Source organism: Streptomyces sp. NPDC005374, assembly GCF_042872225.1.
GTDB lineage: Bacteria > Actinomycetota > Actinomycetes > Streptomycetales > Streptomycetaceae > Streptomyces.
In genome coordinates, this window is sequence record NZ_JBIAKA010000018.1 from 115,343 (window position 1) to 173,013 (window position 57,671).

General features: G+C 70.9%; 47 protein-coding genes (2 of these 47 running past the window's edge). 36 read left to right on the forward strand and 11 right to left on the reverse strand.

Features of this window, described 5'->3' with window-relative positions; genetic code table 11:
* Together ACFYRX_RS36600 and ACFYRX_RS36605 are read right to left on the reverse strand one after the other, a co-directional pair.
* On the reverse strand, positions 1 to 1,090 hold the 5' portion of the coding sequence (locus ACFYRX_RS36600) for an NADH-ubiquinone oxidoreductase-F iron-sulfur binding region domain-containing protein (protein WP_389109553.1). 524 nt of this gene lie to the left of the window's left edge; only the first 1,090 of its 1,614 coding nucleotides appear in the window; its start codon is at positions 1,088 to 1,090; its stop codon lies beyond the left edge, outside the window.
* Positions 1,087 to 2,418: a cytochrome b/b6 domain-containing protein gene (locus ACFYRX_RS36605; RefSeq protein WP_389109555.1), complete on the reverse strand. Its 1,332-nt coding sequence runs from the start codon at positions 2,416 to 2,418 to the stop codon at positions 1,087 to 1,089. The genes ACFYRX_RS36600 and ACFYRX_RS36605 overlap by 4 nt, the downstream gene beginning before the upstream one ends.
* Before the next feature lie 445 nt (positions 2,419 to 2,863).
* On the opposite strand from ACFYRX_RS36605, the gene leuS reads away from it, so the two are divergent.
* The 9 genes from leuS (at position 2,864) to ACFYRX_RS36650 (ending at position 14,973) form a co-directional block, all read left to right on the forward strand.
* Complete coding sequence (gene leuS, locus ACFYRX_RS36610) at positions 2,864 to 5,743, forward strand: leucine--tRNA ligase (RefSeq protein ID WP_389109556.1); 2,880 nt, start codon at positions 2,864 to 2,866, stop codon at positions 5,741 to 5,743.
* A gap of 115 nt (positions 5,744 to 5,858) precedes the next feature.
* Complete coding sequence (locus ACFYRX_RS36615; RefSeq protein ID WP_389109559.1) at positions 5,859 to 6,593, forward strand: hypothetical protein; 735 nt, start codon at positions 5,859 to 5,861, stop codon at positions 6,591 to 6,593.
* 72 nt (positions 6,594 to 6,665) lie between these two features.
* Positions 6,666 to 7,511, forward strand: a complete 846-nt coding sequence (locus ACFYRX_RS36620; RefSeq protein WP_389109562.1) for a DegV family protein — start codon at positions 6,666 to 6,668, stop codon at positions 7,509 to 7,511.
* A 722-nt stretch (positions 7,512 to 8,233) separates the two neighbouring features.
* Positions 8,234 to 8,932: a helix-hairpin-helix domain-containing protein gene (locus ACFYRX_RS36625; RefSeq protein WP_389109565.1), complete on the forward strand. Its 699-nt coding sequence runs from the start codon at positions 8,234 to 8,236 to the stop codon at positions 8,930 to 8,932.
* Between the two features lie 80 nt (positions 8,933 to 9,012).
* Positions 9,013 to 11,628, forward strand: a complete 2,616-nt coding sequence (locus ACFYRX_RS36630) for a ComEC/Rec2 family competence protein (RefSeq protein WP_389109859.1) — start codon at positions 9,013 to 9,015, stop codon at positions 11,626 to 11,628.
* Between the two features lie 4 nt (positions 11,629 to 11,632).
* Positions 11,633 to 12,487, forward strand: coding sequence for an arylamine N-acetyltransferase (locus ACFYRX_RS36635; RefSeq protein WP_389109567.1), 855 nt, complete (start codon positions 11,633 to 11,635; stop codon positions 12,485 to 12,487).
* Positions 12,488 to 12,839: 352 nt separating this feature from the next.
* Positions 12,840 to 13,085, forward strand: a complete 246-nt coding sequence (locus ACFYRX_RS36640) for a hypothetical protein (protein WP_389109570.1) — start codon at positions 12,840 to 12,842, stop codon at positions 13,083 to 13,085.
* A 269-nt stretch (positions 13,086 to 13,354) separates the two neighbouring features.
* Positions 13,355 to 14,344, forward strand: coding sequence for a DNA polymerase III subunit delta (holA, locus tag ACFYRX_RS36645; protein WP_389109573.1), 990 nt, complete (start codon positions 13,355 to 13,357; stop codon positions 14,342 to 14,344).
* A gap of 230 nt (positions 14,345 to 14,574) precedes the next feature.
* Positions 14,575 to 14,973: a nuclear transport factor 2 family protein gene (locus ACFYRX_RS36650; RefSeq protein WP_389109576.1), complete on the forward strand. Its 399-nt coding sequence runs from the start codon at positions 14,575 to 14,577 to the stop codon at positions 14,971 to 14,973.
* A gap of 251 nt (positions 14,974 to 15,224) precedes the next feature.
* On the opposite strand, the gene rpsT is transcribed toward ACFYRX_RS36650, so the two are convergent.
* Entirely contained in the window at positions 15,225 to 15,485 is a 261-nt protein-coding gene (gene rpsT / locus ACFYRX_RS36655; protein ID WP_067314365.1) for a 30S ribosomal protein S20, read from the reverse strand.
* Between the two features lie 230 nt (positions 15,486 to 15,715).
* Here rpsT and lepA point away from each other — a divergent pair, with 230 nt between their 5' ends.
* Entirely contained in the window at positions 15,716 to 17,584 is a 1,869-nt protein-coding gene (lepA, locus tag ACFYRX_RS36660; protein WP_389109580.1) for a translation elongation factor 4, read from the forward strand.
* 235 nt (positions 17,585 to 17,819) lie between these two features.
* A complete protein-coding gene (locus ACFYRX_RS36665) occupies positions 17,820 to 19,694 on the forward strand; it encodes an AMP-dependent synthetase/ligase (protein ID WP_389109583.1) in 1,875 nt (624 codons plus the stop codon).
* 80 nt (positions 19,695 to 19,774) lie between these two features.
* Here the strand turns inward: ACFYRX_RS36665 and ACFYRX_RS36670 are convergent, their stop codons facing one another.
* Together ACFYRX_RS36670 and ACFYRX_RS36675 are read right to left on the reverse strand one after the other, a co-directional pair.
* Positions 19,775 to 20,320, reverse strand: coding sequence for a two-component system response regulator (locus ACFYRX_RS36670; RefSeq protein ID WP_389109585.1), 546 nt, complete (start codon positions 20,318 to 20,320; stop codon positions 19,775 to 19,777).
* Between the two features lie 13 nt (positions 20,321 to 20,333).
* A complete protein-coding gene (locus ACFYRX_RS36675) occupies positions 20,334 to 24,464 on the reverse strand; it encodes a HAMP domain-containing protein (RefSeq protein ID WP_389109588.1) in 4,131 nt (1,376 codons plus the stop codon).
* Between the two features lie 102 nt (positions 24,465 to 24,566).
* Between ACFYRX_RS36675 and ACFYRX_RS36680 the strand changes: the two genes are divergently transcribed.
* From ACFYRX_RS36680 to ACFYRX_RS36690, 3 genes are all read left to right on the forward strand, one after another.
* On the forward strand, positions 24,567 to 26,636 hold the full coding sequence (locus ACFYRX_RS36680) for a SpoIIE family protein phosphatase (RefSeq protein WP_389109591.1): 2,070 nt from the start codon (positions 24,567 to 24,569) through the stop codon (positions 26,634 to 26,636).
* A gap of 31 nt (positions 26,637 to 26,667) precedes the next feature.
* Complete coding sequence (hemW, locus tag ACFYRX_RS36685) at positions 26,668 to 27,900, forward strand: radical SAM family heme chaperone HemW (protein WP_389109594.1); 1,233 nt, start codon at positions 26,668 to 26,670, stop codon at positions 27,898 to 27,900.
* Between the two features lie 100 nt (positions 27,901 to 28,000).
* Positions 28,001 to 28,579 carry a Uma2 family endonuclease gene (locus ACFYRX_RS36690; protein ID WP_389109597.1) on the forward strand — a complete coding sequence of 193 codons (579 nt, stop codon included), beginning with the start codon at positions 28,001 to 28,003 and terminating at the stop codon, positions 28,577 to 28,579.
* Here ACFYRX_RS36690 and ACFYRX_RS36695 read toward each other — a convergent pair.
* On the reverse strand, positions 28,557 to 29,372 hold the full coding sequence (locus tag ACFYRX_RS36695) for a DUF3097 domain-containing protein (protein WP_389109598.1): 816 nt from the start codon (positions 29,370 to 29,372) through the stop codon (positions 28,557 to 28,559). The genes ACFYRX_RS36690 and ACFYRX_RS36695 overlap by 23 nt on opposite strands.
* Before the next feature lie 34 nt (positions 29,373 to 29,406).
* Positions 29,407 to 30,135, reverse strand: coding sequence for an MBL fold metallo-hydrolase (locus ACFYRX_RS36700; RefSeq protein ID WP_389109601.1), 729 nt, complete (start codon positions 30,133 to 30,135; stop codon positions 29,407 to 29,409).
* A 149-nt stretch (positions 30,136 to 30,284) separates the two neighbouring features.
* On the opposite strand from ACFYRX_RS36700, the gene hrcA reads away from it, so the two are divergent.
* The 10 genes from hrcA to ACFYRX_RS36750 all read left to right on the forward strand — a co-directional run bounded on the left by hrcA (position 30,285) and on the right by ACFYRX_RS36750 (position 41,229).
* Positions 30,285 to 31,304: a heat-inducible transcriptional repressor HrcA gene (gene hrcA / locus ACFYRX_RS36705; protein WP_389109603.1), complete on the forward strand. Its 1,020-nt coding sequence runs from the start codon at positions 30,285 to 30,287 to the stop codon at positions 31,302 to 31,304.
* Positions 31,305 to 32,444, forward strand: coding sequence for a molecular chaperone DnaJ (gene dnaJ, locus ACFYRX_RS36710; RefSeq protein WP_389109605.1), 1,140 nt, complete (start codon positions 31,305 to 31,307; stop codon positions 32,442 to 32,444).
* Between the two features lie 294 nt (positions 32,445 to 32,738).
* Positions 32,739 to 33,815, forward strand: a complete 1,077-nt coding sequence (locus tag ACFYRX_RS36715; RefSeq protein ID WP_389109608.1) for a nitronate monooxygenase — start codon at positions 32,739 to 32,741, stop codon at positions 33,813 to 33,815.
* Positions 33,812 to 34,576 (forward strand): 16S rRNA (uracil(1498)-N(3))-methyltransferase, encoded by a 765-nt coding sequence (locus tag ACFYRX_RS36720; protein ID WP_389109611.1) that lies wholly within the window; start codon positions 33,812 to 33,814, stop codon positions 34,574 to 34,576. Before ACFYRX_RS36715 ends, ACFYRX_RS36720 begins: the two co-directional genes overlap by 4 nt.
* A 15-nt stretch (positions 34,577 to 34,591) precedes the next feature.
* Complete coding sequence (locus ACFYRX_RS36725) at positions 34,592 to 34,984, forward strand: VOC family protein (RefSeq protein ID WP_389109614.1); 393 nt, start codon at positions 34,592 to 34,594, stop codon at positions 34,982 to 34,984.
* A 142-nt stretch (positions 34,985 to 35,126) separates the two neighbouring features.
* A complete protein-coding gene (locus ACFYRX_RS36730) occupies positions 35,127 to 35,660 on the forward strand; it encodes a hypothetical protein (RefSeq protein ID WP_389109862.1) in 534 nt (177 codons plus the stop codon).
* Between the two features lie 45 nt (positions 35,661 to 35,705).
* Entirely contained in the window at positions 35,706 to 38,921 is a 3,216-nt protein-coding gene (locus tag ACFYRX_RS36735) for a S41 family peptidase (protein ID WP_389109616.1), read from the forward strand.
* Positions 38,922 to 38,953: 32 nt separating this feature from the next.
* Positions 38,954 to 39,307: a histidine triad nucleotide-binding protein gene (locus ACFYRX_RS36740; RefSeq protein ID WP_389109619.1), complete on the forward strand. Its 354-nt coding sequence runs from the start codon at positions 38,954 to 38,956 to the stop codon at positions 39,305 to 39,307.
* Positions 39,308 to 39,313: 6 nt separating this feature from the next.
* Positions 39,314 to 40,219, forward strand: a complete 906-nt coding sequence (locus ACFYRX_RS36745; protein ID WP_389109621.1) for a ribonuclease Z — start codon at positions 39,314 to 39,316, stop codon at positions 40,217 to 40,219.
* A gap of 20 nt (positions 40,220 to 40,239) precedes the next feature.
* Positions 40,240 to 41,229 (forward strand): adenosine deaminase, encoded by a 990-nt coding sequence (locus ACFYRX_RS36750; protein WP_389109623.1) that lies wholly within the window; start codon positions 40,240 to 40,242, stop codon positions 41,227 to 41,229.
* 225 nt (positions 41,230 to 41,454) lie between these two features.
* Here the strand turns inward: ACFYRX_RS36750 and ACFYRX_RS36755 are convergent, their stop codons facing one another.
* Together ACFYRX_RS36755 and ACFYRX_RS36760 are read right to left on the reverse strand one after the other, a co-directional pair.
* The gene (locus ACFYRX_RS36755; RefSeq protein ID WP_389109625.1) at positions 41,455 to 42,642 is read right to left on the reverse strand and encodes an MFS transporter; all 1,188 of its coding nucleotides are present in this window, start codon (positions 42,640 to 42,642) and stop codon (positions 41,455 to 41,457) included.
* Positions 42,643 to 42,834: 192 nt separating this feature from the next.
* Positions 42,835 to 43,638: an IclR family transcriptional regulator gene (locus ACFYRX_RS36760; protein ID WP_389109626.1), complete on the reverse strand. Its 804-nt coding sequence runs from the start codon at positions 43,636 to 43,638 to the stop codon at positions 42,835 to 42,837.
* 115 nt (positions 43,639 to 43,753) lie between these two features.
* On the opposite strand from ACFYRX_RS36760, the gene ACFYRX_RS36765 reads away from it, so the two are divergent.
* From ACFYRX_RS36765 to ACFYRX_RS36775, 3 genes are all read left to right on the forward strand, one after another.
* Entirely contained in the window at positions 43,754 to 44,692 is a 939-nt protein-coding gene (locus tag ACFYRX_RS36765; protein WP_389109629.1) for a 5-dehydro-4-deoxyglucarate dehydratase, read from the forward strand.
* Positions 44,689 to 45,978 (forward strand): glucarate dehydratase family protein, encoded by a 1,290-nt coding sequence (locus ACFYRX_RS36770; RefSeq protein ID WP_389109631.1) that lies wholly within the window; start codon positions 44,689 to 44,691, stop codon positions 45,976 to 45,978. The genes ACFYRX_RS36765 and ACFYRX_RS36770 overlap by 4 nt, the downstream gene beginning before the upstream one ends.
* 131 nt (positions 45,979 to 46,109) lie before the next feature.
* Positions 46,110 to 47,267, forward strand: coding sequence for a carbohydrate kinase family protein (locus ACFYRX_RS36775; protein WP_389109634.1), 1,158 nt, complete (start codon positions 46,110 to 46,112; stop codon positions 47,265 to 47,267).
* Between the two features lie 587 nt (positions 47,268 to 47,854).
* Here ACFYRX_RS36775 and ACFYRX_RS36780 read toward each other — a convergent pair.
* The gene (locus ACFYRX_RS36780) at positions 47,855 to 48,571 is read right to left on the reverse strand and encodes an FAD binding domain-containing protein (RefSeq protein ID WP_389109636.1); all 717 of its coding nucleotides are present in this window, start codon (positions 48,569 to 48,571) and stop codon (positions 47,855 to 47,857) included.
* A gap of 244 nt (positions 48,572 to 48,815) precedes the next feature.
* Here ACFYRX_RS36780 and ACFYRX_RS36785 point away from each other — a divergent pair, with 244 nt between their 5' ends.
* The 4 genes from ACFYRX_RS36785 to ACFYRX_RS36800 are packed head-to-tail and all read left to right on the forward strand — an operon-like array spanning position 48,816 to position 52,036.
* Positions 48,816 to 49,874 (forward strand): PhoH family protein, encoded by a 1,059-nt coding sequence (locus tag ACFYRX_RS36785; protein ID WP_389109637.1) that lies wholly within the window; start codon positions 48,816 to 48,818, stop codon positions 49,872 to 49,874.
* A gap of 13 nt (positions 49,875 to 49,887) precedes the next feature.
* The gene (ybeY, locus tag ACFYRX_RS36790) at positions 49,888 to 50,385 is read left to right on the forward strand and encodes an rRNA maturation RNase YbeY (RefSeq protein WP_328747411.1); all 498 of its coding nucleotides are present in this window, start codon (positions 49,888 to 49,890) and stop codon (positions 50,383 to 50,385) included.
* A complete protein-coding gene (locus ACFYRX_RS36795; RefSeq protein ID WP_389109640.1) occupies positions 50,382 to 51,680 on the forward strand; it encodes a hemolysin family protein in 1,299 nt (432 codons plus the stop codon). The genes ybeY and ACFYRX_RS36795 overlap by 4 nt, the downstream gene beginning before the upstream one ends.
* Positions 51,677 to 52,036: an MmcQ/YjbR family DNA-binding protein gene (locus tag ACFYRX_RS36800; protein WP_389109642.1), complete on the forward strand. Its 360-nt coding sequence runs from the start codon at positions 51,677 to 51,679 to the stop codon at positions 52,034 to 52,036. Before ACFYRX_RS36795 ends, ACFYRX_RS36800 begins: the two co-directional genes overlap by 4 nt.
* Here ACFYRX_RS36800 and ACFYRX_RS36805 read toward each other — a convergent pair.
* Positions 51,998 to 53,431, reverse strand: a complete 1,434-nt coding sequence (locus tag ACFYRX_RS36805) for an MFS transporter (protein WP_389109645.1) — start codon at positions 53,429 to 53,431, stop codon at positions 51,998 to 52,000. The two genes, ACFYRX_RS36800 and ACFYRX_RS36805, sit on opposite strands and share 39 nt — an antisense overlap.
* Before the next feature lie 160 nt (positions 53,432 to 53,591).
* Here ACFYRX_RS36805 and ACFYRX_RS36810 point away from each other — a divergent pair, with 160 nt between their 5' ends.
* The 5 genes from ACFYRX_RS36810 to ACFYRX_RS36830 form a co-directional block, all read left to right on the forward strand.
* Entirely contained in the window at positions 53,592 to 54,407 is an 816-nt protein-coding gene (locus ACFYRX_RS36810) for a helix-turn-helix transcriptional regulator (protein WP_389109864.1), read from the forward strand.
* Positions 54,408 to 54,435: 28 nt separating this feature from the next.
* The gene (locus tag ACFYRX_RS36815; protein ID WP_389109646.1) at positions 54,436 to 54,789 is read left to right on the forward strand and encodes a cytidine deaminase; all 354 of its coding nucleotides are present in this window, start codon (positions 54,436 to 54,438) and stop codon (positions 54,787 to 54,789) included.
* Between the two features lie 204 nt (positions 54,790 to 54,993).
* Positions 54,994 to 55,467 carry a hypothetical protein gene (locus ACFYRX_RS36820; RefSeq protein WP_389109648.1) on the forward strand — a complete coding sequence of 158 codons (474 nt, stop codon included), beginning with the start codon at positions 54,994 to 54,996 and terminating at the stop codon, positions 55,465 to 55,467.
* Positions 55,468 to 55,626: 159 nt separating this feature from the next.
* Positions 55,627 to 56,943, forward strand: a complete 1,317-nt coding sequence (locus tag ACFYRX_RS36825) for a beta-xylosidase (RefSeq protein ID WP_389109649.1) — start codon at positions 55,627 to 55,629, stop codon at positions 56,941 to 56,943.
* A gap of 60 nt (positions 56,944 to 57,003) precedes the next feature.
* Positions 57,004 to 57,671, forward strand: the 5' portion of a protein-coding gene (locus ACFYRX_RS36830; RefSeq protein WP_389109652.1) for a WxL protein peptidoglycan domain-containing protein. The gene runs 304 nt beyond the window's last position; 668 of the gene's 972 nt are visible here — the first part of the coding sequence; it begins with the start codon at positions 57,004 to 57,006; its stop codon lies beyond the right edge, outside the window.

Sequence of the window (57,671 nt, forward strand, 5' to 3'; positions counted from 1 at the left end):
CGCCGTTGAGGATGTCCTCCAGGCCGCGTGCGGCGGCCGGCAGACCGAGGTAGCAGGGGCCGCACTGGCCCGCGCTCTCCTCGGCCAGCCACTGGGCCACGCGCAGTGACTCGCCCAGCGGGCAGGTCTCCTGAGTGATCGGCAGGATCGCGCCGGCGCCGAGCGCGCCGCCCACCGCGTCCAGGGAGTTGCGGGAGACGACCGCTTCGTTGACCGTCGCCGCGTCGATCCACTTGCCGTGGTAGCCGCCCGTCAGCACACCCTGCGGAACCGGCGGGGCCCCGGCCAGCTGGAGGACGTAGCGCAGCGGTACGCCGGTGGGGACCTCGAGCACCATGGGGCGCGCCACGGCGCCGGAGACCGTGAGCATGACGGTGCCCGGCTCGTCGTACAGACCGGTGTTGCCGTAGCGCTCCGGGCCGATGCGCGCGGCGATCGCCAGCTGCGCGAAGGTCTCGGCGTTGGACAGGAGCGTGGGCGCGCCGCCGACGCCGTTCTGCGAGGCGCTGACCTTGCGGCCGGGCGGGATGGCCGGGCCGCCGTCGATCGAACGGATCAGCGAGGCCGCCGCTCCGGTGACCATACGGACGGGATTGCGCTGCACGCGTGCGCGTAGAGCCGATCTGCGGCCGTTGCTGAGGCCGCGCTCGGCGAGGGCGGCCTCCATGGAGCGCTGGGTGGACTCCCGGGTGACGCCTATGACGAGCGTGCGGGCACCCAGGGCTTCGGCGGCCAGCAGGGCGCCGTCGAGAATGAGGTGCGGGGCACGGTTGATGAGCACCGTGTCCTTGCGGCAGGCAGGTTCGTCCTCACTGCCGTTGACGACGACGACGGGCCGCACACCGCGCTTGATCGCCGCCTCGGCGACCGAGCGCAGCTTCTTGTGGAAGGGGAAGCCGGCACCGCCGCGCCCCTTGAGGTTGATGGCTTCGGACAGCTTCGCGAGCTGCTCTCCGCCCATGGGTTCGAGTGGCCCATGCACCTTCAGGTGCATGGGCAGGTCAAGTCGTTCGACAAGGTCGAAGCCCGACGTGAGCTGGGGAAGTCCGACCACGCGGACTTCTGGTACGTCGGGCAGGGCCTCGTTCACCTATAGCCTCCGGAAGGCGTGTTCCAAGGTTCGCCCGATCCCGGCGAGTCGAAGTCGTACGACTGACCGGGCGCTGGATCTGTGGCGGGACCGCTGTTGTACGTGTCATTCGGGTTGTACGTGCCGTAAAGGTCGTTCGACTCACCGGTGTCGCGCACGTCACCCGAGAGATAGCTGGCAGTGCCCGAATTGCTGTTATAAGTCGGGATGTTGTAGCCCGTGTCCTGGAGCGGGTCGTAGACGGAGGGGGGTGCCTCGCCGACCGGCGGCGGGGACGGGATCGGCCAACTGCCGGACGTGCTGCCGCCGCCGTCCACGCGCGCGATGGGATCCGTGGCCGCCTGCATGTCCATCGGCATGTCCATGCGCGCGGTCTGGCCGGTCTCGTAGGGCTGTTGCGCGCGGGGGTTGGGTGTCACGGCGCGGTAGGCGGCCGCGAATCCGTTCGCCGCGGGCTCGGGGGCTTCGTAGACGGGTGTGGGACCGGTCTGCTGGGTCAGGCCCTCGTAGCCGGGCAGAACGGACTCGGACCGTCGGCCGCCGGACTCCGCGGAACGGCGTCCCTCACGGCCCGGGCCGGCGCTCTCCGCGGCCCTCCTGGCGCGGCTGGCCTCCAGTTCCTCACGGCCCGGCCGCTCCTCGGCGCCGAGGAGCATGGCGATCCGGTCGGTGACCTTGCGCTTGAACGGGCGCGGTGCCGAGCGCAGGGCGAGGGCCGCGATGACGCCGAGCAGGCAGAGCACGTACATGTACGTGAAGATCGGGGCCTTCACCGCGCGACCCGCGTAGAGGCCGTGGACCAGCCCGGCACACCAGGCCGGGTAGGCCAGCATGTGCATCGCCCGCCACCGCGCCGCGACCGGTGCCGGGGAGGCGAACCGGTTGCGCAGGGCGCCGGTGATGCCGACGAAGATCATGAGTTGGCCGGCCAGGGTGCCGAGGCCGATGAGCCCTCCACTGCTGGAGAAGCCGAGCCCGAACGGGATGAACGCGGCGATCCACGTCGTGTGGTCGAGGGTCAGTTTGATCCCGATGTGCAGCAGGAGGAACGCGATCGAGCCCACGGCGGTGATCCGGTGGATGCCCTGCGCGACGATCCGCTGCCGGGTGTTGAGGATCAACCGGTCCTGTGCGACGAGTCCCCAGATCACGGAGCAGGTGAGGAGGACGAGCGTCACCACTCCCGCTCCGAAGTTGAGGAAGTCCTGGAGCCAGACACCTCCGTAGATCACGACCAGGGGGATGGCCAGCAGAAAGACGGCCGTCGCCACCCCGTAGGCCGACCGGCCGGCCTTGGGGGGCGTGCTGTAACTACTGCGAGCGTTCATGGGGGCAACTCCGAGCGGTTCGGGAAGGCGGTCCCGCTGCCGCACTCTAAGTGGCGCCATACCGGTGGGTACGACGTTTGAGTTATTGCGTTGTTATCAAACGACTATGAGGCTGGTGCGATGCCCCTTAGTAGCTGTTACGCGAAGTAACTTTTGACCTTCGTTCAGTTCCTGTTGGGTAGGACGGTGCGCTCGACTGCGGCGGCGAGTGCGGCACCCGGTGCCACAGAGGCATACGTAAGTTCGTCGCGGCTTGCTCAATGGCTGCGGTACTCTGACGCCATGCGTGCCGTACGCCTTCTGCTTAGTGAGCCGCGCTGATCAGTCCCGACCACCGGTGAAGACGTGGTCGGAATCGGCGCGGCGTCCCCTCCTGTGCGAGGGGATTTTTCGTTTCCGGACGACACAGCCGCTGGCAGAGACGATCGATGGAGCTTTGAGGACCATGAGCGAGACGAACCCCGCCGCCCCCGCCGAGGTGGCCGCGCCGCACCGCTACACGGCCGCCGTGGCGGTCGAGATCGAGGCACGCTGGCAGGACGTCTGGGACGCCGACGGCACCTACGCGGCACCGAACCCCAAGGGCGACCTGGCGGGCGACCCCACCCTGGTCGCCAAGCCCAAGAAGTACATCATGGACATGTTCCCCTACCCCTCGGGTTCGGGCCTGCACGTCGGCCACCCGCTGGGCTACATCGCCACCGACGTCTACGCCCGCTTCCAGCGGATGACGGGCCACAACGTCCTGCACACCCTGGGCTTCGACGCCTTCGGCCTGCCCGCCGAGCAGCACGCCGTGCAGACCGGCGAGCACCCGCGGATCACCACCGAGGCCGCGATCAACAACATGAAGTCCCAGCTGCGCCGGCTGGGCCTGGGCCACGACAAGCGCCGGTCGTTCGCCACGATCGACCCGGAGTACTACAAGTGGACCCAGTGGATCTTCCTGCAGATCTTCAACTCCTGGTACGACGACGAGGCGAACAAGGCCCGCCCGATCTCCGAGCTGGTCGCCCGGTTCGAGTCCGGTGAGCGTGCCGTACCGGGCCACACGCGCGCGTGGCAGGAACTGAGCGCCGTCGAGCGGGCCGACGTCCTGAGCGGGTTCCGCCTGGCGTACGCCTCCGACGCGCCGGTCAACTGGTGCCCCGGCCTGGGCACCGTGCTGGCCAACGAGGAGGTCACCGCCGACGGCCGCAGCGAACGCGGCAACTTCCCCGTCTTCAAGGCCAAGCTGCGCCAGTGGAACATGCGGATCACCGCGTACGCCGACCGTCTGCTGGACGACCTGAACGAGCTGGACTGGCCCGAGGCCATCAAGCTGCAGCAGCGCAACTGGATCGGCCGCTCCGAGGGCGCCCGCGTCGACTTCCCCGTCGACGGCGAGGCGATCACGGTCTTCACCACGCGCCAGGACACCCTGTTCGGCGCGACGTACATGGTGCTGGCCCCCGAGCACCCGCTGGTCGACAAGTTCACCCCGGCCGCCTGGCCCGAGGGCACGCACGACGTGTGGACCGGCGGTCACGCCACCCCGGTCGAGGCCGTCGCCGCCTACCGCGCGCAGGCCGCCTCCAAGTCGGACGTCGAGCGCCAGGCCGAGGCCAAGGACAAGACCGGTGTCTTCACCGGCGCGTTCGCGACCAACCCGGTCAACGGCGAGCAGATCCCCGTCTTCATCGCCGACTACGTGCTGATGGGCTATGGCACCGGCGCGATCATGGCCGTACCCGCCCACGACACGCGTGACTTCGCCTTCGCGCGCGCCTTCGAGCTGCCGGTCCGCTGCGTGGTCGAGCCGAGCGACGACCGGGGCACGGACGCCTCGACGTGGGACGACGCCTTCGCCTCGTACGACGCGAAGATCGTGAACTCGCACGGCGAGGACATCTCCCTGGACGGCCTGGGAGTCGCCGACGCCAAGGCGCACATCACCGAGTGGCTGGCCCGCAAGGGCATCGGCGAGGGCACCGTCAACTTCCGCCTGCGCGACTGGCTGTTCAGCCGCCAGCGCTACTGGGGCGAGCCCTTCCCGATCGTCTACGACGAGGACGGCGTCGCCCACTCCCTGCCCGAGTCGATGCTGCCGCTGGAGCTGCCCGAGGTCGAGGACTACTCGCCGCGCACCTTCGACCCGGACGACGCGGACACGTCCCCGGAGACCCCGCTGTCCCGCAACCAGGACTGGGTGAACGTCACCCTGGACCTGGGCGACGGACGCGGTCCCCGTCCGTACCGCCGCGAGACCAACACCATGCCCAACTGGGCCGGTTCCTGCTGGTACGAGCTGCGCTACCTGGACCCGCACAACAGCGAGCAGCTGGTCGACCCCGAGATCGAGCAGTACTGGATGGGACCGCGCGCGGGGCAGCCGCACGGCGGCGTCGACCTGTACGTCGGCGGCGCCGAGCACGCCGTGCTGCACCTGCTGTACGCGCGCTTCTGGTCCAAGGTGCTGTTCGACCTGGGGCACATCTCGTCGCCCGAGCCGTTCCACAAGCTGTACAACCAGGGCATGATCCAGGCATTCGTCTACCGCGACAGCCGGGGCTTCCCCGTGCCGGCCGCCGAGATCGAGGAGCGCGACGGGCAGTTCTTCCACGCGGGCGAGCCGGTCAAGCGCGAGCTGGGCAAAATGGGCAAGTCCCTGAAGAACGCCGTCACCCCCGAGGCGATCTGCGAGGAGTACGGCGCCGACACCCTGCGCCTGTACGAGATGGCGATGGGCCCGCTGGACGTCTCGCGGCCGTGGGACACGCGCGCAGTGGTGGGCCAGTACCGCCTGCTGCAGAGGCTGTGGCGCAACGTCGTCGACGAAGCCACCGGCGAGGTGACCGTCATCGACGCCGAGCCCGACGAGGCCACGCTGCGCGCCCTGCACAAGGCGATCGACGGGGTGCGCCAGGACCTGGAGGGCCTGCGCTTCAACACCGCCATCGCCAAGGTCACCGAGCTGAACAACTACCTGACCAAGGCCGGCGGCCCGGTCGCGCGTCCGGTCGCCGAGTCGCTGGTCCTGCTGATCGCGCCGCTGGCCCCGCACATCGCCGAGGAACTGTGGCGCAAGCTGGGCCACACCGACTCGGTCGTCCACCAGGACTTCCCGGTCGCCGACCCGGCGTACGTCGTCGACGAGACCGTGACCTGCGTGGTCCAGGTCAAGGGCAAGGTCAAGGCCCGCCTGGAGGTCTCCCCGGCCATCTCCGACGAGGAGCTGGAGAAGGTCGCGCTGGCAGACGAGAAGGTCGTCGCGGCGCTGGACGGGGCGGGCATCCGCAAGGTGATCGTGCGGGCGCCGAAGCTGGTGAACATCGTTCCGGCGTAAAGCCCCCTAAGGGTCGCGTGCGGGCAGGTTCGGGGTTCTTCCGGAACTCCGGGCCTGCCCGTCGCGTTTACCTTTGAAGAGCGGCGAGTGCCGTGTCGGGCGGAGGAGGAGTTTCGTGGAAGCAGCGATCGCAATCGTGGCCCTGCTCTTCGTGCTCTTCGTGGCGCTCGGCGTGTACGCGACGGTGAAGGTGGTCGGCGCGGCCAAGCGCGGTGTGGACCGCACCATCACCCAGGCCCGGCGCACGGTCGAGGACCACACCCTGCGCGCCAAGTCCTTCGCCCAGCTCGGCCCGGCGGGCGAACTGGCCCAGCTGCGGCTGAAGCTGCGCACCTCGATGCGCGCCACTCAGGACGCGCTGCACGCCGGCGTGGCCGAGGACGAGTCCCTCAAGGAGTCCCTCGGCCTCTTCCAACGGCTCAGCGCCCACGGCCATGAACTGGACGGCGAACTCAAGCGACTGGAGTCCGAGCCCGACCGTGCGACCCTCGCCGGACGCCTGCCCGGTCTGCGGGAGCGCACGGAGCGGATCACCGAGTCGGCGGACTCCCTGCGCTGGGCGGCACGCGACCGGGCCCGCCGGTTCGCCGACGACGACCTGGACACGCTGAGCGCGCAGATCGACGTCGAGTCCGGCGCCCTGCGGCACTGGACGAAGACCGAGCCCGCCGCGACACCGCCCCCGTGGCCCGAGGCTCCCGTCACCGACGGCAGCACCGAACAGCAGACCTGGACCGAGACGCCCCGCTCCCGCGGCGCCGAGGAACCGACACGGTCCGCGATCACGCCGCCGGGCCCGCGCCCGGCCTACCCCTGGCAGAAGAAACCCCGTCCCGAGAGCACCACTTGATCCGGACGCGGCAGTCCCGGGCGACAGGGGCCGGGCTGCCGCCCGGGCGCTACGGCAGGTAACCTCCAGCTCATGTCCCGCCATGTCGCGATCGTCACGGATTCAACGGCCTACCTGCCGCAGGGGACGATGGAGCGGCACGGCATCACAGCGGTACCCCTGACCGTGGTCCTCGGTGACCGCGCGCTGCAAGAGGGCACCGAGATCACGGCCCGCTCACTGGCCCAGGCGCTCCAGAAGCGGCGCTCCGTCACCACCTCGCGACCCAGCCCCCAGCTCTTCGCGGAGCACTACCGCAAGGTCGCTGAGTCCGGCGCCACGGGCATCGTGTCGCTGCACCTGTCCGCCGAACTCTCCGGCACCTACGACGCGGCGGTCATGGCGGCGCGCGAGGCTCCGGTGCCGGTGCGCGTGGTCGACACCGGCATGATCGCGATGGCCCTCGGTTTCTGCGCGCTCGCCGCCGCCGAGGCCGCTGAGTCGGGCGGCACGGCCGACGAGGCGGTCACCGCCGCGGAGAAACGGGCCGCGGGCACCTCCGCCTACTTCTACGTCGACACCCTCGACTATCTGCGCCGCGGCGGCCGGATCGGGGCCGCGCAGGCACTCCTCGGTTCCGCGCTCGCCGTGAAACCCTTGCTGAAGCTTGACGGCGGCCGGATCGAGCCCCTGGAAAAGGTGCGGACGGCGTCGAGGGCCATCGCCCGCCTGGAGGAGATCGCGGCCGACCGCGCCGGCAGCGCGCCGGTCGACATCGCGGTGCACCATCTGGCGGCACCAGACCGTGCGGCGGCCCTCGCCGACCGTCTGAGGGCGCGGGTGACGGGACTCGCCGACCTGCATGTGAGCGAGGTCGGGGCGGTGATCGGGGCGCACACGGGGCCCGGGCTGCTGGGTGTCGTGGTCTCGCCCCGGTGACGGACGTGAGGCCCCGCGACGTGGGTGAGTCACTCGTGCGGGTGGCGGGGTTTTCCACAACCGGTGGGTAATCCCCGGGAATTGACCATGATCATCGTGAGAGCGCGAATGTGGTCGATCCTCGGCGCATGGCACTTCGATCACGCTCACATACAGCGACCAGCGGGCCGGGACGCGGCCCCCAATCCGACGGGCGCTCACGGCACCGCCGTCCGCCCGCCGTCCGAAACAGGGCCCGGCAGAGGCATGCCGCCTCGGCGGACGAACTCCAACGGCGCGCGGAGGTGCTCTTCGCCGAACGCGCGGGGAAGGGTCCGCCTCCGGGTGAGGGCGGGCGGGGCATGGACGACGGCGGGGCGAGGGCCGCACGGGAGACCTCCGCCGCCACCGATCTCTCCTCGGTTGTGGACGGGACCGGTGCCATGGCGAGGGCACGGTGGGCGGCGGGGGCCGCCGAGAGGGACTGGCGGGGGACCGACTCTGCTGTGGAGAACCGGCGGGAAGCCGACGGATCTGTGAAGGAGGCGACTCGGAGAGAAGCCGAAAACTCTGGACAGGACGCTTGGACCGGTTCTTCGGAGTCGGAGTCGGAGGAAGCCTGGCGTGATGCCGGTTCGGGGAGGGCGGCCCGGCGGGAGGACGTCCCCGGGGGCCTCGACTGGCGGGACGCCGACTCCGGCGGGGCTTGGCGGGAACGGGCCGGGTTCGCTCTGCGGGAGCGGATGCCGGTGTGGTTGCAGGCGCGGTGCGGGCTGGAGCGGCGCAACGTGGTCGCGCTCTCGGTGCTGCTGGTCGTGGCCGCCGTGTTCGCTGTGCAGCACTTCTGGACCGGTCGGACGCAGGACGTCCAGGCGCCCGAAGTGGTGCGTGCGGGGGCTCCGTTCGGGGAGGGCGGCGCCGACGGAGCCAGGGGGAACGGACAGCGCGGGGAGGCCGGGCCGACGGCCGCGGGCGGGATCTCGAACACGGCGGGGTCGGCCGGGGCCGTGATCGTCGTGGACGTCAGCGGCAAAGTCCGGGAGCCCGGAGTGCACCGGCTGCCGACCGGGTCCAGGGTTGCCGACGCGTTGAAGGCGGCCGGTGGGGTCCGGCCGGGCACGAACACCGACGCTCTCAACCGCGCGCGGTTCCTCGTGGACGGCGAGCAGGTCGTCGTCGGCGGCCCGGCTGCCGCACCCGTGGCCGGCAGTGGCCCCGCGCCCGGCGGCGGCCCGGTCGGTGCGGCGGCGGCCCCTGTCTCCTTGAACACAGCCACGGTGGACCAGCTCGACACCCTGCCCGGGGTCGGCCCCGTGCTGGCCCAGCACATCCTGGACTACCGCACCCGGCACGGCGGTTTCCGCTCGGTCGACGAACTGCGCGAAGTGAATGGCATCGGCGACCGTCGCTTCGCCGACCTGCGGAATCTCGTGCAGCCATGAGGTACGGCGCGGAGGTGCCGCGAGGGGATGAGGGCGACGGACCGAGGGAGCCCGGTGCCGACGGGCGTGCGCGGTCAGCGGTGCACGCCGGTTCCGGGAAACGGCTCGGGGATGCTCACCCCAGGCAGGAAGGGCCCACGGATCTGCGGCTCGTACCGGCGGCGTTGGCGGCCTGGGTGACGGCTGCGGTCGCCCTGGACCTCCCGTCGGGGTGGGGCGCGGGGTTGGCGGGTGCGTGTCTCGTTGTCGCCTGCGTGCTGTTGTCGGGGCGAGGGCGAGGCCGCGCTCGATGGCGACGGATGCGGGGGCTCGGTGGGACTGCTCGGATCCCGGTCGCCGCTGTGCTGCTCTGCGTCGCGGCGTCCGCCGTGTCCGCCGGGCTGCACGGTGCCGATCTGCGGCGGGGGCCGGTGCCCGCGCTGGCCCGGCAGTACGCCACTGTGACGGCCGAGATCGAGGTGACCGCCGACCCCCGGCTCACCAGGCCCCGCGTCACGGGCGACCACGCGGCGCCGACCGCCGTGGTCATCGGAGCCGACGTCCGGCGGGTGGAGACCGTGGACGGGAGAGCGGAGACGACGCGCGCGCCGGTGCTCTTGATCGTCGACGCGGGTGCGGGTGCGGGTGCGGGTGCGGGTGCGGGTGCGGGCTCGGGCCGGGAGGCGGTGGGCCGTGACCGCTCTGGCGTCGGAGAGATGACGTCAGGTTCGCCGTCCACCGCGGCCGATCCGCCGCGCTCGCCCTGGCTCGCGCTGTTGCCGTCCACGCGGGTGAGGGTCACCGCGCGCGTCGCGCCGCCGTTGGTCGAGGGCGATCGCGTTGCGGCCGTGCTGCGGGTGCGGGACAGAGCGGGACCCGAAGTCGTGGGAGAGGCGTCGAGGACGCAGCGGTTCGCGGGGCGGTTGCGGGCGGGGCTGCGGGAGGCCACCGACGGATTGCCGGGAGATGCCCGGGCGTTGTTGCCGGGGCTGGTCGTGGGGGACACCTCGCGGATCACGCCGGAACTGGACGAGGCATTCAAGGAGACCGACCTCGCGCACACCCTGGCCGTCTCCGGGAGCAACCTCACCATTCTGCTCGCCCTGCTCATCGGACCGCCCGGACTCGCCCAACTCGCCGAGCGACGGGGACTGGCGCCCCGCCTGGGGGTGTCGCTGCGGATGACCGCACTGCTCGGCGGAGGGCTCACGCTGGCATTCGTCGTCGTGTGCCGACCGGATCCGAGTGTGCTTCGGGCCGCGGCCTGCGGGGCCGTCGCCTTGCTCGCCCTCGCGACCGGGCGCCGCAGATCACTCATCCCGGCGCTGGCGACGGCCGTACTGCTGCTGGTGCTGTACGACCCGTGGCTGGCCCGCAGTTACGGTTTCCTGCTCTCCGTCCTGGCCACCGGCGCCCTGCTCACACTCGCGCCGCGCTGGAGCCTGGCGTTGCGCCGTCGCCGGGTGCCGCCGCGGCTGGCGGAGGCGTTGGCCGCGGCGGCTGCCGCGCAGGCCCTGTGCGCGCCGGTGGTCGCCGTGCTGTCGGCGCGGGTGAGCCTGGTGGCGGTGCCGTGCAATCTGCTCGTGGAGTTCGCGGTCGCACCGGCCACGGTGCTGGGCTTCGCGGCCCTGGCGACGGCACCCTTCGCGCTCCCGGTGGCCAAGGTGCTTGCCTGGTGCGCGAGTTGGCCTGCCGGATGGATCGCGGATGTCGCCCGCACCGGGGCGTCGCTGCCCGGTGGGGGAGTGGACTGGTCCGGCAGTTGGACGGGTGCTGGGCTGCTCGTCCTGGTCACGGTGCTCGTGCTGCTCATCGGGCGACGGTTGCTGAGGCACCCCTGGTGGTGTGCGGTCTGCGCGGTGCTGTTCGTGCTGGCGGTCGTGCAGCCGCCACCGCTGACCCGGGTGGTCACAGGCTGGCCCCCACCGGGGTGGCGGCTTGCGATGTGCGACGTGGGCCAGGGCGACGCGACAGTGCTGGCGGCGGGCGAGGGCACGGGTGTGGTCGTGGACGCCGGCCCTGATCCCGGGCTCGTCGACGACTGTCTGCGCACGCTCGGCATCACCAAGGTGCCGCTCGTGGTGCTGACCCACTTTCACGCCGACCATGTGGCCGGACTGCCCGGGGTGCTGCGGGGGCGATCGGTGGGGGCGATCGAGACGACGGGGTTCGAGGAACCGGTGGACCAGGCCGCGTTCGTACGGCGGGAGGCGGCGGCCCGGCGTATTCCGGTGACGCGTGCCGTGGCCGGGGAGGAACGGCGTACAGGGGCGTTGGCCTGGGAGGTGCTGTGGCCGCCGGGGGGCCAGGAGGTGGCGGCGGACGGGCCGAACGACGCCAGTGTCACGATGCTCGTCCACTCGGCCGGGCTGCGCTTCCTGCTGCTCGGGGACCTCGAACCCCCTGCCCAGCAGGAGCTGTTGAGATCACCGGCGGGCGCGCGGCTGGCCGGGGTCGATGTGCTCAAGGTCGCTCACCATGGTTCGGCCTACCAGGACCCGGAGCTGATACGCCGGGTCGCCCCGCGGCTGGCGCTCATCTCCGTGGGTGCCGACAACTCGTACGGACACCCGGCTCCCGGTACGGTCGCCGCGCTGCGGGCCGGAGGCGCGGTGGTACTGCGGACGGACCGGGACGGCGCGCTGGCGGTCGCCGGGACGGGCGGCGGCGGAGGCGGGCGCGCGGGCGGTGGGGAGCTGTGGGTGGCGCGAGACTGAAGGCATGAACCCCACACAGGTAGACGCATATCTCCGCCGCCTGGGAGTCCGGCACCCGGCGCGGCCCACCGCGGAGGTCCTGCGCGAGCTGCATCTGCGCCATCTGCAGACCGTGCCCTTCGAGAACCTGTCGGTCCACCTCGGTGAGGAGATCGTGCTGGAGGAGAAGCGGCTGGTGGACAAGGTGGTGGGCGCCGGGAGGGGAGGGTTCTGCTACGAACTGAACGGGGCGTTCGGGGGCTTGCTGGCCGCGATCGGCTTCGACGTCTCGTTGCTCGCGGGCCGGGTGTACGGGGACGAGGGGCGGCTCGGGATCCCGTACGACCATCTCGCGCTACGGGTGCGGACGGTGGACGGGGGCGAGTGGCTGGCCGACGTCGGGTTCGGGGCGCACAGCCACTACCCGCTGGCGTTCGGGGTGCGGGACGAGCAGGAGGACCCCGGGGGCACCTTCCGGATCCTCGATGCGGGGCCGGATGCGGCAGCGGTGCGGAGTGAGGGCGGCGCGGTGAAGAAGGGAGGGGGTGATATCGCGGATGTGGATGTCGTCGTCGGCGGCAGGAGCCAGTACCGGCTGGAGATGCGGCCTCGGGTGCTCGGTGACTTCGTGGCCGGAGCCTGGTGGCACAGCACCTCGCCGGCCTCGCACTTCACACAGTCACTGGTGTGTTCGAGGGTGACGGAGGACGGAGGGAGGATCACGCTCAGCGGTCGCGTCCTCAAGGTGACGGCGGCCGACGGGGCGCGGGAGGAACGGGAGTTGGAGACGGACGAGGAGGTGCTGGAGGTGTACCGGGAGAGGTTCGGTATCAGGCTCGGCCGTGTGCCGAGTGTGCGGAACGCCGACCGGAGCGGCTGATGCGGGCCGTGCGTGACGGCGGGGAAGTGGAACGCACCTCGTGCGGTGGACGAGTCCCTGGCGGCGACGTGTGTGGTGATCGACGTCGGGTCCATGGACACGCTGGGGGGATGCGGGACGACCGCCGTCGGTCGGAGGTGGCCTGGACGTGCCGCGGATTTCGAGGTCGGAGTTCCGGAGTGAGCGGTCCGTGCGCGAAGGGGCGGCCGGTGGGCGGACACAGGGGGCATGAGCGTGCGGTCGGCGCGGTGTACCCCGGGCTCGGGAACGAGGCGGAGGGAGTGGACGGGCCAGGGAGTGGACGGGCCAGGGAGTGGCTGGGCCACTTTCACCGACCTGGGAAAATGGTGCCGTGAGCGACGTGAGACATGTGCTGGTGCTGCCCGACCGGGATGCCGCGGAGGAGGTCGTCGAGGCGCTCGGGGAGCGGTTCGGGGTGACTGAGGAACCGCGGGTCGTCCGGGACGCCCTGGCGGGGGAGGACGATGCGGAGGACGCGCAGTGGCTCGTGGTGCTGCGGGACGAGGCGGGGCGGCTGGATCCCGGGGAGTTGAACGAGTTCGTGGGGGAGTGGGACGGGTGGCGGGAAGAGCCGTAGGCCTGTGTCGGTCAGGTGGGCGCCGGTCCGACGGCTGCGGTGGGGAGTGGGACGGGCGGCGGAGAGCCGTAGGCCTGCGCCGGGCCGCGTGGGCACCCGACCGCCGCCGGTCCGACGGCGGTGGGCGCCGGGGCGCCGGTCCGACGGCTGCGGTGGGGAGTGGGACGGGCGGCGGAGAGTCGTAGGCCTGCGCCGGGCCGCGTGGGCACCCGACCGCCGCCGGTCCGACGGCCGCGGTGTTGTCAGTGGCCCGTGGGATGCTTGTCGCGATGGCCAAGAAGACTGCGAATGACGAACCTCTCGCTTCTGTGACCCTTGCTGTGGGCCAGGAGGAGCTTCTGCTCGACCGGGTGGTGCAGGAGGTGGTCGCCGCTGCGCGGGCCGCCGACGCTGATACGGATGTGCGCGATCTGGCTTCGGAGCAGTTGCAGCCGGGGACGCTTGCCGAGTTGACCAGCCCGTCGCTGTTCGCGGAGCGCAAGGTCGTCGTCGTGCGTAACGCGCAGGACCTTTCGGCCGACACGATCAAGGACGTGAAGGCGTATCTCGGGTCGCCCGCCGAGGAGATCACCCTCGTTCTGCTGCACGCGGGAGGAGTGAAGGGCAAGGGGCTGCTCGACGCCGCCCGGAAGGCGGGGGCCCGGGAGGTCGCCTGCCCGAAGATGACCAAGCCGGCGGACCGGCTGGCCTTCGTACGGCAGGAGTTCCGGGGGACCGGACGTTCGGCCACACCCGAGGCGTGTCAGGCGCTCGTCGACGCGATCGGGAGCGACCTGCGGGAGTTGGCGTCCGCCGTGTCGCAGTTGGTAGCCGATGTCGAGGGGACCATCGACGAGGCCGTCGTCGGGCGGTACTACACGGGGCGGGCCGAGGCTTCCAGCTTCACCGTCGCCGACCGGGCCGTGGAGGGACGGGCCGCGGAGGCGTTGGAGGCGTTGCGGTGGTCGTTGGCGACGGGGGTCGCGCCGGTCATGATCACCAGTGCGCTGGCGCAAGGGGTGCGGGCGATCGGGAAGTTGTCGTCGGCTCGGGGCGGGCGGCCGGCTGATCTCGCGCGGGAGCTGGGGATGCCGCCGTGGAAGATCGACCGGGTGCGGCAGCAGATGCGGGGGTGGACTCCGGACGGGGTCTCGGCTGCGCTGCGCGCCGTGGCTGAGGCGGATGCCGGGGTGAAGGGCGGGGGCGACGACCCTGAGTACGCCCTGGAGAAGGCGGTCGTCGCGATCGCCAGGGCGGCGCGGTCTCGGGGGCGGGGGTGAGCTTCGCCCGGCTGCGTCCGCGTGCGCCTGATTGAGGGAGCCGTCGCGCCATCGGGGGTGCCAGGTGCTGCCGTGGCGCGTCTGCGACATGCGTTGCGGCTGAGCGCGCAGTTCCCCGCGCCCCTTGGGGCCCCTCCCAAGCCCCGCCCAAGATGTCCCCTCCGCCGCCCGGGAGGAGAATCGGACGTGTCAGCCGAACATCGCCGGACAACGGAGAGGTGGCGGTCGTCATGGCTGAGCATCCGCATGCAGTGCTCGTTCGTAAGGGCTTCGAGGCGTTCACGCGTGGGGACCTGGACACCCTGCGAGGACTGATCGCGAAGGACGCCACGCATCACGTGCCCGGTAGTCACCCGCTCTCGGGGGACTTCAAGGGGCAGGACGCGATCATCGACATGTACCAGAGGCTCGGCGCGGAGACCGGCGGGTCGATGCGGCTGGAGATGCTCGGGATCGCCGTCGACGGTCGGGGGCACGCCGTCGGGATGTGCCGGGTCACGGCCGAGAGGAAGGGCCGGCGCCTGGACGACACGGGATGCATCGTGTTCCGGATCGTCGGGGACAAGGTCACCGACCTCGACGAGTGTGTGGAGGACATCGGCAAGAGCGACGAGTTCTGGGCGGACTGAGCGTACTGAGCCCACTGAGTGCACTGAACAGCCTGGGACTCACGCCGAAGGCCCCGGCAGCTCCACCCTGGGGAAGGGGGAGGCGCCGGGGCCTTCGGTTCAAGCTGTTCGGAACCACGCCCGCGTGGCGAACGCAGGCCGCGCGTGGCTCCTTGGTGCCGGTCGGGAGCGGATGAGAGAGGGCCCGCTCTGGGTCGTTCCGGCGGTTCGGCCCCGTGGAACGGGGCCGGTCAGATCAGAAGAGGTCGGCCTTAGAGGGACGAGACCTTGGAAGCAAGCGCCGACTTCTTGTTGGCGGCCTGGTTCTTGTGGATGACACCCTTGGAGACGGCCTTGTCGAGCGCACGCGCGGCAGCGCGCTGCAGCTCCGTGGCCTTCTCGGTGTCACCCGCGGCAGCGGCCTCGCGGGCCTTGCGGATCGCGGTCTTCAGGGAGGACTTGACGGCCTTGTTGCGCAGCCGAGCCTTCTCGTTGGTCTTGATCCGCTTGATCTGGGACTTGATGTTCGCCACGAATGAGCCTCTACAGGTTCAGGCACGGGGCCGCAGGGGTCCCGTGCCGATGATTTCTCGAAGACGTGCCTCGTGCTGAGAGGGCAGGAGACACAGCTACCCACAGTACCAGCGGGCCTGCGAGTGGCCCAAACCGGTCGCCGGTCCCCGCCCGTGGGACCATGGAGGCTACGTATCGATCCGACCCGAGACCGCAGACACTGCGGACGCCTCAAGAATCAGGACCCTGCGTGCCCGCGATCCCCAGCCACGTGCCCGAGCCGAGCCGTACCGACCCGGCTCAGATCCGCAACTTCTGCATCATCGCGCACATCGACCACGGCAAGTCCACGCTCGCCGACCGGATGCTCCAGCTGACCGGCGTGGTCGACCAGCGGCAGATGCGTGCTCAGTACCTCGACCGTATGGACATCGAGCGTGAGCGCGGAATCACGATCAAGTCGCAGGCGGTGCGTCTGCCGTGGGCCCCGACCCACGACAAGAGCAACACGCACATCCTCAACATGATCGACACCCCGGGGCACGTCGACTTCACCTACGAGGTCTCGCGGTCGCTCGCCGCGTGCGAGGGGACCGTTCTCCTCGTCGACGCCGCCCAGGGCATCGAGGCCCAGACCCTCGCCAACCTCTACCTGGCGATGGAGAACGACCTCAAGATCATCCCCGTACTGAACAAGATCGACCTGCCGGCCGCCCAGCCGGAGAAGTTCTCCGAGGAGCTCGCCAACCTCATCGGCTGCGACCCCGCCGACGTGCTCAAGGTCTCCGCCAAGACCGGTCTGGGCGTCGAGGCGCTGCTGGACCGGGTCGTCGCCGAGGTCCCCGCGCCGGTCGGCGTCCAGGACGCCCCCGCGCGCGCCATGATCTTCGACTCGGTCTACGACTCCTACCGCGGTGTCGTGACGTATGTGCGTGTCATCGACGGTCAGCTCAACAAGCGTGAGCGGATCCGGATGATGTCCACCGGCGCGACCCACGAACTGCTGGAGATCGGCGTCTCCGCCCCCGAGATGAAGTCGGCCGACGGCCTCGGCGTCGGCGAGGTCGGCTATCTGATCACCGGTGTGAAGGACGTCCGCCAGTCCAAGGTCGGTGACACCATCACCACCCTGCACAAGGGTGCGACCGAGGCGCTCGGCGGTTACAAGGACCCCAGGCCGATGGTGTTCTCGGGGCTGTATCCCCTGGACGGCTCGGACTACCCGGAGCTGCGCGACGCCCTCGACAAGCTCCAGCTCAACGACGCCGCGCTGGTGTACGAGCCGGAGACCTCCGCGGCCCTGGGCTTCGGCTTCCGCGTCGGCTTCCTCGGCCTGCTGCACCTCGACGTGATCCGTGAGCGGCTGGAGCGCGAGTTCGGGCTCGACCTCATCGCCACCGCGCCCAACGTCGTCTACCGCGTCGTCATGGAGGACCGCTCCGAGCACACGGTCACCAACCCGAGCGAGTTCCCCGAGGGGAAGATCGACGAGGTCTACGAGCCCGTCGTACGCGCCACGATCCTCGCGCCCTCCGAGTTCATCGGGTCGATCATGGAGCTGTGCCAGACCCGGCGCGGCACCCTGCTCGGCATGGACTACCTGTCCGAGGACCGGGTCGAGATCCGCTACACGCTCCCTCTCGCGGAGATCGTCTTCGACTTCTTCGACCAGCTGAAGTCCAAGACGCGCGGCTACGCCTCGCTGGACTACGAGCCCACCGGCGAGCAGGCCTCCAGCCTGGTCAAGGTCGACATCCTGCTGCACGGCGACAAGGTGGACGCCTTCTCGGCCGTCACGCACAAGGACGCGGCCTACGCGTACGGCGTGCGGCTCGTCGCCAAGCTGCGCGAGCTCATCCCGCGGCAGGCCTTCGAGGTGCCCATCCAGGCCGCCATCGGCTCCCGGGTCATCGCCCGCGAGACCATCCGCGCCATCCGCAAGGACGTCCTCGCCAAGTGCTACGGCGGTGACATCTCCCGTAAGCGGAAGCTGCTCGAGAAGCAGAAGGAAGGCAAGAAGCGGATGAAGATGGTGGGTTCCGTGGAGGTTCCGCAGGAGGCGTTCATCGCCGTCCTCTCCAGCGATGACAACGCGGGGTCGGGCAAGGGCAAGAAGTAACTGCCGGTTACACCGGGTTGACCGTCGAATCGGATGGAAAGGGGTTCGTCGTGCGAAAGTGCGGCGGGCCCCTACGCGTGCGTAACGTCGCGCTCTGTAGGAAGTGACAGGCCGCCGCCCCTTACGCAGGGGTCGACCGCGCCTTAGTCTGATCTCTGCTCGATAGTTACTCGCGAGTTAAACAACAGCCGCCAAACCTGAGCCGGCCGCACTGTCGCGGGCCCCGGAGGATGTCGTGAGCGACACACAGACACTGATCGAGAACCGCCCGCCGAGTGTGGCGACCCTCTTCCTGGAGCGTGTCGCGTCCACACCGGACGCCGAGGCGTACCGGTACCCGGTGCCGGCGGCCTCCGGCCAGGGCCCGGACGAGTGGAAGTCGCTCAGCTGGGCGCAGGCCGCGGAGCGGGTGCACGCCATCGCGGCCGGACTGATCGAGCTGGGGGTACAGCCCGAGCAGCGGGTCGCCCTCGCCGCCTCGACCCGGCTCGAGTGGATCCTCGCGGACCTCGGCATCATGTGCGCCGGCGCCGCCACCACCACGGTCTACCCGCAGACCAACGCCGACGAGTCGGCGTTCATCCTCTCCGACTCCGAGAGCCGGGTGCTGATCGCCGAGGACGCGGCCCAGGTCGCCAAGGCGGTCGAGAAGAAGGGCGAGCTGCCCCACCTCACCCACGTCGTCGTCATCGACCCGGCCGGCGTCGAGACCAGCGACTGGATCCTCACCCTCGCCGAGCTCGAGGCCCGTGGCGCGGCCCGCCTGGAGAAGGACGCCGACCTCATCGAGGAGCGGGTCGGCGCCATCACCAAGGACCAGCTCGCCACCCTCATCTACACCTCGGGCACCACCGGCCGCCCCAAGGGCGTGCGCCTTCCGCACGACAACTGGGCGTACATGGCGAAGGCGATCGCCGCGACCGGGCTGGTCAGTGCCGAGGACGTGCAGTACCTGTGGCTGCCGCTCGCGCATGTCTTCGGCAAGGTGCTCACCTCCGGGCAGATCGAGGTCGGTCACGTCACCGCCGTCGACGGCCGTGTCGACAAGATCATCGAGAATCTGCCGATCGTGCAGCCGACGTACATGGCGGCCGTGCCGCGCATCTTCGAGAAGGTCTACAACGGGGTCGCCGCGAAGGCCCGCGCCGGCGGCGGCGCCAAGTACAAGATCTTCCAGTGGGCCGCCGAGGTCGGCCGTGCCTACGCCAAGGAGAGCCAGGACAACTTCCGGCGCACCGGCACCGCGGGCGCGTCCTTCGGGCTGAGCGCCAAGCACAAGGTGGCCGACGCGCTGGTCTTCTCGAAGATCCGGGAGGCGTTCGGCGGGAACCTGCGGGCGTGTGTGTCCGGGTCCGCCGCCCTCGCGCCGGAGATCGGGTACTTCTTCGCCGGCGCCGGCATCCACATCCTCGAGGGGTACGGCCTCACGGAGTCCTCCGCGGCCTCCTTCGTGAACCCCGGTGAGGCCTACCGCACCGGTACGGTCGGCAAGCCGCTGCCCGGCACGGAGGTCAGGATCGCCGACGACGGCGAGATCCTGCTGCGCGGGCCCGGCATCATGGAGGGCTACCACGGGCTGCCCGAGAAGACGGCCGAGGTCCTTGAGGCCGACGGGTGGTTCCACACCGGGGACATCGGTGAGCTGTCGCCCGACGGGTATCTGCGGATCACCGACCGCAAGAAGGACCTCATCAAGACATCCGGCGGCAAGTACATCGCGCCCGCCGAGGTCGAGGGACAGTTCAAGGCGGTGTGCCCGTACGTCTCCAACATCCTGGTGCACGGGGCGGACCGGAACTTCTGCACGGCGCTCATCGCGCTCGACGAGGTGTCGATCCTGGAGTGGGCCAAGGAGAACGGGCTCGAGGGCAAGTCGTACGCGGAGGTCGTCGCCGCGCCGGTGACCGTCTCCATGGTCGACGGGTATGTGAAGCAGCTCAACGAGGGGCTTCAGCGCTGGCAGACCATCAAGAAGTTCCGGCTGCTGCCGCGGGACCTGGACATCGAGCACGGTGAGATCACGCCGAGTCTCAAGCTGAAGCGGCCTGTTGTGGAGCGGGAGTACAAGGGGCTCATCGACGAGATGTACGCGGGGTCTCGCGAGGCGTAGGCGGGTGGCCGGGGAGCGGGCGCGGCTGCCGGTGCGTTGTGGCTGGTCGCGCAGTTCCCCGCGCCCCTAGGTGGGACACCTCAGCGCTTCTCCACAAGGAGCCGGAGTTCCCTCACCTGGGCGCGCTGGGGTTCTGTCAGCTCGTCCTCCAGCGCGGTCAGGCGCTTGTTCACCTCCTCGTAGTCGGCCCGTTGGCGTGCCAGCAGTCGCTCCAACTGCTGGTTCTTCCTGTGCAGTTCGAGGAAGACGCTCACCTTGGCGCGCAGCACCCACGGGTCGAACGGCTTGGTCACGTAGTCCGCCGCGCCGGTCGCGTAGCCGCGGAAGGCGTAGCCGGGTTCGTCCTCCGTGCCTGTGAGGAAGATGATCGGGACGTCCTTCGTCTGGTCCAGGCGTTTGATGTTCGCCGCGGTCTCGAAGCCGTCCATGCCCGGCATGCGGACGTCCAGGAGGACCAGGGCGAACGGGCGCCGCAGCAGCGCCTTCATCGCCTCCTCGCCCGAACGGGCGCGCACCAGCGGTTCGTTGAGGGACCCCAGGACGGCCTCCAGCGCGATCAGGTTGTCCTCCATGTCGTCGACCAGGAGGATGCCCGCACTGCCGTCGGTCGTTGCCTCAGCGCTCATCTGACTGCCTCATTCAGTCGTCCGTGGGCGGGACCACCGCTCCCTCGGCCTCGGCCGGTTCCTCCGCCTGCGTGCCCTCGGGGTTCAGGAGAGCGCAGACGACGGTCAGCAGCTGGTCGACGTCCACCGGCTTGGGTACGTAGTCGTTGGCGCCGCGCGCGATCGACTTCTCACGGTCTCCGGGCATCGCCTTCGCGGTGAGCGCGACGATGGGCAGACCGGTCCAGCGCGGGGTGCGACGGATGGCGGCGATGGTCTCGTAGCCGTCCATCTCCGGCATCATGATGTCCATCAGGACGAGTTCGACGTCCGGGTTGCGCTCCAGGGTCTCGATGCCCTCGCGGCCGTTCTCCGCGTACAGGACCGGCATGCCGACCCGGCCCAGCACATGGGTGAGGGCGAAGACGTTGCGGATGTCGTCGTCGACGATCAGTACCCGCCGCCCGGAGAGCACCTGACCTGCCCGCCCCGTCTTCCACGCCTCCAGCCTGGTGGGCGCGGGCCACGAGTCCTCGGCGTCGTGGGCGGTCGGGTAGGACTCGGTGGACAGGTCCTCGGGGGCCGGCAGGAGGCGGTCCTCGGTGGTCGGGCCGGGCGCCGGGTGGCCGGGACTGACGACGGGGACGTAGAGCGTGAAGGTGGAGCCCGTGCCGGGTTCGCTCTCGGCGACGATACGGCCGCCCAGCAGCCCCGCGATCTCCCGGCTGATGGACAGCCCGAGCCCGGTGCCGCCGTACTTGCGGTTGGTGGTGCCGTCGGCCTGCTGGAACGCCTCGAAGATCACCGGGAGTTTCTCCCGCGCGATACCGATGCCGGTGTCGGACACCGCGAACGCGATGACCTCGTCGCTGTCGCGGACGAACCGGCGCTCGGGGTCGTGGAAGCGGTTGACCCGCAGTTCGACCCGGCCCGTGGCGGTGAACTTGATCGCGTTGGAGAGCAGGTTGCGCAGGATCTGCTGGAGGCGCTGCTCGTCCGAGTACATCTCGCGCGGCACGTCCTCGCCGACCGCCACCTCGAAGGCGAGCCCGCGGTCCAGGGTGAGCGGGCGGAAGGTGGCGTGGACGTAGTCGAGCAGCTTGATGAGCGGCAGCTTCTTGGGCCGTACGTCCATCCGGCCGGCCTCGATCTTCGACAGGTCCAGGATGTCGTTGATGAGTTGCAGGAGGTCGGAGCCCGACCGGTGGATCGTGGTCGCGAACTGGACCTCCTGGTCGGAGAGATGGCCGTCCTGGTTGTCGGAGAGCAGCCGGGCCAGGATCAGCAGGGAGTTCAGCGGGGTGCGCAACTCGTGCGACATGTTCGCCAGGAACTCCGACTTGTACTGGGACGACGTGGCCAGAAGGGCCGCCTTCTCCTCCAGTTCGGCGTTGGAGCGCTGCAACTCCGCCTGCTGCTCCTGGAGTTCGTCCGAGCGCTCCTGGAGCTGCCGGGCCAGGCGCTGGGACTCGCCCAGCAGGGACTCGGTGCGGGAGTTGGCGATGATGGTGTTGATGGCGACACCGATGGTGTTCACGAACTGGTCGAAGAAGGCCAGGTGGACGTCGGAGAAGCGGGAGAAGGACGCCAGCTCGATCACGCCGAGGAGCTTGTCCTCGAAGAGGATCGGGATGATGACGACGCTGGCCGGGGCCGCCTCCCCGAGCCCGCTGTTGATCTTGATGTAGTCCGGCGGGGCCTCCTCGACCAGGATCCGCTTCTTCTCGCGGGCCGCCTGCCGGACCAGACCGTGCACCGGCATGCCGCCGGTGTCGACGGTCGCCCCCTGCGCCGAGCCGTAACCCGCGATGAACGCGAGGCCCTTCGCGGGAACGGCAGTGTGCAGAGAGGTGCCGTCCTCGTCGGGGTCGGCCAGGAAGAACGCCCCGTACTGCGCGTTGACCAGCGGGGTCAGCTCCCGCAGGATCAGGTCGGCGACCTCCATCAGATCCCGGTGGCCCTGCATCAGCGCGGCGAGACGGGCGAGGTTCGACTCCAGCCAGTCCTTCGCCCGGGTCGTCTCGCGGAGGTTGGCCACCATCAGGTTGATGTTGTCCTTGAGCTCGGTGACCTCGCCCTGGGTCTCCACGGTGATGGCGCGGGACATGTCTCCCTGGGCCACCGCGGAGGCCACCTCGGCGATCGCCCGGACCTGGGTGGTCAGGTTGGAGGCCAGCTCGTTCACGTTGGTCGTGAGCCGCTTCCAGGTGCCGTACACGCCCTCGACCCGTGCCTGGCCGCCGAGTCGGCCCTCGGAACCCACCTCGCGGGCCACCCGGGTCACCTCGGAGGAGAAGGAGGAGAGCGTGTCGACCATGGTGTTGATGGCGGTCTTCAGCTCCAGGATCTCGCCGCGCGCGTCCACGTCGATCTTCTTGGACAGGTCGCCGTTGGCCACGGCCGTCGTCACCTGGGCGATGTTCCGCACCTGCGAAGTCAGGTTGTCCGCCATGTAGTTGACGTTGTCCGTCAGGTCCCGCCAGACCCCGGAGACGCCCAGCACCTGGGCCCGCCCGCCCAGCCGGCCGTCGGTGCCGACCTCGCGGGCCACCCGGGTCACCTCGTCGGCGAAGGCCCGCAGTTGCTCCACCATCGTGTTGACGGTGTCCTTCAGTTCGAGGATCTCGCCGCGGGCGTCGACCGTGATCTTCTTGGAGAGGTCGCCGTTGGCGACGGCGGTGGTGACCTGGGCGATGTTCCGGACCTGTGAAGTCAGGTTCAGGGCCATGAAGTTGACGTTGTCCGTCAGGTCCTTCCAGACCCCGCTGACACCCCGCACCTGCGCCTGACCGCCGAGGTTGCCCTCGGTGCCGACCTCGCGGGCGACGCGGGTGACCTCGTCGGCGAAGGCGGAGAGCTGGTCGACCATGGTGTTGATGGTCGACTTCAGCTCCAGGATCTCGCCCTTCGCCTCCACCGTGATCTTCTTGCCGAGGTCGCCCTGAGCCACGGCCGTCGACACCAGCGCGATGTTGCGGACCTGCGAAGTCAGGTTGTCCGCCATGAAGTTGACGTTGTCGGTGAGGTCCTTCCAGACCCCGCTCACGCCGCGCACTTGGGCCCGCCCCCCGAGGTTGCCCTCGGTGCCGACCTCGCGGGCGACCCTCGTCACCTCGTCGGCGAAGGCCGAGAGCTGGTCGACCATCGTGTTGATGGTGGACTTGAGCTCCAGGATCTCGCCCTGCGCGTCGACCGTGATCTTCTGCGACAGATCGCCGTTGGCCACGGCCGTCGTCACCTGGGCGATGTTGCGGACCTGCGACGTCAGGTTCGACGCCATGAAGTTGACGTTGTCGGTGAGATCCTTCCAGACCCCGGAGACACCCCGCACCTGGGCCCGCCCGCCCAACTGCCCCTCGGTGCCCACCTCGCGGGCCACGCGGGTGACCTCGTCGGCGAAAGCGGAGAGCTGGTCGACCATCGTGTTCACGGTGAGCTTCAGTTCGAGCAGTTCACCGGTCGCCTCGACCGTGACCGTGCGGGTGAGGTCACCGCGGGCCACCGCCGTCGTCACCAGGGCGATGTCACGGACCTGCGCGGTCAGCCGGGACGCCATGGTGTTGACCGCCTCGGTCACATCCCGCCAACTGCCCGACAGACCCGTCACCTTGGCCCGCCCGCCGAGCCTCCCCTCGGTGCCGACCTCGCGGGCCACCCGGGTCACCTCACCGGTGAACAGGGAGAGCTGGTCGACCATCTTGTTCACGGCCCGGCCCAGCCGCCGCAGATCACCGCGCAACTGCCGGTTGCCGTCGTGCAGATCGACCCGCTGGGTCAGATCGCCGCCGGCCACCGCGTCCAGCACCCGGGTCGCGTTGGCGGCCGGGGCCACCAGAGCGTCGAGCAGCTGGTTCACGTCGTTGACCCGGGAGGTCCACGAGCCCTGCCCGGGGCTCGGGGAGAGCCGCTCGTCGAGCCGGCCGTGCCGGATCAGCTCCCGCTTCACCCGGTTCACCTCGCCGGTGAAGTGCAGGTTGCGGTCCACCAGCTGGTTGAAGACGGCCGTCAGTTCGGCCACGATCCCGTCACCGGTCTCCGGCAGCTTCGTGAAGTCACCGTCCCGGGCCGCGGTCATGGCGGCGAGCAGAGGGCGCAGATCCGACGCACGAATCCGGTCACCTTTCTGTCCGTCCTCGAGCACAGAGGTACCACTGTTCTCACTCATGGCGGCCCACTTCGGTAACTCGGCGCTTATGGGCGTGGCCAGTCTGTCACTCTGTCCGCATCGACTGAGGCGTATTCGTCCGAACTGCTCGGGGAGACGGCCATGGGGGCCATTCCGGTGCAACGGGAGTGTGTTGCCCGTGCGTCCGTCGCGCCGGGGCCCGGTGACGGCGCGCTCCCGTACGCTCCGGCGCACGCCCAGGCCACCCTCCCCGGCAGTCCGTTCGCGCCGGCCTCGGCCCGGGCCCTGTTACGGGCCACGATCGCCGAGTGGGCCGAACTCGCCCTGCCAGGCACCGAGTTCCTCACCGACCGGCAGGTCGACGACGCCGTGGTCGTCGTGAGCGAGCTCGTCACCAACGCCGTCGTGCACGCGGGCACCGACGTCGAGCTGGACTGCCGCCTGGAGGCGCACACCGGCGCCCTCGTCATCGAAGTCCTCGACCACCATCCCTCGCGCGCGCCGCACGACGGTGACCCCGAGGCGTGGTACGGCATACCGGAGTACGGGCGCGGACTGCGCCTGGTCGCCGCCCTCGCCGAGTCCTGGGGCGTCACCTACCGCACGGGCGCCAAGACGGTGTGGGCGCAGTTGCCGGCCGGCGGCAAGGAGGCCCTCGACGGAATCCAGGCGTACGCCGGGGAAGCCGCGCAGGAACGGGAGCCCGAGGGCGTTCACGAACGGGAGCCGGGGGGCGTGCACGAAGGAGAGCCGGAGGGCGTGCACGAACGGGGGCTGCGGATCGCCGGGAAACTCGCCCCGGAGCCGCCCCAGGGACCGGTCCCGCCCCAGACGCCCGCCTCCCGCGGCGAGCAGGACCGGGACTGGCTCAACCGCGGCGCCCTGTCCTTCCTCGCCGAGGCCTCCGACCTGCTCGCCGGGCAGCTCGACGAGAACCTCGTCGCCGCGCTCGCCGGCCAGCTGATCGTGCCGCGGCTGGCCGACTGGTGCGCGGTGTGGCTGGAGGACGAGGTCGCCGGACGCTGGGGCTCCCCCCGCACCGGCGAGTCGGAGTCCGGGAACGGGGCGGGCTGGGGCGAGGGCGGAGTACCCGGACCCCGGCTGGCCCGGGTATGGCACGGCACCGAGAACCGGATCGAGGACCTGCGGCGCGCCCTGGAGAAGGTGCCGCCGGGACCTTCGGGCACGCACTGCCCCGGACCCGCGCCCTTTCCCTGGCCCGGAGAGGCGCTCGGCCCGCACGGTACCCACGGCTCCGCGCTCGCCTACCGCCTCACCGCCGGCGGCCGCCCGCTGGGCACCCTGGTCATCGGCCGGGCCGGGCTGCTGTCCTTCCCCGACGAGATCACCGGGCTCGTCGAAGACCTCAGCCGCCGGGTGGCGCTCGCCATCGGCGCGGCCCGCCAGTACGCCCGGCAGGCCACCATCAGCGCGGTGCTCCAGCGCGGTCTGCTGCCCGGCGCGGTCGCCGAGATCCCCGGGGTGCGCAGCGCCCTGGTGTACGAGCCGTGCGACAAGGGCGGGCCCAGCGGCGACTTCTACGACCTCTTCCCGGCCGGCGACGGCCGCTGGTGCTTCGCCCTCGGCGACGTGCAGGGCAAGGGTCCCGAGGCCGCCGTGGTCATCGGTCTTGCCCGGCCCTGGCTGCGGCTGCTGGCCCGCGAGGGGTACCGCGTCGCCGACGTCCTGGACCGCCTCAACCAGCTGCTCCTCGACGACGCGACGGAGGTCGCGGACGCGGCGGCGCGGGCCCTGGCCGCCGCGGGCGGACGCCCCGCGGGCCCCGCGGACGGCCCCCAGACCCGCTTCCTGTCCCTCCTCCACGGCGAGCTCGTGCCCTTCGACGGCGGAGTGCGCTGCACCCTCGCCTCCGCCGGACACCCGCTGCCCCTGCTGCTCGGGGCCGACGGCAAGGTCCGTACGGTCGCTCGGCCGCAGACCCTCATCGGGGTCATCGAGGACGAGACGTACACCAGTGAGACCTTCGAACTGCGCCCCGGCGACAGCCTGCTGTGCGTCACCGACGGCGTGACCGAGCGGCGCAGCGGCCCCCGGCAGTTCGACGACGAGGACGGGCTCGCCCAGGCACTGGCGGGGTGCGCGGGGCTGGGCGCCGAGCTGATCGCGGAGCGGATCAGACGGCTGGTGCACGAGTTCGGGGCGCGGCCGCCGGAGGACGATCTGGCACTGCTCGTGCTGCAGGCGGAGTAGGTCCCCGCCGGGGTGCTGGACAATGGAAGGCATGCCTTCCGCACTCCCCGACGGTGAACCCGTTCCCGACGACGGCTCGCTCCCCGCGTCCGCGCTCACCGGGTCCGCCGACCGCCCCCTCGGTTTCTATCTGCACGTCCCGTACTGCGCGACCCGCTGCGGCTACTGCGACTTCAACACCTACACCGCGACCGAGTTGCGCGGTTCGGGCGGGGTGCTGGCCTCCCGTGACAACTACGCGGACACCCTGATCGACGAGATCCGGCTCGCCCGCAAGGTCCTCGGCGACGATCCGCGCCCGGTCCGCACGGTGTTCGTGGGCGGCGGTACGCCGACCTTGCTTGCCGCCGGGGACCTCGTACGGATGCTGGGGGCGGTCCGCGACGAGTTCGGGCTCGCGCCGGACGCGGAGGTGACGACCGAGGCGAACCCGGAGTCGGTGGACCCGGCGTACCTGTCCGCCCTGCGGGAGGGCGGCTTCAACCGGGTGTCCTTCGGGATGCAGAGCGCGAAGCAGCATGTGCTGAAGGTGCTGGACCGTACCCACACGCCGGGGCGGCCCGAGGCGTGCGTGGCGGAGGCCCGGGCGGCGGGCTTCGACCACGTGAACCTGGACCTGATCTACGGCACCCCGGGGGAGTCCGACGACGACTGGCGGGCCTCCCTCGAGTCGGCGATCGGGGCCGGACCGGATCACGTCTCGGCGTACGCCCTGATCGTCGAGGAGGGCACCCAGCTGGCTCGTCGCATCCGCCGGGGCGAGGTCCCGATGACCGACGACGACGTCCACGCGGACCGCTACCTGATCGCGGAGGACGTGCTGTCGGGCGCCGGGTTCGACTGGTACGAGGTGTCCAACTGGGCCACCTCGGACGCGGGCCGGTGCCTGCACAACGAGTTGTACTGGCGCGGGGCCGACTGGTGGGGCGCCGGGCCAGGGGCGCACTCGCACGTGGGCGGGGTGCGGTGGTGGAACGTGAAACACCCCGGGGCGTATGCGGGGGCGCTGGCTGCGGGGCGGTCCCCGGGCGCGGGGCGGGAACTGCTCTCCGACGAGGACCGGCGGGTCGAGCGGATCCTGCTGGAGCTGCGGTTGGTGGAGGGGGTGCCGTTGTCGCTGCTGCGGGAGGAGGGGCTGGCGGCTTCCCGACGGGCGCTGGGGGAGGGGCTGCTCAAGGGCGCGCCGTACGAGGAGGGGCGGGCCGTGCTGACGTTGCGGGGGCGGCTGCTGGCGGACGCGGTGGTGCGGGATCTGGTGGATTGATCACTCGGCGGAGTGAATCGGTGCGGAACGCCGGTTCGGTCCCTAACCTGGTTCGTAGGCTGCCGTTAAAAGTACGCGGCGGATGTGGAGGGCCACGGAGATGACCGCTGTGGACGAGCGTGGGATGACCAAGTACTTCGAGGAGCTTGAGCCTCCCGAGGGCGTCAAGGTCGAGCTTCTCCGGGGGGAAATCGTGATGATGGCCAGCCCTGATCTTGTGCACAACATGATCATCGAGGATGTGCTGGACCAGATCCCGCGTAAGCGGTGGTCGCGATTGCAGACCCAGGATGTCGACATCCTCGACGAGGCCAGTGAGCCGGTACCGGACCTGGTGGTCCTTGAGCGCGAAGTCATGCCTGCCTCGGGACGTCTGTTGCCGTGTCGTCTGATCACGATGGTCGTCGAGGTCGTTTCCAAGACCAGCGTCCAGCGAGACTATGAAATCAAGCGCTCGATCTACGCTGCCGGCATGGTGCCCGCCTACCTCATCGTCGACCCGATCATGGCGCAGTGCGTGCTGCTGACGAGGCCAGCCGGAAAGGGTGAGAACGCCGACTACCAGCGTCAGCAGCTCACCAAGTTCGGGGCATCGCTGCCGTTGGAGGAACTGGGGCTCGAAATGGACACCAGTGAGTTCGGAACGTTCCCCGGCGTCAAACCCCACCGCTATCCGTGACGAAGTCGATCAGCTCCTCCACCCGCCCCAGCAGCTCCGGCTCCAGGTCCCTGTAAGACCCCACCCGCTTCAGAATCGCCTGCCACACCGCGCCCGTGTTCTCCGACGGCCAGCCCAGCGCCCGGCACACGCCCGTCTTCCAGTCCTGGCCGTGCGGTACCCGTGGCCACGCCTCGATGCCCAGGGACGACGGCTTCACCGCCTCCCAGATGTCGATGTACGGGTGGCCGACGACCAGCGCGTGTTCGCTGGTCACCGACGCCGCGATACGTGACTCCTTGCTGCCCGGCACCAGATGGTCCACCAGCACGCCCAGCCGGGCGTCCGGACCCGGTGCGAACTCGGCCACGATCGCCGGAAGGTCGTCCACGCCCTCCAGGTACTCCACGACCACGCCCTCGATGCGCAGGTCGTCGCCCCAGACCTTCTCCACCAGTTCCGCGTCGTGGCGGCCCTCGACGTAGATCCGTCCGGCGCGGGCCACGCGTGCGCGTGCGCCGGGCACGGCGACCGACCCGGAGGCGGTCCGTGAGGGTCGTACCGGAGCCGCTGCCGCCGGCCGGACCAGCGTCACCACCCGGCCCTCCAGCAGGAAACCGCGGGGCTCCAGCGGGAACACCCGGTGCTTGCCGAAGCGGTCCTCCAGGGTCACCGTGCCCGCCTCGCAGCGGATCACCGCGCCGCAGAAACCGGTGCCCGGCTCCTCGACCACCAGACCGGGCTCGGCGGGCACCTCCGGCACCGGCTTGGACTTCTTCCACGGAGGGGTCAGGTCGGCGGAGTACTGGCGCATTCGGATGACGATAGGAGAAGCGGCACCGGAGTCCTCACGACACGCCGAAGCGTGCCGCCAGCGCGTCCCGCTGGGACCGTACGAACGCCGCGTCCACCACCGCTCCGTGACCGGGCACGTACAGCGCGTCCTCGCCGCCCAGCTCCAGCAGCCGGTCCAGCGCGGCGGGCCAGCGAGGCGGTACGGCGTCCGGACCCGCCTGCGGTTCACCCGACTCCTCGACCAGGTCGCCGCAGAAAACCACCTCCGGTGAACCGGGGACGAGGACCGCGAGGTCGTGGGCGGTGTGGCCGGGGCCCACGTTCGCCAGCAGGACCTGCCGGCCGCCGCCCATGTCGAGCGTCCACTCACCGGAGACGTGATGCCGGGGGGAGACGAGCGCGTCCACGGCCTCGTCGGCCGACGAGGAGTCCAGGCCGTTGCGCACCGCGTCCGCCCGCAGTTCCGCGCGGCCCAGGCGCCCCGCCAGCACTGTCTCCACGCCCACCGCGCCGAACACCTCCACCCCGGCGAACGCCGCCGCGCCGAAGACATGGTCGAAGTGGGGGTGGGTGAGCGCGAGATGGGTCACACGGTGACCGGCGAGTTCCTCGGCCTGCGCCCGCAGACGGACACCCTCCGTGAGGCTCGAGCCGGAATCGATCAGCAGGGCCGTGCCCTCGCCGATCACCAGGCCCGCCGTGCAGTCCCAGCCGGGCAGCCGGCACCGCCCCACCCCGGCCGCGACCCGCTCCCACCCGAGCTCTTCCCAAGTCACCGTCATACGGCGACGCTAGCCGTACAACCCGTCACGCCGGGACCAGCCTTGCCCTCGGAGTACCCCACCGCCGTACACTGGCCCGGGAGCGCTGGCACTCGGACGGACAGAGTGCCAGGCGAGGCGACAGGGAACGACTACTGGAGGTGTGCGCGGTGCTGAGTGAACGCAGACTCCAGGTGCTGCGCGCCATCGTCCAGGACTACGTCGGAACCGAGGAGCCGGTCGGGTCCAAGGCCCTGACCGAGCGGCACAACCTCGGAGTGTCCCCGGCGACCGTCCGCAACGACATGGCGGCCCTGGAGGACGAGGGGTTCATCGCCCAGCCGCACACCAGTGCCGGGCGGATCCCCACGGACAAGGGGTACCGCCTTTTCGTCGACAAGCTGGCCGGCGTCAAGCCGATGACCGGGCCGGAGCGGCGCGCGATCCAGAACTTCCTCGACGGCGCCGTGGACCTCGACGACGTCGTGGCCCGGACCGTGCGGCTGCTCGCGCAGCTCACACGGCAGGTCGCCGTCGTGCAGTACCCCTCACTGACCCGCTCGACCGTGCGGCACGTGGAACTGCTCTCGCTCGCCCCCGCGCGCGTGATGCTCGTGCTGATCACGGACACCGGCCGGGTCGAGCAGCGCATGGTCGACTGCCCGGCGCCCTTCGGGGAGGCCTCGCTCGCCGACCTTCGGGCGCGGCTCAACAGCCGGATCGCGGGGCGGCGGTTCGCCGATGTGCCCCGGCTGGTCGAGGACCTGCCGGAGGGGTTCGACGTCGAGGACCGGGGTACCGTCACCACGGTGCTCTCCACCCTCCTGGAGACGCTCGTCGAGGAGAACGAGGAGCGGCTGATGATCGGCGGCACCGCCAATCTCACCCGCTTCGGACATGACTTTCCCCTCACCATCCGGCCCGTTCTGGAGGCTCTGGAGGAGCAGGTCGTCCTCCTCAAACTCCTTGGTGAGGCCGGTGATTCGGGCATGACCGTACGTATTGGTCACGAGAACGCCTACGAGGGACTCAACTCCACTTCAGTGGTGTCGGTCGGTTACGGTTCGGGCAGCAACGAGGCAGTCGCCAAGCTCGGCGTGGTCGGACCGACCCGCATGGATTACCCGGGAACGATGGGAGCGGTACGCGCAGTGGCACGGTACGTCGGACAGATCCTGGCGGAGTCGTAAGTGGCCACGGACTACTACGCCGTTCTCGGCGTGCGCCGCGACGCGTCGCAGGAAGAGATCAAGAAGGCGTTCCGTCGGCTCGCTCGCGAGCTGCACCCGGACGTCAACCCGGATCCGAAGACCCAGGAGCGGTTCAAGGAGATCAACGCCGCCTACGAGGTGCTCTCGGACCCGCAGAAGAAGCAGGTCTACGACCTCGGCGGCGACCCGCTCTCGCAGGCCGGCGGCGGTGGCGCGGGCGGCTTCGGGGCCGGTGGGTTCGGGAACTTCTCGGACATCATGGACGCGTTCTTCGGTACGGCCTCACAGCGGGGGCCGCGCTCGCGGACCCGGCGCGGCCAGGACGCCATGATCCGGCTGGAGATCGAGCTCGACGAGGCGGCCTTCGGTACGACGAAGGACATCCAGGTCGACACGGCGATCGTCTGCACCACCTGCAGTGGTGAGGGAGCGGCGCCGGGAACCTCCGCGCAGACCTGTGACATGTGCCGCGGCCGCGGTGAGGTGTCGCAGGTGACGCGGTCCTTCCTCGGCCAGGTCATGACCTCGCGCCCGTGCCCGCAGTGCCAGGGCTTCGGCACCGTGGTCCCCACTCCCTGCCCGGAGTGCGCGGGCGACGGCAGGGTCCGCTCGCGTCGCACGCTGACCGTCAAGATCCCGGCCGGCGTCGACAACGGCACGCGGATCCAGCTCGCGGGTGAGGGCGAGGTCGGCCCCGGCGGCGGTCCCGCCGGCGACCTGTACGTCGAGATCCACGAGCTGCCGCACTCGACGTTCCAGCGGCGCGGCGACGACCTGCACTGCACGGTGACGATCCCGATGACGGCGGCATGCCTCGGCACGAAGGTGCCGCTGGAGACGCTGGACGGCATGGAGGAGGTCGACATCCGGCCCGGCACCCAGTCCGGCCAGTCGATCCCGCTGCACACCCGGGGCGTCACCCACCTCCGCGGTGGCGGACGCGGTGACCTCATCGTCCACGTCGAGGTGCAGACCCCGACGAAGCTCGACCCCGAGCAGGAACGACTGCTGCGCGAACTGGCCAAACTGCGCGGCGAGGAGCGCCCCACGGGTCAGTTCCAGCCGGGGCAGCAGGGGTTGTTCTCCCGGTTGAAGGATGCGTTCAACGGTCGTACGTGAGCTGTGGGGAGGGCTGCCGGGGGTCCGGGGGTTGTCCCCCGGGTGAGCACAGTCAGCCGGGGCAGCAAGGGTTGTTCTCCCGGTTGAAGGATGCCTTCAACGGTCGTACGTGAGCCGTGGGGAGGGCTGCTGGGGCGGGTAGACACTTTTCTCGCCCCCGCCGCCCCTTCCCGTCCCGTCCCTGGGGCTGTGCCCCAGACCCCCTATCGGCCCGAAGGGCCTCGTCCTCGAACGCCGGACGGGCTGACAGCGGGCGGATTCGGACTTGTCCGGAGGACGTGACAACATGCCGTCATGTCCTCCGCACTGACCGATCTCTTCCCTCATCCGATCGTGCAGGCGCCCATGGCGGGCGGCGTCTCCGTGCCGCGGCTCGCCGCCGCCGTGTCCGATGCGGGCGGGCTGGGGTTCCTCGCCGCCGGGCACAAGACGGCCGACGGGATGTACCAGGAGATCAAGCAGATCCGGGGGCTCACCGGACGTCCCTTCGGCGTCAACCTCTTCATGCCGCAGCCGGAGTACGCCGACCCGGCCGCCGTCGAGGTCTACGCCCACCAGCTGGCCGGTGAGGCCACCTGGTACGAGACCGAGCTCGGCGACCCCGACAGCGGACGTGACGACGGCTACGACGCCAAGCTCGCCGTCCTGCTGGACAACCCGGTGAAGGTGGCCTCCTTCCACTTCGGCATCCCGAGCGGCGAGGTCCTGGAGTCGCTGCGCCGGGCCGGTACCTTCACCCTTGTCACCGCGACCAGCCCCGAAGAGGCCCTCGCCGTGCAGTACGCGGGCGCCGACGCCGTGATCGCCCAGGGCGTGGAGGCCGGCGGGCACCAGGGCACCCACCGGGACATACCCGAGCAGGACGGCTCAGGTCTCGGTCTCCTGACCCTCGTCGCACAGATCCGCGAGACCGTGGCCCTGCCGATCGTGGCCGCCGGCGGCATCATGCGCGGCAGCCAGATCGCCGCCGTCCTCGCCGCCGGAGCCGACGCGGCCCAGCTCGGCACGGCGTTCCTCGCCACGCACGAGTCCGGCGCCCACGACGTGCACAAGCGGGCGCTGACCAACCCCCTCTACGTCCGCACCGAGTTGACCCGCGCCTTCTCCGGCCGCCCCGCCCGCGGCCTGGTCAACCGCTTCGTGCGCGAGCACGGCCCCTACGCCCCCGCCGCCTACCCGGAGATCCACCACCTCACCGCGCCCCTGCGCAAGGCCGCCGCCAAGGCCAAGGACCCGCAGGGCATGGCGCTGTGGGCGGGACAGGGTCACCGGTTGGCACGCGAGCTGCCCGCGGGACAGCTCGTGGAGCTCCTCGCGGCCGAACTCGCGGACAGTCGGACAGCGTTGTCGGCCAAGGGAGAACAGCGATGACCCGACCGGTGTTCGTCGTCGAGCGCTTCGTCCAGCAGAGCGAGCCGGGGAGCGGCGGACGGTATGTCCTCGACGGCCCCGAAGGGCGTCACGCCGTCTCCGTGAAGCGGCTCCAGCCCGGCGAGGACGTCATCCTCACCGACGGGGCCGGGCGCTGGGCCGACTGCGTGGTGCTCGGCACCGAGGGCAAGGACCGGCTGATCGTGCAGCTGGACTCGGTGTCCGAGGAGGAACCCCCTCCACAGCCCCGCATCACCGTCGTCCAGGCCCTCCCCAAGGGCGACCGCGGCGAGCTGGCCGTGGAGACCATGACCGAGGTCGGCGTCGACGCCATCGTGCCCTGGCAGGCGGCCCGCTGCATCACCCAGTGGAGGGGCGAGCGGGGACTGAAGGCGCTCGGCAAGTGGCGGGCCACCGCCCGCGAGGCCGGCAAGCAGTCCCGGCGGATCCGTTTCCCCGAGATCGCGGACGCGGCGACCACGAAACAGGTTGCCTCACTTCTGGCCGAAGCCGACTTCGCCGCCGTGCTGCACTCCGACTTCGACCATGGCAGGTGGCCGCTGGCCACCGCCGAACTCCCCGAGGAAGGTGAGATCGTGCTGGTCGTCGGCCCCGAAGGGGGTGTCGCCAAGGACGAGTTGGCGCTCTTCCAGGAGGCCGGTGCGCGGGCCTGTGTCCTCGGGCCTACCGTGTTGCGGACATCTACCGCCGGGACGGCGGCCGCGGCCCTGGTCCTTGGCCGTACCGGCCGCTGGTCCTGAGCCGAGAGGAACACCGTGGAACTCGCCCAGGTCCGTCTGCTCGTCAGCGACTTCGCCGCCTGTTACCACTTCTACGCCGAAGTCCTCGGTCTCAAGCCCCAGTCGGGGGCGGTGGGCGGACCGTACGAGAAGTTCAGCCCCGCCACCGGCTCCGCGGGCATCGCCCTCCAGGACCGGTCGATGATGGCGGAGGTCCTCGGTGAACTGGGCGACACGGCCACCGGCCACCGCTCCCTGGTGGTGCTGCGTGTGGACGAACTGGACGCGTACTGCGAGCAGATCACCGGTCGTGGAGCCGTCCTGCTGCACGGCCCGGCCGCCATGACGGACCGTATGCGGGTCGCCCACCTCAAGGACCCGGAGGGCAACCTGGTGGAACTTCAGGAGTGGCTGCTGCTGCGCGGCTGACGGTACTTCTCGTCGCCGGTTCGCGGCACGCAGGCCGTCTGGGGGTACGCGGCCACGTCGACGCCGGGTCACTCGCAACCGGCGCGCGCAATGACCGTATGCGCCCTACCGTCGGACGGTGCGCGGTGGCAGGCTGCCCTTCATGGTGGCGTTGAGACGGAACGGGCGTCGGCCGCGCGGGGTGCGAGTGGCGGGCGTGGTCGGGGGTGCCGTACTGGCCGTGGGCGGGGTCGCCGCCTGTGATCCGACCGGTGTGGTCAGCTCCGCGACGGTCTCCTACACCACCGACCAGCTGGTCACCAAGGAGCTGAACCGGCAGAAGGCCGACGTGAGTTGGCTGACCTGCACGGCCTCGTACGACGACGGGGACCGGACGCCGAGCGCCACGGTGAACACGGTCGCCACCGTCGACTGCGACGGGAAGACACGGGACGGCAAGGACATCACCGTCAAGGGCAAGGTGACCCGGACCGTCAGCGGCGCGTGCGTGCGCGGGAACCTCACCGCGACGGTGGGCGGCAGGCAGTGGTTCCACGTGGACGGACTCGGCGACTGCACCGCGACACCCACGCCGCCGGTCAACAACCCGGGGCGGCCCGGCCCCACGGTCACGGTGACCGTCACGAAGACCATCTGGTGCCAGAAGGACCCGCAGTGCTGGCCCGACGGCAAGTGATCGAAACCTCTGTGCACGGGGACCGCCCGTGCATAGGGTGATCGGGTGACACAGCCTGCGACGTCTGCATATCTCCGGTTTCCGCATCTGCGGGGCGAGTTGGTCGCCTTCACCGCCGAGGACGACGTGTGGCTCGCGCCGCTCGACGGCGGGCGCGCCTGGCGGGTCAGCCCGGACAACGTGCCGGTCACCCACCCCCGTATCTCGCCCGACGGCACCACCGTCGCCTGGACCTCCACCCGCGACGGCGCCCCCGAGGTGCACATCGCCCCGGTCGACGGCGGACCGGTCAGGAGGCTGACCCACTGGGGCAGTATCCGCACCCAGGTGCGCGGCTGGACCCCGGACGGAGAGGTCCTCGCGATCACCACCCACGGCCAGGCGAGCCTGCGCCGGAGCTGGGCGCACGCCCTCCCGCTCGACGGCGGACCCGGCACCGTCCTGCCCTACGGACCGGTCGGCCATGTCGCCCACGGCCCGGCGACCGTGCTGCTGTCCGCGCCCATGGGACGCGAGGCCGCCTGGTGGAAGCGGTACCGGGGTGGCACGGCGGGCAAGCTGTGGATCGACCGGGACGGTGACGGCGAGTTCGTGCGGCTGCACGACGACCTGGACGGAAACCTGGAGTACCCCGAGTGGGTGGGGGACCGGATCGCCTTCCTCTCCGACCACGAGGGCACCGGAGCCGTCTACTCCTCCCTCGCCGACGGCTCCGACCTGCGCCGGCACACGCCTCTCGACGGCTACTACGCCCGGCACGCCTCCGGTGACGGCACCCGGATCGTCTACGCCTCCGCCGGCGAGCTGTGGATCCTCGACGACCTGGACGGCGCCGAACCGCGCCGCCTGGACGTCCGGGTGGGCGGCCAGCGTGCCGACCGGCAGCCGTTCCCGGTGAACGCCGCCCACTGGTTCGGATCCGCCGCCCCCGACCACACCGCGCGCGGCAGCGCGGTCGCCGTGCGCGGAGCCGTCCACTGGGTCACCCACCGCTCCGGCCCGGCCCGCGCGCTCGCCGTCGAACCCGGCGTCCGGGCCCGGCTGCCGCGCACCTTCCGCACGGAGGGCGAGGAGTGGGTGGTGTGGGTGACGGACGCGGAGGGCGACGACGCCCTGGAGTTCGCGCCCGCCACCGGCCTCGCGCCGGGCGCCACCCCGCGCCGCCTCGCCGCCGGACAGCTCGGCCGCGTCCTCGGCCTCGCGATGGCCCCCGACGGCAGCAGGGCCGCGGTCGCCGCCCACGACGGCCGTGTCCTGCTCGTCGAGCGGGAGACCGGCGAGGTCCGCGAGGTCGACCGCAGCGAGGACGGCGACGTACGCGGGCTGACCTTCTCGCCCGACTCCACGTGGCTCGCCTGGTCGCACCCGGGCCCGGGCCCGCTCTCCCAGCTGAGGCTCGCCAACACCACCGACCTCTCGGTCACCGAGGCCACCCCGCTGCGCTTCCAGGACTACGCCCCCGCCTTCACCCTCGACGGCAAGCACCTGGCCTTCCTCTCCAACCGCGCCTTCGACCCGGTCTACGACGAGCACGTCTTCGACCTCGCCTTCGTGGTCGGCGACCGCCCGCACCTGATCACCCTGGCCGCGACCACCCCGTCCCCCTTCGGCCCGCAGCGGCACGGCCTCCCCTTCGAGGCCCCCGACAAGGACGAGACCCCGGACAGCGAGGGGACTCCGGCCACCCGCATCGACCTCGAAGGCCTCGCCGACCGGATCGTGCCCTTCCCGGTGGAGGCCGGCCGCTACTCCAACCTGCGCGCGGCCAAGGACGGCGTCCTGTGGCTGCGCCACCCCGTCCAGGGCGTCCTCGGCTCCTCCCGGGCCACCCCCGACGACCCCGACCCCAAGACCGACCTCCAGCGCTACGACCTCGCCCAGCAGCGCATCGAACACCTCGCCGCCGACGCCGACCACTTCGCCGTCAGCGGCGACGGCAAGCGCGTCCTGCTGTGGACCGACGGCCGCCTGAAGGTCGTACCGAGCGACCGCCGTGCCGCCTCCGACGACGACAGCGACACGAACATCACCGTCGACCTCGGCAGGATCCGGCAGACCGCCGACCCGTCGGCCGAGTGGCGGCAGATGTTCGAGGAGACCGGCCGCATCATGCGGGACCAGTTCTGGCGTCCCGACATGAGCGGCGTCGACTGGAACGGCGTCCTCGACCGCTACCGCCCGGTCCTGGACCGTCTCGCCACCCACGACGACCTGGTCGACCTCCTCTGGGAGGTGCACGGCGAACTCGGCACCTCCCACGCCTACGTCACCCCCCGCGGCGGCCACGGCCACGGCCCCCGCCAGGGGCTCCTCGGTGCCGACATCTCCCGTCACGAGGACGGCCCGCAGGGATCGGCACAGTGGCGCATCGACCGGATCCTGCCGACCGAGACCTCCGACCCGGACGCCCGCTCCCCGCTGGCCGCGCCCGGCGCCGCGGTCCGGGCCGGGGACGCGATCGTCGCGGTCGGCGGCCACCCGGTCGACCCGGTCACCGGTCCCGGCCCCCTCCTGGTCGGCACGGCGGGCAAGCCGGTCGAGCTCACCATCTCCCCGTCCGGCGGCGGCGACCTGCGGCACGCCGTCGTCGTACCGATCTCCGACGAGGAGCCGCTGCGCTACCACGCGTGGGTCGCCGACCGGCGGGCCTACGTCCACGAGAAGTCCGGCGGCCGGCTGGGGTATCTGCACGTCCCGGACATGCAGGCTCCGGGCTGGGCCCAGATCCACCGCGACCTGCGCGTCGAGGTGGCCCGCGAGGGACTCGTGGTCGATGTCCGCGAGAACCGCGGCGGGCACACCTCCCAGCTGGTCGTCGAGAAGCTGGCCCGCAGGATCGTCGGCTGGGCGCTGCCGCGCGGAATGCGGGCCACCAGCTATCCGCGGGACGCGCCGAGGGGCCCCGTGGTCGCCGTCGCCAACGAGTTCTCGGGCTCGGACGGCGACATCGTCAACGCGGCGATCAAGGCGCTGGGCATCGGCCCGGTCGTGGGAACGCGTACCTGGGGCGGCGTCATCGGCATCGACAGCCGCTACCGCCTGGTCGACGGCACGCTGATCACCCAGCCCAAGTACGCGTTCTGGCTGGAGGGTTACGGGTGGGGCGTCGAGAACCACGGCGTCGACCCCGACGTGGAGGTCGTACAAAGGCCGCAGGACCACGCGGCGGGGAGGGACACACAGCTCGACGAGGCGGTGCGGATAGCGTTGGAGGCGCTGGAGGCTGCTCCTGCGAAGATGCCTCCGAGCCTGCCTCGTTAAAATGCCTCACGACCTCGTACGGAAGGAACCACATGCCAGGGGAACCCCAGGACGACTGCCTGTTCTGCAAGATCGTCGAAGGCCACATCCCGGCGACGATCGTGCGAGAGACCGAGACGACCGTAGCGTTCCGGGACATCAACCCCCAGGCCCCCACCCACGTCCTCGTGATCCCCAAGGCCCACTACGAGAACGCCGCCGCCCTCGCCGCCGCGGAACCGCAACTCGCCGCCGACGTCCTCCGCGAGACCCAGGCCGTCGCGGAGGACGAGAAGCTGGAGAGCTACCGCACCGTCTTCAACACCGGCAGCGGCGCCGGCCAGACCGTCTGGCACGCCCACGCCCATGTGATCGGCGGCCGCGGCCTCCAGTGGCCCCCCGGGTAACTCGCCGTGTCCGTACGTGAGTTGGTCGTCCTCGGCACCGCGAGCCAGGTCCCCACCAGGCACCGCAACCACAACGGCTACCTGCTGAGGTGGGACGGTGAGGGCATCCTCTTCGACCCCGGAGAAGGCACCCAGCGCCAGATGCTGCGCGCCGGTGTCGCCGCCCACGACCTCCACCGGATCTGTGTCACCCACTTCCACGGTGACCACTCCCTCGGTCTCGCGGGCGTGATCCAGCGCATCAACCTCGACCGGGTCCCGCACGAGGTCACCGCCCACTACCCGAAGTCGGGGCAGCGCTTCTTCGACCGGCTCCGGTACGCGACGGCCTACCGCGAGACGGTCCGGCTCACCGAGGCGCCGGTCGCCGAGGACGGGGTGATCGCGGAGACCGGCGGCTACACCCTGGACGCCCGCAAGCTCTCCCACCCCGTCGAGTCCTACGGCTACCGCCTCACCGAACCCGACGGCCGCCGCATGCTCCCGGACCGTCTCGCCGCGCACGGCATCAAGGGGCCCGACGTCGGACGCATCCAGCGGGAAGGCTCCCTGAACGGTGTCTCCCTCGACGACGTCAGCGAGGTCCGGCTGGGCCAGCGGTTCGCGTTCGTCATGGACACCCGCCTCTGTGACGGCGTCCACGCTCTCGCGGACGGCGTCGACATGCTCGTCATCGAGTCGACCTTCCTGGACGAGGACGAGCAACTGGCCATCGACCACGGCCATCTGACGGCAGGCCAGGCGGCCCGCGTGGCTCGTGACGCCGGTGTGCGGCACCTTGTGCTCACCCACTTCAGCCAGCGCTACTCCGACCCGGAGGAGTTCGAGCGGCAGGCACGGGCGGCCGGGTACGAGGGCGAGCTGACCGTGGCCCATGACCTGCTGAGGGTGCCGGTTCCGAAACGGCGGTGAGGCGGCCGTACGATACTTCGATGTCCCTCCCCAAAGCTGAACTGCACCTGCACATCGAAGGCACCCTGGAGCCGGAGCTGGCCTTCGAGCTGGCCGCGCGCAACGGCGTCGCACTGCCCTACGCCGACACGGACACGCTCAGCAAGGCGTACCGGTTCGAGGATCTGCAGTCCTTCCTGAACCTGTACTACGAGCTCATGGCCGTCCTGCGCACCGAGCGGGACTTCGAGGACCTGGCCAACGCGTATCTCGCCCGGGCCGCCGCGCAGGGGGTCCGGCACGCGGAGATCTTCTTCGACCCGCAGGCGCACATCGCGCGGGGCGTGGACATGGGGACGGTCGTCGAGGGGCTGTGGCGGGCGCTGGGCAGCAGCGTGGAGAACCACGGCGTCTCCACACAGCTGATCATGTGCTTCCTGCGGGACGAGTCCGCCGAGTCGGCCCTCGCGACGCTGGAGGCCGCGAAGCCCTACCTCGACCGGATCGTCGGCGTCGGGCTCGACTCCGCCGAGGTGGGGCATCCGCCGGTGAAGTTCCGCGAGGTGTACGAGGCCGCGGCGGCGCTGGGGCTGCGGCGGGTGGCTCACGCCGGGGAGGAGGGGCCGCCGGAGTACATCGTCGAGGCGCTCGACGTGCTCGGGGTGGAGCGGATCGACCACGGGCTGCGCTGCGTGGAGTCGCCGGAACTGGTGGCCCGTCTTGTGCGGGACCGGATTCCGCTGACCTTGTGTCCGTTGTCGAATGTGCGACTTCGTACGGTTGATGTGCTTGCCGATCATCCGTTGCCCGCGATGTTGGAGGCGGGGTTGATGTGCACGGTCAACTCCGATGACCCCGCGTACTTCGGGGGGTATGCGGGGGACAACTTCGAGGCGGTGCGCTTGGCGCTGGGCCTGGGCGAGGAGCGGTTGAAGGAGCTTGCCCGGAACTCGTTCCTTGCGGCCTTCTTGGAGCACGATGAGGGGCTGCGGGCTCGGTATCTTGCGGAAGTTGATGCTTACGAGTTCTGAGGTGCGTTGTCGTCTGCCGCGCCGTCGTGGCTGGTCGCGCAGTTCCCCGCGCCCCTAAAGGCTGCGCTCACGCTGCCGTTGCGTTGTCGGGTGCCGCGCCGTTGTGGCTTGTCGCGCAGTTCCCCGCGCCCCTAAAGGCTGCGCTCACGCTGCCGTTGCGTTGTCGGGTGCCGCGCCGTCGTGGCTGGTCGCGCAGTTCCCCGCGCCCCTGAAAGACAGGAGCGCTTACGCTGCCGTTGCTTTGTCGTAGGCCTGGGTTTCCACCTGGATCTCCACGACCGGCAAGGTCCGCCGCCCTGCGCCCATTGCCACCGCTGTCATTGGCACCGCGATCAGCAGCAGGCCTGCCGCCAGGGCCGTGCCCATCGTCGGGAAGCCGGCCTGGGAGGCGAGGAGGCTGCCGGTCAGTGGGCCGGCCGCCGTGCCCAGTGATGATGCCGAGCCGACCAGGACCGCCCAGCGGCCGCGGGGGTCGAGGGAGGCGGCGAGGCTTATGACGTACGACAGGACGATCGGGTAGAGCGTGTTCCACGCGATCTCGCCGGTCGCGAAGGACGTCAGGTCGTGCGCGGAGGCGCTGAGGGCGATGCAGGCGGCGATGAGGACCGTTCCGCCGCCGATGGGCAGGGCGCGGCCCAGCCGTGGGCCGAGCGTGCCCGCGCCGACGACTCCCAGCAGCCCCGTGCCGAGCGCGATCGCGAAGATCGCGCCGACCGTGGTCTCGGAGAGGTGGGCCTGGGTGAGGCCGATGCGGCCGCTGACACCCCAGAGGGCGTTCTGGGCCAGGGACCAGCAGAGGAGGGTGACGGCGAGGAGCAGGCCGGCGCGGAGGTGGGGGAGCGGGGTGCCGGTGTCCAGGCCGCGGGCGGGGGCCGTGCGCAGGGGGAGCCGGCCGGTCAGGGGCCAGACGGCGAGCGCGGTGAGGGCGATGGCGGCGAGGGGCTGTCCGTGGCCGGGGCCCAGGTGGGGGACGGTGAGGTAGACGGCTCCCGCGAGCGCGGAGACGCAGAGGAGGCCGACCGTGGTGGTGCGGTGCGGGTCGGGCTGGGCGGCGATGCCGGTGGCGGCCACCGCCGTCGACGTACCGGATCCGAAGCCGCCGATCAGTGCGCCCGCGACGACGGCCGGGACGGCGTGGGCGAGGGCGGCGCCGCCGTAGCCGAGGACGGCGAGGGTCAGGCCGATGCGGGCGAGTGTGCGCGGGCCGATGCGGTCGACGCGGGAGGCGAGCAGGAAGCCGGCGGCGGCCGAGCTCAGCAGGAGGGCACTGCCGACGGCACCGGCTTCGGTGGCGGTGAGCGGAAGCCCCGAGTCGAGCCTTCCGACGGTGGTGGGCAGGAGATAGGGGGCGAGATACCCGGCCGCGAAAAGGGCGACGAGGGGCCAGGGCAGGGTGGAGCGACGGGCGAACACGGGCGTTCCCAGGGCATGCGAAAAGAAGCGGCTCAAGCAGGGGGTGGGGCGCAGGCCGTCGACGGACAGGAACGCGCGAAGAGAATTTGTATCAAGCACGCGGTTGCGGGAAGAAGCCCGGGTGGCGTGATCTGACTCACGTTCCGTTTGGGGCGGGTGATGCCGGGTAGCCGAGCGGCTTTTCCGGTGCGGCTAACGCCAGTTCGGTGCGCCCCCCGCGCCCCGCGCCGTCGCCTCGATCTTGCCCCTGATCTCCCGCATCACCGCGATGATCTGCTGTTCGTGTTCCGGCGTGAGGCGGGCGACCGGGACCGAGCAACTGATGGCGTCCTGGGCGGGGGTGTCGTAGCGCAGGGCGAAGCCGAAGCCGACGATCCCGAGGACACCCTCCTCGCGGTCGACCGCGTAGCCGCGTGCGCGGATCTCGGCGAGGTCGGCCAGCAGGGAGGCGCGGGCGGTGTGGGAGTTCGGGGTGAGGGCCTCGTACGGCTCCTCGGGCAGCCTTTCGTCGGGCGACTCGGCCAGCAGCGCCTTGCCCAGTGCGCCCGCGTGCGCGGGCAGGCGGCGGCCCACCCTGCTGATGGTCCGCAGGTACTCGTGCGACTCGCGGGTCGCCAGATACGCCACGTCCCGGCCGTCGAGCCGCCCCAGGTGGATCGTCTCGCCCAGCGCCTGGGACGCCTCGTCCAGATACGGCCGTACGGCCCGGACGTGCGGGTCGGAGTCCAGGTAGCTGGTGCCGGTGAGCAGGGCGTGGATGCCGATGCCGTAGAGCGAGCCGGTGCTGTCGGTGCGGACCCAGCCGCGTGAGATCAGGGTCTGGAGCAGTGCGTACATCGAACTGCGCGGCACCCCCAGCTCGGCCGCGAGTTCCTGCAGCCGGGCCGGCCGGTCGCCGCGCGCGGCGAGCACTTCGAGGAGTTCGACCGTGCGGGCCGCCGACTTCACCTCGCGCACGCCGGCGCTCTCCGGGCGTTCGCCCCCTGTCTCCGACATGCGCCGATGGTAATCGGCCCGCCAAACATCGCGCCGACCCATTGACGAGAGCGGTTCGTGTATCTAATCTCCATCTTCATACGTAGACAACATCTACATGGGGAGATGAGTGAGGGTGGCCCTCGACCCGGACACGGCCCGACGACTGCGGGACGGCATGGCACACGGCGTGCTGTCGTTCCCGCTCACGAGCTTCCACGACGACGGCACCCTCGACCCCGACGGCTTCCGTGCGCACGTCGCCGCCCAGATCGCCACCGGCCCCGGCGCCCTCTTCCCGGCCTGCGGCACCGGCGAGTTCTTCTCGCTCGACGAGGACGAGTACCGGCAGGTCGTCACCATCGCCGTCGAGGAGGCCGGCGGCCGGCTGCCCGTCGTCGCCGGGACCGGCTACGGCTGGGCCCAGGCCGTCCGCTTCGCCCGGATCGCCGAGGAGGCGGGCGCCGACGCGTTGCTGGTCCTGCCGCACTATCTCGTCGCCGCGCCGCAGGACGGGCTCGTCGCCCAACTGGAGCAGATCGCGGCCCGCACCTCCCTGCCGCTCATCGCCTACCAGCGCGGCCAAGTCGCCTTCGGCGTGGACGCCTTCCGGCGCGTCACCGCGATCCCCGGTGTCATCGGCCTCAAGGACGGGCACAGCGACCTCGACCGGCTCCAGCGCCTCACCCTCGCCGCCCCCGAGGACTTCCTCTTCTTCAACGGCGCCTCCACCGCCGAGATCCAGGCCCGCGCCTACGCCACCGTCGGCGTCCCCGCCTACTCCTCGGCCGTCCACGCCTTCGCCCCCGAGATCGCCAACGCCTTCTTCGCCGCCCTGCGCGACGGCGACGACGGCACGGTCGAGAAGCTGCTGCGCGACTTCTACGTCCCGCTCGTCGAACTCCGTGACCGGGTGCCCGGCTACGCCGTGTCCCTGGTGAAGGCGGCCGCACGGCTGCGAGGACGCCCGGTGGGACCCGTGCGAGCCCCCCTCACCGACCCGTCCCCCGCCGACCTCGCGGACCTCACGTCGCTGCTCGTCACCGGACTCGACCTCGTAGGAGCCCAGCTGTGAACCTGACGATCGCCGACGTCCGCCTGACACCGATCCTCGTCGCCGACCCTCCGCTGCTGAACACACAGGGCGTCCACCAGCCGTACACTCCCCGGCTGATCGTCGAGGTCGAGACCGCCGACGGGGTTACGGGGGTAGGGGAGACGTACGGCGACACCAAGTACCTGGAGCTGGCAAGGCCGTTCGCGGGGAAGCTGATCGGCCGTCAGGTCGGAGACCTGAACGGGCTGTTCACGGTCGCGGACCAGGTGGCCGTCGACTCCTCCCGGGTCTCCGGGCAGGTCGACGTCGGCGGCCTGCGAGGCGTCCAGACCGCCGACAAGCTGCGCCTGTCCGTCGTCTCCGGATTCGAGGTCGCCTGCCTCGACGCGCTCGGCAAGACGCTCGGCCTGCCCGTGCACGCGCTCCTCGGCGGCAAGGTGCGGGACTCCGTGGAATACAGCGCGTACCTGTTCTACAAGTGGGCCGCCCATCCTGAGGGCGTGACCTCCGAGAAGGACGACTGGGGGGCGGCCGTCGATCCCGCCGGGGTGGTCGAGCAGGCCCGCCTGTTCATCGAGCGGTACGGCTTCACCTCGTTCAAGCTCAAGGGCGGGGTCTTCCCGCCGGCCGAGGAGATCGCGGCCGTACGGGCACTGGCCGAGGCGTTCCCCGGGCACCCGCTGCGGCTCGACCCCAACGGGGCCTGGAGCGTGGCGACTTCACTGAAGGTGGCCCAGGAACTCGGAGACGTCCTGGAGTACCTGGAGGACCCCGCCCTCGGCACCGCCGCCATGGCCGAGGTGTCCGCCGGGACCGACGTGCCGCTGGCCACCAACATGTGCGTGACGACCTTCGCCGAGATCAAGGAGGCGTTCGCCCGGGACGCCGTCCAGGTCGTGCTCTCCGACCACCACTACTGGGGCGGTCTGCGCAACACACAGCAACTCGCCGCGATCTGCCGGACGTTCGGGGTCGGCGTGTCCATGCACTCCAACACGCATCTCGGGATCTCGCTGGCCGCGATGACGCATGTGGCGTCCACCGTGCCGAACCTCCACCACGCCTGCGACTCGCACTATCCGTGGCAGTCGGAGGATGTCCTCACCGAGCGGCTGACCTTCGAGGGCGGGGCCGTCACGGTCGCCGACGCGCCGGGCCTCGGTGTCGAGCTCGACCACGACAAGGTGCGGTTCCTGCACCAGCGGTGGCTCGACGACGACGGTTCGCTGCGGGAGCGCGACGACGCGGCGGCGATGCGGGTCGCCGAACCGGGGTGGGTCACACCGGCCGTGCCCCGCTGGTAGTGCCCCGCTGACAGGGCCCCGCTTCCGGAACGCCGCACAGGCTGTCCGGCGTGGCACGGACGTGACCGCCGACGCGTTGTCGGTGCTGTGGTGCAGACTGGCCTGACCGGCAACATGTCAGGGAGCGCACCGTGATCGCGTCCAACGCGTCCACCGGAAAGGGACCGTCGCACTTCGGAGAGACCGGGCCGTGTCAGGCCCGGGTCGATCCCCTGGCAGCCGTGCGCGAACCCGGCGATCCGCCCTGCGACGTCTACCTCACCGGGACCGTCTTCCTCGACATCGTCTTCACCGGGCTCGGCTCCGCCCCCGTGCGCGGCACCGAATCCTGGGCCCGCGGCATGGGCTCCAGCCCCGGTGGCGTGGCGAACATGGCGACCGCCCTCGCGCGCCTCGGGCTGCGCACCTCGCTGGCCGCGGCCTTCGGCGACGACCACTACGGCGAGTACTGCTGGGACGCCCTGGAGCAGGGCGAGGGCATCGACCTCTCGCCCTCGCGCAGCGTCCCCGGCTGGCACTCCCCGGTCACCGTGTCCATGGCGTACGAGGGCGAGCGCACGATGGTCTCCCACGGCCACGAGCCGCCCCCGGAGGCCGCGCTCATCCAGGAAGGCGCTCCGAACTGCCCGCCCCGCGCGCGTGCGGCGGTGGCCTCACTTGAGCCCGGCAGACGCGCACCCTGGATCGCCGGGGCCGCGAGCCACGGCACCCGGATCTTCGCCGACGTCGGCTGGGACGAGACCGGGGCGTGGGACCTGGCGGGCCTGGCCGACCTCGAACACTGCGAGGCCTTCCTGCCGAACGCGGAGGAGGCCATGCGGTACACCGGCGCCGGCTGCCCCCGGGAGGCCGCGCACGCGCTCACCGAACACGTGCCGCTCGCCGTGGTCACCCTCGGCGCGGAAGGCGCGTACGCGGTGGACCGGCGTACGGGTGAGACCGCCGAGGTCCCGGCGATCGAGGTCGAGGCGCTCGACCCGACCGGTGCCGGGGACGTCTTCGTGGCCGGCTTCGTCACCGGCACGCTGGCGGGCTGGCCGCTCGCGGACCGGCTGGCCTTCGCCGGCCTGACCGCCGCGCTCTCCGTCCAGGAGTTCGGCGGCTCCCTGTCCGCCCCGGGCTGGTCCGAGATCGGCGCCTGGTGGCGCAAGGTGCAGTCCCTCGACTCCCAGGACCCGGCGGCCCTGCGACGGTACGCGTTCCTCGCGGCCCTGGTCCCGGAGGAGGAGGCCCCGGGCTGGCCCCTGCGGCGCGCGGTACCGACGATCGGGTTCGGCAGGTCGGCCTGAGGGCGGGGGGCGGACCGGGGTCGCGCGGCCAGGCTCGTCTTACGGTTCGCTGAGGGCGGCCGGCCGAGGGCGTCGGTGGTCGGCCGGGCGTGTGGGGCGTGCCGCTTGGTCGGTCCGAGGGCGGGGACGGACCGGGGTCGCGCGGCCAGGGCCGTTTCACGGTTCGCTGAGGGCGGCCGGCCGGGGGCGTCGGCGGTCGGCCGGGCGTGTGGGGAGTGCCGCTTGGTCGGTCAGAGGGTGGGGGCGGGCCGGGGCCGTCTCGCCGGAGGCCGCCTGTCTCACGGCCTGAGGGCACCGGCGGTCGGGACGCCGTTCCGGCAGGGCGTGCGGGGCGGTCGGCCTGACGGCCCCGTGGGTCGCGTTGCCGTCGTCGGCGGGTAACAGGGCCCGGTGAGGTGACTGGCCCGAGGGCACCGACGGCGGGCCGGGCCGAGGGCGCTGCTTCGGGCGGATGCTGCGGTGTGTGCCGATTGGTCGGTCCGGGGACCAGTGGGTCGGAGCCGCAGCTCACCGCCCGGCCTGTCTCACAGCCCGTGGGGGTCGCCCGGCCGAGGGCACCGCCTCGGTCGGGCGTGCCGCTGTCGGCGTCAGCGCTCGGTCGCACGCTCCAGTACCGAGACCACCTGGTCCCGGACCACCTCGCGGGCCTCGGCGGGCAGCGCCCCGATCGCCATACCGCTCAAGGCGTCGAGCACGCTCTCCGGGCCCGCCTCGCAGGGCAGGCTCTCGCTCAGGAAGTCGTAGCCGTCGCGGACGGCGACGCGCAGGGCGGGACGGTCACCCGCGTCCACCGCGGTGGCGACGACCAGCGGAGGCGGGCCGCCCGGGGCTTCGGCCGCCTTGTGATAGCCGCTGGCCAGCGGTTCGCGCCAGTGCAGGCTCAGCAGCAGCGGCTTCTTGGCGAGCAGCTCGGCGAGGTCCGTCTCGAACGGCCCCTCCGCCGCCAGCACACGCGCCCGGGCGTCCAGGACGAGCGCCGCGGGGAGCAGACAGCGCAGGGTGCTGCCGACGATGTTCCCGCCCACCGTGGCGGTCCGGCGCACGGCCCCGGTGCCGATGCCGGACGCGGCCCGCCGCAGCACCTCCGGCACCCGCTCGTCGATCCGGTGCAGCAGGACCGCCGCCCCGACCGACCCGGCGTCAAGGACGTTCGCCTCCGGCACCTCGCGCAGTGACACGGACTGCTCGGGGAAGCCGTCCCGCTGCCAGGCGGCCCACACGAGCGTGGCACCGCCGACCGGTATCGCTCCCTCGGCCAGACACTCCTGCGCCTCGGGCAGGGAGGTGGGCAGACGTAACAGCACGGTCTTCCTGCTTTCTCCGTACGGACTCTCGTGGCCGACACCGCTTCGAACGCACGTGGCAGTGAGCGCATTCTTCCCCGGGGTGCGGGGGGAGCGTGCAGGGCTCATCGCCGCATTCAGGGCGCCCTCACTGTCGAAAACCCCTGCGGGGTTGTCAGTGCACCGTCGTACCCTTGACACCGCGAGGCCGCCTCCAGTTGTGCGGCCGTGACGAGGAGGAACCGCAGGCCTTCAGCGCCGGCCCATGACTCAGACACCTACAGGTCACAGCCCCGCGCAGGGGCAGGCGAGAGCACAGTTCACCGTCCCCGCCCAGCACCCCATGGTCGCGATCCTGGGGTCCGGCGACTCGCTGCTGCGCGTGATCGAGAAGGCCTTCCCGGCAGCCGACATCCATGTCCGGGGCAATGAGATCAGCGCGACAGGTGAGGCGGCGGACGTCGCCCTCGTCCAGCGCCTGTTCGACGAGATGATGCTGGTGCTCCGCACCGGACAGCCGATGACGGAGGACGCAGTGGAACGCTCGATCGCCATGCTGCGAGCGAGCGAGAACGGGACGAGCGACGGCCAGGAGACCCCGGCCGACGTGCTCACGCAGAACATCCTGTCCTCGCGCGGCCGCACCATCCGCCCCAAGACCCTCAACCAGAAGCGGTACGTCGACGCGATCGACAAGCACACGATCGTCTTCGGCATCGGCCCGGCCGGTACCGGCAAGACCTACCTCGCCATGGCCAAGGCGGTGCAGGCCCTGCAGTCCAAGCAGGTCAGCCGCATCATCCTGACCCGCCCCGCGGTCGAGGCGGGCGAGCGGCTGGGCTTCCTGCCCGGCACCCTCTACGAGAAGATCGACCCCTACCTGCGCCCGCTGTACGACGCCCTGCACGACATGCTCGACCCGGATTCGATCCCGAAGCTCATGGCGGCGGGGACGATCGAGGTCGCGCCGCTGGCGTACATGAGGGGAAGAACGCTGAATGACGCCTTCATCATCCTGGACGAGGCCCAGAACACGAGTCCCGAGCAGATGAAGATGTTCCTCACCCGGCTCGGCTTCGAGTCGAAGATCGTGATCACGGGTGACGTGACGCAGGTCGACCTGCCGGGCGGCACCCAGTCGGGTCTGCGTCAGGTGCAGGACATCCTGGAGGGCCTCGACGACGTCCACTTCTCCCGCCTGTCGTCCCAGGACGTCGTACGGCACAAGCTGGTCGGCCGTATCGTCGACGCGTACGAGAAGTACGACAGCGAGAACGGTACGGAGAACGGCACCCACAAGGGCGACCGGAACAAGCGGAAGTAGACAAGCCAGCACCATGTCGATCGACGTCAACAACGAGTCCGGAACCGAGGTCGACGAGCAGGCGATCCTCGACATCGCCCGCTACGCGCTCGCGCGGATGCGCATCCATCCGCTCTCCGAGCTCTCGGTGATCGTCGTGGACGACGACGCCATGGAGCAGCTGCACATCCAGTGGATGGACCTGCCGGGGCCCACCGACGTCATGTCGTTCCCGATGGACGAGCTCCGGCCGCCCAGCAAGGACGACGACGAGCCCCCGCAGGGCCTCCTCGGCGACATCGTGCTCTGTCCCGAGGTCGCCAAGCGGCAGGGCGAGGAGGCCGAGACGCAGCACTCCATGGACGAGGAGCTCCAACTGCTCACCGTCCACGGGGTGTTGCACCTGCTCGGTTACGACCACGAGGAGCCGGACGAGAAGGCCGAGATGTTCGGCCTGCAGGCGGCCATCGTGGACGGGTGGCGGCAGGAGAAGGGCTTCACCGGCCCCTCTCCGGCGCCGACCGTCTCATGAGTCCGTCCCTCGTCTCCGGCGCGATCGCCCTGGTCGTCGTCGCGTGGCTCGCCGCCTGCGCGGAGGCGGGCCTCGCTCGCGTCTCCAGCTTCCGCGCCGAGGAAGCCGTACGCAACGGCCGTCGGGGCAGCGCCAAACTCGCGCAGGTCGCCGCCGACCCGACCCGCTACCTCAACCTGGCGCTGCTGCTGCGCGTGGCCTGCGAGATGGCCGCGGCGGCGCTGGTCACCTACGCCTGCCTCCAGGAGTTCCCGGGCACCACCCGCGCCCTGCTGGTCGCGATCGGCGTCATGGTGCTCGTGTCGTACGTCGCCGTCGGGGTGTCGCCGCGCACCATCGGGCGTCAGCACCCGCTCAACACGGCGACTGCGGCGGCGTACGTCCTCGTCCCGCTGGCCCGGGTCATGGGCCCGATCCCGTCGTTGCTGATTCTCATCGGCAACGCGCTGACGCCCGGCAAGGGCTTCCGCCGGGGCCCCTTCGCCTCCGAGGCGGAGCTGCGGGCGCTGGTCGACCTCGCCGAGAAAGAATCCCTGATCGAGGACGACGAGCGCCGGATGGTGCACTCGGTCTTCGAGCTGGGGGACACGCTGGTGCGGGAGGTCATGGTCCCGCGGACCGATCTCGTCGTCATCGAGCGCTACAAGACGATCCGTCAGGCGCTGACCCTCGCACTCAGGTCGGGTTTCTCGCGTATCCCGGTGAGCGGCGAGAGCGAGGACGACATCGTCGGGATCGTCTATCTGAAGGACCTGGTGCGCAAGACGCACATCAGCCGGGACGCCGAGTCCGAGCTGGTCTCCACGACGATGCGTCCGGCGGCGTTCGTGCCCGACACGAAGAACGCCGGTGACCTGCTCCGTGAGATGCAGCAGGACCGCAATCACGTGGCCGTCGTCATCGACGAGTACGGCGGCACGGCCGGCATCGTCACCATCGAGGACATCCTCGAGGAGATCGTCGGCGAGATCACCGACGAGTACGACCGCGAGCTGCCGCCGGTGGAGGAGCTCGGTGACGACCGCCACCGGGTCACCGCCCGCCTCGACATCACCGACCTGGGCGAGCTGTACGGGCTCGACGAGTACGACGACGAGGACGTGGAGACCGTCGGCGGCCTGCTCGCGAAGGCCCTGGGCCGGGTGCCGATCGCCGGGGCGTCGAGCGTGGTCGAACTCCCCGACGGGCGCGGGCTCCGGCTGACCGCGGAGGCCGCGGCCGGGCGCCGGAACAAGATCGTGACGGTGCTGGTGGAGCCGGTGGGCTCCGCGCAGAAGGAGACGGAGGAAGAGTGACCCCCCAGGAGCTGCGCGCCCTGTGTCTGTCGTTCAACGCGGCGGTGGAGGACTTCCCGTTCAGCCCGGAGATCTCGGTCTTCAAGGTGCTGGGCAAGATGTTCGCCCTGAGTTGGATCGACGCGCGGCCTCTGAAGGTCAACCTCAAGTGCGATCCGGAGGACGCGATCCGGCTGCGCGAGGAGCATCAGGGCCTGGTCATTCCCGGCTATCACATGAACAAGCGCCACTGGAACACCGTCACGGTCGACGGCGAGCTCCCGGACCGCCTGGTCCGGGAGCTGGTGGAGGACTCGTACGACCTGGTGGTGGCCGGTCTACCGCGCGCCGAGCGGCTGCGCCTCGACCGCTCCTGAGCGCACCCGCAGTCCGACCGCGACCAGTGCCGCCGCCGCGAGCACGATCACCGCGTCCAGGGCGAGGACCGTGTGGACGCCGGACAGCAGGTCGTGCGAGGTGGTGGCGAGGACGCCCAGCAGGGGGATGCCGACGGTGAGGCCGATCTGCTGGGTCGAGGTGACCAGGCCGGTGGCCAGGCCCTGTTCCTCGTCGGGGACGCCGGAGGTGACCGTGACGCCGTACGAGATGATCGCGCCCAGGTGGCACATGCTGGCCAGGGAGACGGCGGCCGTGGCGAGCCAGACGGACCAGCCCTGGGTGTTCAGGCCGAGCAGGGCGGCGACCAGGACGCCCTGGCCTACGAGTGAGCCGACCAGCGTGCGGTGGGCGCCGAAGCGGCCGATGACCCTGGAGGCGTAGCTGCCCGCGACCGCCGACAGCACGCCCTGGACGCCGAAGACCAGGCCGGTCTCGAACGCGGAGAGGTGCAGCACTTCCTGGAGGTAGAGGGTCAGTGCGAAGACGACCGTCGACATCATCGAGAAGGTGACCAGGCCGCCGATGTTGCCCCACGCCACCGTGCGGCGGCGCAGCATGGGCAGGGAGACCAGCGGAGTCGCGGTCCGGGACTCGATCGTGACGAACGCGGCGAGGAGCAGCAGGCCGGTGACCAGGGTCGTGATCACGTCGGCGCGGGCGAAGCCGTGGTCGGCGGCCGTGGACAGGGCGTAGATCAGGGAGAGCAGTCCGCCGGTGACGGTGATCGCGCCGGGCACGTCCAGGCGGGGGCGGTCCGGAGTGCGGGACTCGGGCAGCAGCGCGGGGGCCAGCGGCAGCACGATCAGGGCGAACAGGGCGAGCAGGCCCATCGTGGAGCGCCAGCCGAAGGTGTCGGTGAGGGTGCCGCCGGCCACCATGCCGACGGTGAATCCGAGCGAGAGCAGGGTGCCGGAGATGCCCAGGGCGCGGTCGCGGGCGGGGCCCTCCGGGAAGGTCGTGGTCAGCAGGGACATGCCGGTCGGCACGATCGCCGCCGCGCCGAGCCCCTGCAGGGCGCGTCCGGTGAGGAACGACGCCGGGTCCCAGGCGAAGGTCGCGAGCAGTGAGGCCGCGCCGAACAGGGCGAGTCCGGTGAGGAACAGCCTGCGACGGCCGTACAGGTCTCCGATACGGCCGAACAGGAGCAGGAATCCGCCGGACGGCAGCGCGAACGCCGTGACCGCCCACTGCAGGGCGGACCGGCTCATGCCGAGGTCGGCGCCGAGGACGGGCAGGGCGACGTTCAGGACGGAGAAGTCCAGCGCGACCATGAACTGGGCGGCGCACAGGACGAAGAGGACGAGTTTGTCGCGCGTCGACAGCCGGGGGGTGTCGAGCGATTCGGTGGTGGGGCTTGTGGTGTCGATCGCCATGGGCAAGAGCCTGCGGCCGCCGGAATAGCCGTGGGGAGCGGGAAGTTGTCCTGGTGGTGGCACCACCAGCCGGGCGTGAGCACAGGGGGAGTACGTGGCGGACGTGATCGAGACGGGTGCGGGCAAGACGCATCGGCTCCGTGAGCTGCGCGAGTTCCTGATGAGCCGGCGGGCCCGGGTCTCGCCCACCGAGGCCGGGCTGCCGGACGGCGGGGCGCGGCGGCGGACGCCCGGGCTGCGGCGCGAGGAGGTCGCCGTGCTCGCGGGGGTGGGCGCCTCCTGGTACCAGTGGCTGGAGCAGGGGCGGGACATCTCCGTCTCCCCGCAGGTCCTCGACTCCGTCGGGCGGGTGCTGCGGCTCAGCAACGCCGAGCGGCGGCACCTGTACGTCCTCGCCGGGCTGAACCCGCCCGCGCCCGAACCGGCCGCCGACCACGGCTGTGAGGGGCTGCGGCGGCTGATCGACGCGTGGCTGCCGTATCCGGCGCACATCATGGACCCGTACTACAACTGTGTGATGTACAACGATGCCGCGGGCTGGGTGCTCGGCATGCGGCCGGAGAACACACAGAACTGCATCATCGACTTCTTCACGGATCCGCTGTACCGGTCGCGTTCGCACAGCTGGGAAGAGAATGCGCGCACCGTCGTCGCGCAGTTCCGGGCCGCCTCCTCCGCGCGCCCGCACGACGAGGGGTTCCAGGAGCTGCTGGCCCGGCTGATGGAGGCCAGTGACCATTTCACGGAGCTGTGGGAGCGGCGGGACATCGAGGACGCCGGGGTGATCCGCAAGGAGCTCGACCATCCGCTGGTCGGGCTGCTGTGCGTGGAGTCCACGGCGATGCGGGTGCCGGCGCGGCCCGATCTGACGGTGGTCCTGCACACTCCGCTGGACGAGGCGAACACCGCGGCCAAGCTGGAGTGGCTGGCCTCGCCGGAGGGGCGGCGCGGGTCGATGTACCCCGTGGCGGGGTGACCGTGGCCGCGCTTCGTATGCTCCTGTCATGACCGACAACAGCGCGCTCGACCCCGAGGACCGCAAGATCGTCACCCTGGCCCGTTCGGCCCGGGCCCGCAACGGTGTGCCCGAGGGGGCGGCCGTACGGGACGAGACCGGCCGGACGTATGTGGCGGGGACCGTCGCGCTGGCCTCTTTGCGGCTGAGCGCACTGCAAACCGCGGTGGCCATGGCGGTGGCGTCCGGGGCGAAGTCCCTGGAGGCGGCAGCGGTCGTCACGGAGGCCGACGCGGTCGCCGCGGCCGACCTCGCCGCTGTCGGGGATCTCGGCGGGCCGGACACCCCGGTACTCGTGGCGGGGACCGACGGCACCGTGCGGACTACCGTCACCGCTGGCTGATACCACCGGTAACACTTGGCCGGAAATCCCGCTTGCCGTGGGTCGCCCCAGGCGCATCAATGGAACCGGAGATTCCGACGGACCGTCAGATTCCAGCTCGCGAAGCGTCCCGCACCACGCCCGTGAGCATCGGCCGCCCGTCGGAACGCACCCCCCGTCCATCCCCACATGGCAGTCCCCACCACGGGAAGGGAACCGGATTTCATGAGAGGCACACGCACAGCAACCGGTGCGGCACTGGCGGTCGGCGCACTCGCGGCCGCCGCACTCGCGTTCGCACCCGCCGCCCTGGCCGTCACCCCGGACACCGCGACCATCACCGCGGACTGCGGCATGTTCGGCAGCGGTGAGGCCACTCTCACCGCCACCCAGGACGGCACCGCCGCCACCGTCACCGTCACCTCGGCGATCAACGCGCCGCTCGCGCTCTCCGAGGACTCGATCGCCTCGACCCTCACCTTCGTGAACGCGAACGGCGGCACCACCACCTTCTCCGGCACGGAGAACCCCGCCATCGCGACCGGTGACCCCGTCGTCGTCGGCCCCCTCAACGGCACCGTGGCGGCCGGCGACAGCCTGGAGTCGTACGGCGGTTCGCTGCAGATCGTCGTCTTCGGGATCACCGTCACCTGCACGGCGACCGGGCCGCAGGCGCCGGGGCCGTTCGTGTTCGACTGAGCAACCGCTCGCGCAACCGCCAGAGCAACCGCTCATGCTGCCGCAGGAACTGATGACCCATCAGATTCTTGCGGCAGCTCCATTGACTTCTCGCGCAATCCACACATCAATGCCCCCTGTCGGCACAGGACTTCAGGAGCTTCCGGAGGGGGCACACCCATGGGTTCGACGACTCGAAGACGCCGCTTGGTGTCATTGCTCGGGGTGACCGCACTCGCGGTCACCGCGGGCGGCGCACTGGCCTGTCCGGCCGGTGCCGCCACGAACGTGGACTTCGCCACACACTGCATCCCGCCCGCGGTGGCGGGCATCCCGCCGATCGACGGCACCACCACGGCCAACGTCTCGGTGGACAACACCAGCCCCAAGGTCGGCGACACCGTCACCGTCACCTACAAGGTGGTCAAGCCCGCCGCGAGCAACCCCACCGCCATCAGCCTGCCGGCCGACATCATGACGCCGACCGGCAAGGTCGCCCTGGGCGGGGCCCAGACCGGGTCCGTCACCGTGGCGGGCCCGAAGAAGAACGATCCGGTGGCCGGCAACGCGGCCTTCCCGGGGTTCGAGATGACCGGCACCTTCAAGGTCACCGCACCCGGCGCGATCACGCTGTCGCCCGGCGACTACAACATCCACACCAGCTACATCCTGGAGCTGGACACCCCCTGCACGGTGACGAACCCGCCCGCCCCGGTCTCCGAGACGGTGACCGCGACGGACGCGAACCCCGTCAACGAGCGGGACATCTCGCTGGGTTCGGCATCCGGCAAACCCGGTGACAGCGTCACCGTCACCGGCAGCAAGTTCACCCCGGGGGCGACGGTCACCCTGGCCGGGCGGTCCGGCGCCGCCCAGACAGCGGACACCGCCACCGCCACCGCCGACTCCTCGGGCGCCTTCAGCGGGTCGCTCGTCGTCAACGACAAGACGACGACCGGCGTCGTGGCGTTCGAGGGCAGCGCGTACAGCGACGCCAAGGGGGCCGGCCCCAAGGCGTACGTCGTCATCGACGACACGCCCATCCCGGCAGGCAGCCAGAAGCTCACCAGCAAGGTGAACGCGGGCAGCCTGTCCATGACCCAGGCCGGGGACTCCGTCGGTCTGTCGGCGGTGGACTACGGCACGGGCGGAGCGTCGAACGGCGACCTGAACAAGGTGACCGTCAAGGACTTCCGCGGCGGCCCCGCCGGCTGGTCCCTGACCGGCAAGGTCACCGACTTCACCGGACCCGGCGCCAAGATCGATGCCGGGGCACTGAGCTGGACCCCCGCCTGCGCCACCAAGGCGGGCAGCCCGAGCACCTGCCAGGCCGGTTCGCCCGGCACGGTCGGTTCCTCGGGAGCCACCCTCGCGTCCACCCCCAACGGCACACTCACCGGCGGTGAGTTCACCGCGGACGCGAAACTCGTCCTGAACGTACCGGCGTTCACGCCTCCGGGCTCGTACTCCGGCGTTCTCACCCTCACGCTCAGCTGACCGTACGGGCGCCCGCACCCGCCCGTCCCGTCCTTCTCGCACCCGTGGGGGTCCGCACCCATGCGCAAGCTGTACGTCCTCCTCCTGAGCGTGTTCCTCGGCATCGGCGTACCGGCCGTGCCCGCGCACGCCGCCGACAACGGCAGCTGGTCCGTGTATCCCGCCGCGTCCCAGATCGCCGCGCGGCCCTACTTCTACCTCTCCGCCGATCCCGGGCAGAGCATCGACGACAAGGTGATCGTCACCAACAAGACCGCCGAACCGCTGACCTTCCGGCTCTACGCCGCCGACGCCTACAACACCGCCCGCGACGGCGGTTTCGCCGTGCGTACGGTCGCGGAGAAACAGCGCGCGGTAGGGGCCTGGGCGAAGCCCGCGAAGTCCCGGGTCACGGTCCCCGCGCACGGCAAGATCACCGTGCCCTTCACCCTGACGGTCCCCGAGGGCGCCGAACCGGGCGACCACCCCGGCGCGTTGGTGGCCCTGGACGAACGGGTCGACAAGGGCGACGGCACGGTGGCGCTCGGGGTGCAGCGGGCCGTCGCCGCCCGGATCTACCTCCGCGTCGGCGGGCCCACCGTCCCCGCGATCAGCGTCGAGAACGTCCACGTCAGCCATCACCAGCCGCTGGTGCCGGGGTTGGGGGACAGCGGTGCGACGGTGTCGTACACCTTGCGCAACACCGGGAATGTGACGCTGAATCCGAAGGTGGAGCTGCGGGCTACCGG

Coding starts and splice junctions, on each gene's coding strand:
- ACFYRX_RS36605 (WP_389109555.1), bottom strand. CDS start 2,418: ATGAACGCTCGCAGTAGTTACAGCACGCCCCCCAAGGCCGGCCGGTCG.
- leuS (WP_389109556.1), top strand. CDS start 2,864: ATGAGCGAGACGAACCCCGCCGCCCCCGCCGAGGTGGCCGCGCCGCAC.
- ACFYRX_RS36620 (WP_389109562.1), top strand. CDS start 6,666: ATGTCCCGCCATGTCGCGATCGTCACGGATTCAACGGCCTACCTGCCG.
- ACFYRX_RS36625 (WP_389109565.1), top strand. CDS start 8,234: ATGCCGGTGTGGTTGCAGGCGCGGTGCGGGCTGGAGCGGCGCAACGTG.
- ACFYRX_RS36635 (WP_389109567.1), top strand. CDS start 11,633: ATGAACCCCACACAGGTAGACGCATATCTCCGCCGCCTGGGAGTCCGG.
- holA (WP_389109573.1), top strand. CDS start 13,355: ATGGCCAAGAAGACTGCGAATGACGAACCTCTCGCTTCTGTGACCCTT.
- ACFYRX_RS36650 (WP_389109576.1), top strand. CDS start 14,575: ATGGCTGAGCATCCGCATGCAGTGCTCGTTCGTAAGGGCTTCGAGGCG.
- ACFYRX_RS36670 (WP_389109585.1), bottom strand. CDS start 20,320: ATGAGCGCTGAGGCAACGACCGACGGCAGTGCGGGCATCCTCCTGGTC.
- ACFYRX_RS36675 (WP_389109588.1), bottom strand. CDS start 24,464: ATGAGTGAGAACAGTGGTACCTCTGTGCTCGAGGACGGACAGAAAGGT.
- ACFYRX_RS36680 (WP_389109591.1), top strand. CDS start 24,567: ATGGGGGCCATTCCGGTGCAACGGGAGTGTGTTGCCCGTGCGTCCGTC.
- hemW (WP_389109594.1), top strand. CDS start 26,668: ATGCCTTCCGCACTCCCCGACGGTGAACCCGTTCCCGACGACGGCTCG.
- ACFYRX_RS36690 (WP_389109597.1), top strand. CDS start 28,001: ATGACCGCTGTGGACGAGCGTGGGATGACCAAGTACTTCGAGGAGCTT.
- ACFYRX_RS36695 (WP_389109598.1), bottom strand. CDS start 29,372: ATGCGCCAGTACTCCGCCGACCTGACCCCTCCGTGGAAGAAGTCCAAG.
- ACFYRX_RS36700 (WP_389109601.1), bottom strand. CDS start 30,135: ATGACGGTGACTTGGGAAGAGCTCGGGTGGGAGCGGGTCGCGGCCGGG.
- ACFYRX_RS36715 (WP_389109608.1), top strand. CDS start 32,739: ATGTCCTCCGCACTGACCGATCTCTTCCCTCATCCGATCGTGCAGGCG.
- ACFYRX_RS36720 (WP_389109611.1), top strand. CDS start 33,812: ATGACCCGACCGGTGTTCGTCGTCGAGCGCTTCGTCCAGCAGAGCGAG.
- ACFYRX_RS36730 (WP_389109862.1), top strand. CDS start 35,127: ATGGTGGCGTTGAGACGGAACGGGCGTCGGCCGCGCGGGGTGCGAGTG.
- ACFYRX_RS36740 (WP_389109619.1), top strand. CDS start 38,954: ATGCCAGGGGAACCCCAGGACGACTGCCTGTTCTGCAAGATCGTCGAA.
- ACFYRX_RS36750 (WP_389109623.1), top strand. CDS start 40,240: ATGTCCCTCCCCAAAGCTGAACTGCACCTGCACATCGAAGGCACCCTG.
- ACFYRX_RS36760 (WP_389109626.1), bottom strand. CDS start 43,638: ATGTCGGAGACAGGGGGCGAACGCCCGGAGAGCGCCGGCGTGCGCGAG.
- ACFYRX_RS36785 (WP_389109637.1), top strand. CDS start 48,816: ATGACTCAGACACCTACAGGTCACAGCCCCGCGCAGGGGCAGGCGAGA.
- ybeY (WP_328747411.1), top strand. CDS start 49,888: ATGTCGATCGACGTCAACAACGAGTCCGGAACCGAGGTCGACGAGCAG.
- ACFYRX_RS36795 (WP_389109640.1), top strand. CDS start 50,382: ATGAGTCCGTCCCTCGTCTCCGGCGCGATCGCCCTGGTCGTCGTCGCG.
- ACFYRX_RS36805 (WP_389109645.1), bottom strand. CDS start 53,431: ATGGCGATCGACACCACAAGCCCCACCACCGAATCGCTCGACACCCCC.
- ACFYRX_RS36810 (WP_389109864.1), top strand. CDS start 53,592: ATGAGCCGGCGGGCCCGGGTCTCGCCCACCGAGGCCGGGCTGCCGGAC.
- ACFYRX_RS36815 (WP_389109646.1), top strand. CDS start 54,436: ATGACCGACAACAGCGCGCTCGACCCCGAGGACCGCAAGATCGTCACC.
- ACFYRX_RS36820 (WP_389109648.1), top strand. CDS start 54,994: ATGAGAGGCACACGCACAGCAACCGGTGCGGCACTGGCGGTCGGCGCA.
- ACFYRX_RS36825 (WP_389109649.1), top strand. CDS start 55,627: ATGGGTTCGACGACTCGAAGACGCCGCTTGGTGTCATTGCTCGGGGTG.